This is a genomic window from Saccharopolyspora sp. NPDC050389, assembly GCF_040655595.1.
Taxonomy (GTDB): Bacteria; Actinomycetota; Actinomycetes; order Mycobacteriales; family Pseudonocardiaceae; genus Saccharopolyspora.
This window is the reverse complement of sequence record NZ_JBFAKG010000007.1, coordinates 34,448-90,091: the sequence shown is the minus strand read 5'-3', so window position 1 is coordinate 90,091 and position 55,644 is coordinate 34,448. Positions and strand designations below refer to the sequence as shown.

General features: G+C 71.1%; 56 protein-coding genes and 2 pseudogenes (1 of these 58 running past the window's edge). 27 read left to right on the top strand and 31 right to left on the bottom strand.

Features of this window, described 5'->3' with window-relative positions; all coding sequences use genetic code 11:
• Positions 1-424, top strand: the 3' portion of a protein-coding gene (locus AB0I53_RS06610) for a DUF3159 domain-containing protein (protein WP_358597504.1). 317 nt of this gene lie to the left of the window's left edge; 424 of the gene's 741 nt are visible here — the last part of the coding sequence; its start codon lies beyond the left edge, outside the window; it ends in the stop codon at positions 422-424.
• Between the two features lie 47 nt (positions 425-471).
• Here AB0I53_RS06610 and AB0I53_RS06605 read toward each other — a convergent pair whose 3' ends face one another.
• The gene (locus tag AB0I53_RS06605) at positions 472-1,143 is read right to left on the bottom strand and encodes a TrkA family potassium uptake protein (RefSeq protein WP_358597501.1); all 672 of its coding nucleotides are present in this window, start codon (positions 1,141-1,143) and stop codon (positions 472-474) included.
• Positions 1,143-1,808, bottom strand: coding sequence for a TrkA family potassium uptake protein (locus AB0I53_RS06600; protein WP_358597498.1), 666 nt, complete (start codon positions 1,806-1,808; stop codon positions 1,143-1,145). Before AB0I53_RS06600 ends, AB0I53_RS06605 begins: the two co-directional genes overlap by 1 nt.
• A 234-nt stretch (positions 1,809-2,042) precedes the next feature.
• On the opposite strand from AB0I53_RS06600, the gene AB0I53_RS06595 reads away from it, so the two are divergent.
• The 3 genes from AB0I53_RS06595 (at position 2,043) to AB0I53_RS06585 (ending at position 5,886) form a co-directional block, all read left to right on the top strand.
• Positions 2,043-4,070: an APC family permease gene (locus tag AB0I53_RS06595; protein ID WP_358597495.1), complete on the top strand. Its 2,028-nt coding sequence runs from the start codon at positions 2,043-2,045 to the stop codon at positions 4,068-4,070.
• Entirely contained in the window at positions 4,042-5,283 is a 1,242-nt protein-coding gene (locus tag AB0I53_RS06590; protein WP_358597492.1) for a TRAM domain-containing protein, read from the top strand. Before AB0I53_RS06595 ends, AB0I53_RS06590 begins: the two co-directional genes overlap by 29 nt.
• Before the next feature lie 156 nt (positions 5,284-5,439).
• Complete coding sequence (locus tag AB0I53_RS06585; RefSeq protein WP_358597798.1) at positions 5,440-5,886, top strand: hypothetical protein; 447 nt, start codon at positions 5,440-5,442, stop codon at positions 5,884-5,886.
• Here the strand turns inward: AB0I53_RS06585 and AB0I53_RS06580 are convergent.
• Positions 5,775-6,017: pseudogene (locus tag AB0I53_RS06580) on the bottom strand (MerR family DNA-binding transcriptional regulator); the annotation flags it as partial. The gene AB0I53_RS06585 and the pseudogene AB0I53_RS06580 sit on opposite strands and share 112 nt — an antisense overlap.
• 52 nt (positions 6,018-6,069) lie before the next feature.
• Between AB0I53_RS06580 and AB0I53_RS06575 the strand changes: the two are divergent.
• From AB0I53_RS06575 to dxs, 5 genes and pseudogenes are all read left to right on the top strand, one after another.
• Positions 6,070-6,207 (top strand): annotated as a pseudogene (locus AB0I53_RS06575) (dithiol-disulfide isomerase); the annotation flags it as partial.
• 95 nt (positions 6,208-6,302) lie between these two features.
• A complete protein-coding gene (locus tag AB0I53_RS06570; protein WP_358597489.1) occupies positions 6,303-6,689 on the top strand; it encodes a DsbA family protein in 387 nt (128 codons plus the stop codon).
• A 54-nt stretch (positions 6,690-6,743) separates the two neighbouring features.
• Positions 6,744-7,325, top strand: coding sequence for an NAD(P)H-dependent oxidoreductase (locus AB0I53_RS06565; protein WP_358597486.1), 582 nt, complete (start codon positions 6,744-6,746; stop codon positions 7,323-7,325).
• Positions 7,326-7,508: 183 nt separating this feature from the next.
• Positions 7,509-8,645 (top strand): hypothetical protein, encoded by a 1,137-nt coding sequence (locus AB0I53_RS06560; protein ID WP_358597483.1) that lies wholly within the window; start codon positions 7,509-7,511, stop codon positions 8,643-8,645.
• A gap of 362 nt (positions 8,646-9,007) precedes the next feature.
• Positions 9,008-10,942 (top strand): 1-deoxy-D-xylulose-5-phosphate synthase, encoded by a 1,935-nt coding sequence (gene dxs / locus AB0I53_RS06555; protein WP_358597480.1) that lies wholly within the window; start codon positions 9,008-9,010, stop codon positions 10,940-10,942.
• Positions 10,943-11,059: 117 nt separating this feature from the next.
• On the opposite strand, the gene AB0I53_RS06550 is transcribed toward dxs, so the two are convergent.
• A complete protein-coding gene (locus tag AB0I53_RS06550) occupies positions 11,060-12,793 on the bottom strand; it encodes a DUF4153 domain-containing protein (RefSeq protein ID WP_358597478.1) in 1,734 nt (577 codons plus the stop codon).
• Between the two features lie 199 nt (positions 12,794-12,992).
• Between AB0I53_RS06550 and AB0I53_RS06545 the strand changes: the two genes are divergently transcribed.
• From AB0I53_RS06545 to AB0I53_RS06535, 3 genes are all read left to right on the top strand, one after another.
• On the top strand, positions 12,993-13,679 hold the full coding sequence (locus AB0I53_RS06545) for a response regulator transcription factor (RefSeq protein ID WP_358597475.1): 687 nt from the start codon (positions 12,993-12,995) through the stop codon (positions 13,677-13,679).
• A gap of 4 nt (positions 13,680-13,683) precedes the next feature.
• On the top strand, positions 13,684-14,829 hold the full coding sequence (locus AB0I53_RS06540) for a HAMP domain-containing sensor histidine kinase (RefSeq protein WP_358597472.1): 1,146 nt from the start codon (positions 13,684-13,686) through the stop codon (positions 14,827-14,829).
• Between the two features lie 121 nt (positions 14,830-14,950).
• Positions 14,951-15,196: a hypothetical protein gene (locus tag AB0I53_RS06535; RefSeq protein WP_358597470.1), complete on the top strand. Its 246-nt coding sequence runs from the start codon at positions 14,951-14,953 to the stop codon at positions 15,194-15,196.
• Between the two features lie 114 nt (positions 15,197-15,310).
• Here the strand turns inward: AB0I53_RS06535 and AB0I53_RS06530 are convergent, their stop codons facing one another.
• Both AB0I53_RS06530 and AB0I53_RS06525 read right to left on the bottom strand, forming a co-directional pair.
• Entirely contained in the window at positions 15,311-17,407 is a 2,097-nt protein-coding gene (locus AB0I53_RS06530; protein WP_358597467.1) for a 3-hydroxyacyl-CoA dehydrogenase NAD-binding domain-containing protein, read from the bottom strand.
• A complete protein-coding gene (locus AB0I53_RS06525) occupies positions 17,404-18,645 on the bottom strand; it encodes a thiolase family protein (RefSeq protein ID WP_358597464.1) in 1,242 nt (413 codons plus the stop codon). Before AB0I53_RS06525 ends, AB0I53_RS06530 begins: the two co-directional genes overlap by 4 nt.
• A gap of 228 nt (positions 18,646-18,873) precedes the next feature.
• Here AB0I53_RS06525 and AB0I53_RS06520 point away from each other — a divergent pair, with 228 nt between their 5' ends.
• A complete protein-coding gene (locus tag AB0I53_RS06520) occupies positions 18,874-19,422 on the top strand; it encodes a TIGR03086 family metal-binding protein (RefSeq protein ID WP_358597461.1) in 549 nt (182 codons plus the stop codon).
• A gap of 48 nt (positions 19,423-19,470) precedes the next feature.
• On the opposite strand, the gene AB0I53_RS06515 is transcribed toward AB0I53_RS06520, so the two are convergent.
• The 3 genes from AB0I53_RS06515 to AB0I53_RS06505 form a co-directional block, all read right to left on the bottom strand.
• Positions 19,471-20,730, bottom strand: a complete 1,260-nt coding sequence (locus AB0I53_RS06515; RefSeq protein ID WP_358597778.1) for a ribonuclease D — start codon at positions 20,728-20,730, stop codon at positions 19,471-19,473.
• A gap of 90 nt (positions 20,731-20,820) precedes the next feature.
• Positions 20,821-21,537, bottom strand: a complete 717-nt coding sequence (locus tag AB0I53_RS06510) for a response regulator transcription factor (protein WP_010695004.1) — start codon at positions 21,535-21,537, stop codon at positions 20,821-20,823.
• 417 nt (positions 21,538-21,954) lie between these two features.
• Positions 21,955-22,530 (bottom strand): DUF3000 domain-containing protein, encoded by a 576-nt coding sequence (locus AB0I53_RS06505; RefSeq protein ID WP_358597457.1) that lies wholly within the window; start codon positions 22,528-22,530, stop codon positions 21,955-21,957.
• A gap of 212 nt (positions 22,531-22,742) precedes the next feature.
• Between AB0I53_RS06505 and hemE the strand changes: the two genes are divergently transcribed.
• Genes hemE through hemQ form a run of 3 tightly spaced genes read left to right on the top strand, consistent with a single transcriptional unit; the run spans position 22,743 to position 25,973 of the window.
• Positions 22,743-23,837: a uroporphyrinogen decarboxylase gene (hemE, locus tag AB0I53_RS06500; protein WP_358597454.1), complete on the top strand. Its 1,095-nt coding sequence runs from the start codon at positions 22,743-22,745 to the stop codon at positions 23,835-23,837.
• On the top strand, positions 23,837-25,273 hold the full coding sequence (gene hemG, locus AB0I53_RS06495) for a protoporphyrinogen oxidase (protein WP_358597451.1): 1,437 nt from the start codon (positions 23,837-23,839) through the stop codon (positions 25,271-25,273). The genes hemE and hemG overlap by 1 nt, the downstream gene beginning before the upstream one ends.
• Before the next feature lie 4 nt (positions 25,274-25,277).
• The gene (hemQ, locus tag AB0I53_RS06490) at positions 25,278-25,973 is read left to right on the top strand and encodes a hydrogen peroxide-dependent heme synthase (protein WP_358305878.1); all 696 of its coding nucleotides are present in this window, start codon (positions 25,278-25,280) and stop codon (positions 25,971-25,973) included.
• 66 nt (positions 25,974-26,039) lie between these two features.
• On the opposite strand, the gene msrB is transcribed toward hemQ, so the two are convergent.
• The 4 genes from msrB to AB0I53_RS06470 form a co-directional block, all read right to left on the bottom strand.
• Entirely contained in the window at positions 26,040-26,459 is a 420-nt protein-coding gene (gene msrB, locus AB0I53_RS06485) for a peptide-methionine (R)-S-oxide reductase MsrB (protein ID WP_358597448.1), read from the bottom strand.
• A gap of 45 nt (positions 26,460-26,504) precedes the next feature.
• Positions 26,505-27,584 (bottom strand): crosslink repair DNA glycosylase YcaQ family protein, encoded by a 1,080-nt coding sequence (locus tag AB0I53_RS06480; protein WP_358597445.1) that lies wholly within the window; start codon positions 27,582-27,584, stop codon positions 26,505-26,507.
• Positions 27,585-27,636: 52 nt separating this feature from the next.
• Entirely contained in the window at positions 27,637-27,936 is a 300-nt protein-coding gene (locus AB0I53_RS06475) for a hypothetical protein (protein WP_358597775.1), read from the bottom strand.
• Between the two features lie 190 nt (positions 27,937-28,126).
• Positions 28,127-28,270, bottom strand: a complete 144-nt coding sequence (locus AB0I53_RS06470; RefSeq protein ID WP_358597442.1) for a hypothetical protein — start codon at positions 28,268-28,270, stop codon at positions 28,127-28,129.
• 223 nt (positions 28,271-28,493) lie between these two features.
• Between AB0I53_RS06470 and AB0I53_RS06465 the strand changes: the two genes are divergently transcribed.
• Positions 28,494-29,261: a DUF4389 domain-containing protein gene (locus tag AB0I53_RS06465; protein ID WP_358597439.1), complete on the top strand. Its 768-nt coding sequence runs from the start codon at positions 28,494-28,496 to the stop codon at positions 29,259-29,261.
• A gap of 3 nt (positions 29,262-29,264) precedes the next feature.
• On the opposite strand, the gene AB0I53_RS06460 is transcribed toward AB0I53_RS06465, so the two are convergent.
• Entirely contained in the window at positions 29,265-29,807 is a 543-nt protein-coding gene (locus tag AB0I53_RS06460; protein ID WP_358597436.1) for an AAA family ATPase, read from the bottom strand.
• A 345-nt stretch (positions 29,808-30,152) separates the two neighbouring features.
• A complete protein-coding gene (locus AB0I53_RS06455) occupies positions 30,153-31,712 on the bottom strand; it encodes an alpha/beta hydrolase (RefSeq protein WP_358597433.1) in 1,560 nt (519 codons plus the stop codon).
• A 169-nt stretch (positions 31,713-31,881) separates the two neighbouring features.
• On the opposite strand from AB0I53_RS06455, the gene AB0I53_RS06450 reads away from it, so the two are divergent.
• Positions 31,882-32,838 carry a DMT family transporter gene (locus AB0I53_RS06450; protein WP_358597430.1) on the top strand — a complete coding sequence of 319 codons (957 nt, stop codon included), beginning with the start codon at positions 31,882-31,884 and terminating at the stop codon, positions 32,836-32,838.
• A 12-nt stretch (positions 32,839-32,850) separates the two neighbouring features.
• Here AB0I53_RS06450 and AB0I53_RS06445 read toward each other — a convergent pair whose 3' ends face one another.
• The 12 genes from AB0I53_RS06445 to AB0I53_RS06390 all read right to left on the bottom strand — a co-directional run bounded on the left by AB0I53_RS06445 (position 32,851) and on the right by AB0I53_RS06390 (position 39,738).
• Positions 32,851-33,750, bottom strand: a complete 900-nt coding sequence (locus AB0I53_RS06445; RefSeq protein ID WP_358597427.1) for a 2-dehydropantoate 2-reductase — start codon at positions 33,748-33,750, stop codon at positions 32,851-32,853.
• A gap of 11 nt (positions 33,751-33,761) precedes the next feature.
• The gene (locus tag AB0I53_RS06440) at positions 33,762-34,874 is read right to left on the bottom strand and encodes an ATP-dependent DNA ligase (protein WP_358597424.1); all 1,113 of its coding nucleotides are present in this window, start codon (positions 34,872-34,874) and stop codon (positions 33,762-33,764) included.
• An 18-nt stretch (positions 34,875-34,892) separates the two neighbouring features.
• Complete coding sequence (gene amaP / locus AB0I53_RS06435; RefSeq protein WP_358597421.1) at positions 34,893-35,498, bottom strand: alkaline shock response membrane anchor protein AmaP; 606 nt, start codon at positions 35,496-35,498, stop codon at positions 34,893-34,895.
• Complete coding sequence (locus AB0I53_RS06430) at positions 35,495-36,031, bottom strand: DUF6286 domain-containing protein (RefSeq protein WP_358597418.1); 537 nt, start codon at positions 36,029-36,031, stop codon at positions 35,495-35,497. Before AB0I53_RS06430 ends, amaP begins: the two co-directional genes overlap by 4 nt.
• A 3-nt stretch (positions 36,032-36,034) precedes the next feature.
• On the bottom strand, positions 36,035-36,421 hold the full coding sequence (locus tag AB0I53_RS06425; RefSeq protein WP_358597416.1) for an Asp23/Gls24 family envelope stress response protein: 387 nt from the start codon (positions 36,419-36,421) through the stop codon (positions 36,035-36,037).
• On the bottom strand, positions 36,418-36,597 hold the full coding sequence (locus tag AB0I53_RS06420; RefSeq protein WP_093264953.1) for a hypothetical protein: 180 nt from the start codon (positions 36,595-36,597) through the stop codon (positions 36,418-36,420). Before AB0I53_RS06420 ends, AB0I53_RS06425 begins: the two co-directional genes overlap by 4 nt.
• A 37-nt stretch (positions 36,598-36,634) precedes the next feature.
• A complete protein-coding gene (locus AB0I53_RS06415) occupies positions 36,635-36,889 on the bottom strand; it encodes a hypothetical protein (protein ID WP_358597413.1) in 255 nt (84 codons plus the stop codon).
• Positions 36,886-37,203: a hypothetical protein gene (locus tag AB0I53_RS06410; protein WP_358597410.1), complete on the bottom strand. Its 318-nt coding sequence runs from the start codon at positions 37,201-37,203 to the stop codon at positions 36,886-36,888. Before AB0I53_RS06410 ends, AB0I53_RS06415 begins: the two co-directional genes overlap by 4 nt.
• Before the next feature lie 25 nt (positions 37,204-37,228).
• Positions 37,229-37,744 carry an Asp23/Gls24 family envelope stress response protein gene (locus AB0I53_RS06405; RefSeq protein ID WP_358597408.1) on the bottom strand — a complete coding sequence of 172 codons (516 nt, stop codon included), beginning with the start codon at positions 37,742-37,744 and terminating at the stop codon, positions 37,229-37,231.
• Positions 37,745-37,872: 128 nt separating this feature from the next.
• Positions 37,873-38,439, bottom strand: coding sequence for a hypothetical protein (locus AB0I53_RS06400; RefSeq protein ID WP_358597405.1), 567 nt, complete (start codon positions 38,437-38,439; stop codon positions 37,873-37,875).
• Positions 38,432-38,989, bottom strand: a complete 558-nt coding sequence (locus AB0I53_RS06395; RefSeq protein ID WP_358597403.1) for a sigma-70 family RNA polymerase sigma factor — start codon at positions 38,987-38,989, stop codon at positions 38,432-38,434. Before AB0I53_RS06395 ends, AB0I53_RS06400 begins: the two co-directional genes overlap by 8 nt.
• Positions 38,986-39,738 carry a pyrimidine reductase family protein gene (locus tag AB0I53_RS06390; protein ID WP_358597400.1) on the bottom strand — a complete coding sequence of 251 codons (753 nt, stop codon included), beginning with the start codon at positions 39,736-39,738 and terminating at the stop codon, positions 38,986-38,988. Before AB0I53_RS06390 ends, AB0I53_RS06395 begins: the two co-directional genes overlap by 4 nt.
• Before the next feature lie 93 nt (positions 39,739-39,831).
• On the opposite strand from AB0I53_RS06390, the gene zapE reads away from it, so the two are divergent.
• Positions 39,832-40,857: a cell division protein ZapE gene (gene zapE, locus AB0I53_RS06385; RefSeq protein ID WP_358597397.1), complete on the top strand. Its 1,026-nt coding sequence runs from the start codon at positions 39,832-39,834 to the stop codon at positions 40,855-40,857.
• Positions 40,858-40,937: 80 nt separating this feature from the next.
• Here the strand turns inward: zapE and rocD are convergent, their stop codons facing one another.
• On the bottom strand, positions 40,938-42,170 hold the full coding sequence (rocD, locus tag AB0I53_RS06380) for an ornithine--oxo-acid transaminase (RefSeq protein WP_358597395.1): 1,233 nt from the start codon (positions 42,168-42,170) through the stop codon (positions 40,938-40,940).
• 179 nt (positions 42,171-42,349) lie between these two features.
• Between rocD and AB0I53_RS06375 the strand changes: the two genes are divergently transcribed.
• Entirely contained in the window at positions 42,350-43,405 is a 1,056-nt protein-coding gene (locus AB0I53_RS06375) for a lactonase family protein (protein WP_358597392.1), read from the top strand.
• A 12-nt stretch (positions 43,406-43,417) separates the two neighbouring features.
• Here the strand turns inward: AB0I53_RS06375 and AB0I53_RS06370 are convergent, their stop codons facing one another.
• Positions 43,418-45,070 carry a serine/threonine-protein kinase gene (locus tag AB0I53_RS06370; protein WP_358597390.1) on the bottom strand — a complete coding sequence of 551 codons (1,653 nt, stop codon included), beginning with the start codon at positions 45,068-45,070 and terminating at the stop codon, positions 43,418-43,420.
• A gap of 225 nt (positions 45,071-45,295) precedes the next feature.
• Here AB0I53_RS06370 and AB0I53_RS06365 point away from each other — a divergent pair, with 225 nt between their 5' ends.
• From AB0I53_RS06365 to AB0I53_RS06350, 4 genes are all read left to right on the top strand, one after another.
• Positions 45,296-46,819 (top strand): sugar ABC transporter ATP-binding protein, encoded by a 1,524-nt coding sequence (locus AB0I53_RS06365; RefSeq protein WP_358597387.1) that lies wholly within the window; start codon positions 45,296-45,298, stop codon positions 46,817-46,819.
• The gene (locus AB0I53_RS06360) at positions 46,812-47,822 is read left to right on the top strand and encodes an ABC transporter permease (RefSeq protein WP_358597384.1); all 1,011 of its coding nucleotides are present in this window, start codon (positions 46,812-46,814) and stop codon (positions 47,820-47,822) included. The genes AB0I53_RS06365 and AB0I53_RS06360 overlap by 8 nt, the downstream gene beginning before the upstream one ends.
• Positions 47,823-47,985: 163 nt before the next feature.
• Positions 47,986-48,990: a substrate-binding domain-containing protein gene (locus AB0I53_RS06355; RefSeq protein ID WP_358597381.1), complete on the top strand. Its 1,005-nt coding sequence runs from the start codon at positions 47,986-47,988 to the stop codon at positions 48,988-48,990.
• 122 nt (positions 48,991-49,112) lie between these two features.
• Positions 49,113-49,763, top strand: a complete 651-nt coding sequence (locus tag AB0I53_RS06350) for a trimeric intracellular cation channel family protein (RefSeq protein WP_358597378.1) — start codon at positions 49,113-49,115, stop codon at positions 49,761-49,763.
• Here the strand turns inward: AB0I53_RS06350 and AB0I53_RS06345 are convergent.
• On the bottom strand, positions 49,760-50,212 hold the full coding sequence (locus tag AB0I53_RS06345) for a peroxiredoxin (protein WP_358597375.1): 453 nt from the start codon (positions 50,210-50,212) through the stop codon (positions 49,760-49,762). The genes AB0I53_RS06350 and AB0I53_RS06345 overlap by 4 nt on opposite strands.
• A 112-nt stretch (positions 50,213-50,324) precedes the next feature.
• On the opposite strand from AB0I53_RS06345, the gene AB0I53_RS06340 reads away from it, so the two are divergent.
• On the top strand, positions 50,325-52,319 hold the full coding sequence (locus AB0I53_RS06340; protein WP_358597372.1) for a hypothetical protein: 1,995 nt from the start codon (positions 50,325-50,327) through the stop codon (positions 52,317-52,319).
• Between the two features lie 50 nt (positions 52,320-52,369).
• Here AB0I53_RS06340 and AB0I53_RS06335 read toward each other — a convergent pair whose 3' ends face one another.
• Positions 52,370-53,551 (bottom strand): low temperature requirement protein A, encoded by a 1,182-nt coding sequence (locus tag AB0I53_RS06335; protein ID WP_358597369.1) that lies wholly within the window; start codon positions 53,549-53,551, stop codon positions 52,370-52,372.
• A gap of 66 nt (positions 53,552-53,617) precedes the next feature.
• Here AB0I53_RS06335 and AB0I53_RS06330 point away from each other — a divergent pair, with 66 nt between their 5' ends.
• Positions 53,618-54,418, top strand: coding sequence for a DNA-formamidopyrimidine glycosylase family protein (locus tag AB0I53_RS06330; RefSeq protein ID WP_358597366.1), 801 nt, complete (start codon positions 53,618-53,620; stop codon positions 54,416-54,418).
• A gap of 280 nt (positions 54,419-54,698) precedes the next feature.
• A complete protein-coding gene (locus AB0I53_RS06325; RefSeq protein ID WP_358597363.1) occupies positions 54,699-55,562 on the top strand; it encodes a 3-hydroxybutyryl-CoA dehydrogenase in 864 nt (287 codons plus the stop codon).
• Positions 55,563-55,644: the final 82 nt, after the last annotated feature.

Genomic DNA, 55,644 nt, shown 5'->3' with positions numbered 1-55,644 from the left:
CTACCGCTCGGGCGACGCCAAGGGCTTCTTCCTGCTGGGCATCTGGACGAGCCTGATCTACGGCGGCGTGTTCCTGGTGTCGGTGCTGGCCCGCTGGCCGCTGGTGGGCGTGGCCTGGTCGGCCCTGAACGGGCTGGGCTTCTCCTGGCGCAAGCAGCGCCGGGCGCTGCGCGGCTACGACCTGGCGACGCTGGCCTGGACCGTGGTGTTCGCGGCGAAGTACGTGGTGCAGCAGTGGCTGTACGACTCCGACCAGACCGGCTGGCTGGCGTTCGCCCGGATCGCGATGGGCTACCCGCTGACCGGCCTGGCGCTGGTCGTCACGGTGTGGGCGATCCGCCGCGCGGCGAAGGTGGCCGAGCAGGAGAAGGCCGAAGCCGCGCCGGAGCCCGGAGCCGTCGACTCCAAGCCTTCCCTGGGCTGACCAGCCCGGTTCGATCCGCTCGGCGAGCTGCCGAGCCGGGAATTCCGTCAGTCGGTGGGCTGGCGGTCGTGGATGATGGCCCGGATCTGCTGCTCGACGTCCGCGGTGGCCACGAACAGCATTTCGTCGCCCGCCTCCAGCGGGTCGTCGGCCTGCGGCACGATGACCCGGCCGCCGCGCAGGATGGTGACCAGCGCCGCGTCGGCAGGCAGCTTCAGGTCGCGGACCCGGCGCCCCGCCAGCGGCGTGGAATCCGGCAGCGTCACCTCGACCAGGTTGGCCTGGCCCTGCCGCAGCGTCATCAGCCGCACCAGGTCACCGACGTTGACCGCTTCTTCCACCATCGCGGCCAGCATCCGCGGCGTGGACACCGCGACGTCGACGCCCCAGGCCTCGGTGAACAGCCACTCGTTGAGCGGGTCGTTGACGCGGGCCACCACGCGGCGCACCGCGAACTCGGTCTTCGACAGCAGCGACACCACCAGGTTGACCTTGTCGTCGCCGGTGGCCGCGATGACCACGTCGCAGGACTCCAGCCCGGCTTCCTCCAGCGACGCCAGCTCGCAGGCGTCGGCGAGCATCCACTCCGCGCCGCGGATGTTCTGCGGGTGGTAGTTCTGGATGCTCCGCTCGATCAGCAGGACCTCGTGGTCGCCTTCGAGCAGCTCCCGCGCGATGGACTGGCCGACCGCGCCGGCGCCCGCGATCGCGATGCGCATTACTCGCTCTCCTCGGGTGTGCGGCGGGCCGCCGCCGTGACGTCGGTGACGGTGCCCGACAGCGCCGCCACGTAGACGGTGTCGTCGGCCTGGATGACGGTCTTGGCGCCCGGCAGCACGCCGTTGCCGAACCGCATGATGAATGCGACCCGAGCGCCGGTGGTGGCCTCCAGCTCGGCGACCCGGCGGCCGACCCAGCCGTCGTTCAGCGGCAGCTGCAGGACCGCGACGGTGCCGGAGGGCTCGCGCCACGCGGTGGCGACGCCTTCGGGCAGCAGCATGCGCAGGAACCGGTCGGTCGTCCACGGCACGGTGGCCACGGTCGGGATGCCCAGCCGCTGGTAGACCTCGGCGCGCTTGGGGTCGTAGATCCGCGCCACGACGTGCTCGATGCCGAAGGTCTCGCGGGCCACCCTGGCCGAGACGATGTTGGAGTTGTCCCCGTTGGACACCGCGGCGAACGCGGCCGCCCGCTCGATCCCCGCTTCGACCAGGATGTCCCGGTCGAAGCCGTTGCCGGTGACCTGCTGGCCGCGGAAGTCCTTGCCCAGGCGGTGGAACGACTGGGGGTTCTTGTCGACCACGGCCACGGTGTGATCGAGCCGTTGCAGGGCCGTGGCCAGGGAGGCCCCGACCCGGCCGCAGCCCATGATCACCACGTGCACGACCTTGTCTCCTCGCTGCGGGGTGTGGGGTTCCGGCGACGACCTCGCGATCGTCTGCCGACCGTACCGGCACGGGCGCGGATCCGGATCGGCTCGCGCCCATCGCTTCCGGGCTGGTGCACCGTACCGGGTGAGCCGCCCCCGTGGGCAGGGCGGCGCGCAGGATGTGACCTGAGAGCAATTCCGACGGCCAGGGTCGCCAGTCGACCCGCCTTTGCGCTTACGCTCTGTGCCGTGTCCAAGCTCGCAACCGCGGCGAAACGGTTGATCGTCGGTCGGCCGTTCCGCAGCGATCGCCTCGCGCACACGCTGCTGCCCAAGCGCATCGCCCTGCCGATTTTCTCGTCCGACGCCATGTCCAGCGTCGCGTACGCGCCCGAAGAGATCCTGCTGGTGCTCTCGGCGGCAGGTGTGTCGGCGTTCGCGGTGAGCCCGTGGATCGGGATCGTCGTCGCGCTCGTGATGATCACGGTGGTCGCTTCCTACCGGCAGAACGTGCGCGCCTATCCCTCCGGTGGCGGCGACTACGAGGTCGCCACCGTCAACCACGGCCGCAGGTTCGGCCTGGTGGTGGCCAGCGCCCTGCTGGTCGACTACATCCTCACCGTCGCGGTGTCGATCTCCTCGGCTGCGGCGAACATCGGATCCGTCATCCCGTTCGTGGCCGAGCACAAGGTGCTGTTCGCCGTCGGGGCGATCGCGCTGCTGACCGCGATGAACCTGCGCGGCGTCCGGGAATCCGGTTCGCTGTTCGCCATTCCGGTCTACGCCTTCCTCATCGGCGTGCTCGGCATGATCGGCTGGGGGTTCTTCCAGACCTTCGTGCTCGGCCGCGAACTGCGCGCCGAGAGCGCCGGCTTCGGGATCGTGCCCGATGAGGCACAGATGGCCGGGGTCGCGTTCGTGTTCCTGGTGTTGCGTGCGTTCTCCTCCGGTAGCGCGGCGCTGACCGGTGTCGAGGCGATCAGCAACGGGGTGCCCGCCTTCCGCAAGCCGAAGTCCCGCAATGCGGCCACGACGCTGGCGATGATGGGCGGATTCGCCGTCGCGATGTTCCTGGGGCTGATCGTGCTGGCCCAGCTGACCGGCGCGGTGATCGCGGAGAACCCGGCGCACCAACTGATCGGCGCGCCGCCGGGCTACGAGCAGAAGACGCTGGTCGCCCAGCTCGCCGGCGCGGTTTTCACGGGCTTCCCGCTCGGAGTCTGGTACCTGGTGGCCTTCACCGGTCTGATCCTGGTGCTGGCCGCCAACACCGCGTTCAACGGTTTCCCGGTGCTGGGTTCGATCCTGGCGCAGGACCGGTTCCTGCCGCGGCAGCTGCACACCCGCGGCGACCGGCTGGCGTTCTCCAACGGCATCCTGTTCCTGGCCGCCGGGGCGATCATCCTGGTGTTCGCCTTCGAGGCCGAGGTGACCCGGCTGATCCAGCTGTACATCGTCGGCGTGTTCATGTCGTTCGTGCTCAGCCAGAGCGGCATGATCCGGCACTGGAACGTCTTGCTGCGCAAGGAAACCGACCCGCAGGCCCGGCGGCGGATGCGGCGCGCGCAGGCGATCAACTCCTTCGGCCTGTTCATGACGGCCAGCGTGCTGGTGATCGTGCTGATCACCAAGTTCACCCACGGCGCATGGATCGCGATCGCCGCGATGGCCGCGATCTACGTGCTGATGACCGCCATCCGCCGGCACTACGACCGGGTCGCCGAGGAGCTCAAGCAGCAGGAGGCGGACGCGGTGCTGCCGTCGCGCAACCACGCGCTGATCCTGGTCTCCAAGCTGCACCTGCCGACCATGCGCGCGATCGCCTACGCCCGCGCCACGCGGCCGGACGTGCTCGAGGGCGTCACCGTCAACGTGGACGACGAGGACACCCGCGAGCTGACGAAGCGGTGGGAGGCGGAGAATCTCCCGGTACCGTTGAAGGTGCTGGAGTCGCCGTACCGGGAGATCACCCGGCCGGTGCTCGAATACGTCAAGCGGATCCGGCGGGACAGCCCCCGCGACGTGGTCACCGTGTTCATCCCCGAATACGTCGTCGGCCACTGGTGGGAGCAGCTGCTGCACAACCAGAGCGCGCTGCGGCTGAAGAGCCGGCTGCTGTTCCAGCCGGGTGTGATGGTCACCAGCGTGCCGTGGCAGCTGGAGTCGTCCGCGCGGGTCCGCCAGAAGCAGCTCACCTCGATGCCGGGCGCGGCCCGGCGCGGGTTGGGTACGAACGGGAAGGTGAACAGTGACCGAAAGGCCGGACTGGACCGGTAGGCGGCTGGAGGTCGAGATCGGGCCGGTCGCGCACGGTGGCCATTGCGTCGCCCGGTACGAGGGCCGGGTGGTGTTCGTCCGCCACGCGCTGCCCGGCGAGGTCGTCGTCGCGGAGGTCACGGAGGACGCCGGTGGCGGCTTCTGCCGGGCGGACGCGGTCGAGGTGCTGACCGCGGCGCCGGGGCGGGTGAGCCCGCCGTGCCCGATGGCGGACATGGCGCTCGGCCGCGACCGGTGTGGCGGCTGCGACTGGCAGCACGCCTCCGGCGAGACGCAGCGGGAGCTGAAGGCCGCGGTGATCGCCGAGCAGCTGCAGCGGATCGCCGGGATCGACTGGCCGGTTCGGGTGCGGGAATTGCCCGGCGGGCTGCTGCGCTGGCGCAGCCGGGCGCGGCTGGCGGTGGACCGCAAGGGCCAGGCGGGATTCCGCGCGCACCGCAGCCACCGGGTGATCCCGGTGGAGGACTGCCCGATCACCGTCGAGGGCGCGGTGGAGGAGGTCACGAACCGCCGGTGGCGTCCGGGCGCGGAGCTGACGGTGGCCGCCGACTCCGCCGGCGGCGTGCACGTCACGGCCGTGGACCACAAGCCGCAGCGGCGGCACGGGCGTGCCGTCGCCCGGCAGGTGCAGGGCGACGGGGTGGCTCGTGAATCCGCGGCTGGGCGGCCGTTCGACGTTGCGGTGCAGGGCTTCTGGCAGGTGCACAAGGCCGCTCCGGACACCTTCACCGAGGTCGTCGGGCGGCTGGCTGCCGCGCCGGCGGGCGGCGTGGCGTGGGACCTCTACGGCGGGGTCGGCCTGTTCGCGGCCGTGCTCGCCGAGCAGGTCGGCCCGGCGGGTTCAGTGGTGCTGGTGGAGTCGTCGAAGCGTGCGGTGGAGGACGCGGTGGCGAACCTGCGGGACCTGCCGCAGGTGTCGTTCCGGGCGGGCACGGTGGAGGCGGTGGCGACCGACGAGGGCCTGCCGGCGCCGGACGTCGTGGTGCTGGACCCGCCGCGCAAGGGCGCCGGCCGGGAAGTGGTGGACTCGGTGACCGCACGCCGCCCGGCGCGGATCGTGCACGTCGCGTGCGATCCGGCGGCGCTGGCGCGAGACGTCGGCCTGTTCGCGGAGCGCGGCTACCGGATGACCGAGCTCGAGGCCTACGACGCCTTCCCGATGACGCACCACATCGAATGCATCGCACTGCTGGAGCCGGTCAGTTCGACCTGAGCCAGGCCGCCGGGATTCTTGGCTCCGGAACCATGCGGAGCCAAGAATCCCTTCGGCCAGGTCGCTCGTTCACGAGCGTGACGGGTTCTCTTCAGCCGCGGGCTCGGGGTGCGCGCGGCAGGCGATTTGACTTGAACCCTTGTTCAAGTTGTTGCCTTGCCGCATGGATCGGAAAAAGAGCTTTGCCCCGCTCCGCTGCTGCCGCCGTGGCTCTTCCGAAACGCGAACTTCTCTCTGATCACCGGGGTTGGTGCGCTGCTCGGCGCCATCCTCTTCACGGTGATGACCTTCCTGCCGATCTACCTGCAGGACGCGCAGGGGAACACCGCGAGCCAGGCCTCGATGCTGCTGCCCAACTCCCTGGCCTCCATGGTGGTCAACATGGCGGTCGGCCGCATCATCACCAAGACCGGTAGCTACAAGGTGTTCGTGATCGGCAACGCCGCCTCGTGCACCGTCGGGGTCTTCCTCCTCGGGCTGATGACGCCCGGCTCGGGCAGCAGGTTGAGGGCGTACCGGATGGCGGCGAGCGAGATACCTACGCGCTGCGAGACGCGGATGAATGCCACCCGGCGCAGGACGTCGCGGTTGTACCGCCGCTGATTGCCGCTCGTGCGGTGGCTGTCGATGAGCCCTTGGCGTTCGTAGAAGCGCAGTGCAGAAGCCGGAATGCCGCTGCGTTCGGACAGTTCCCCGACGGTCAGTTCGGGCGCGGAGGCTGGAAGTTGAGGCATGTGCACAACATTGGCTTGACTTGAACCAAGGTTTAAGTCGGAAGGTGTGCACATGGGATTGAACACACGGACGACTCGACGTGCCGAGTTCTTCTTCGACCTGGTCTGCGTCCACTCGTACCTCGGATTCACGCGCCTCCTCCGGGCCACCGAGCGCTATCGCGTCGCCGGTGGAGAAGTAGACATCGTCTTCCGCCCCGTCCAACTCGCCCCGGACGAGCCGGCGGCCAGCCCCTCTTCGAGGTCCACAAGCAGGGTTTCGGCGAGGAGCAGGCGCGGATCATCGTGGCGGACCGCACCTTCGGCGTGGCGGACGGATTGGCGGTGGATTTCGAGAGCGCCGTATTCACCAACACTTTCGGCGGGCATCCCCTGGTGGCTGCCGCCGACGCACTCGGGCTTGCCGAGCGCATGACCGAGCGGTTGTTCCGCGCCTACTACGCCGAGGGGTTGAACATCGGCGATCCCGACACGCTGCGCCGGCTCGCCGCGGACGTGGGAGTTCCGTCCAATGAGGACAACGCGGTGGAACTGCAGGCGGAACTCGACCGGTCCCGCCGGCTCGGGGTCACATCCGTCCCGCTGTTCGTCTTCGACGACGGAACCAGCCTGTCCGGAGCGCAGTCGGAAGCAATCTTTCTGCAGGTCCTCGAAAGTCCATCCGCTGCCTAACCCGACGTACGGCCCAGAATTGTGCAATTGTTATGCACACCAAGGAGTTGTGTGATGTCCGGTTCTCCTCTCCGCCTCGCCGTGATCGTCGGCAGCACCCGTGAAGGCCGGTTCGGCCCGACTGTTGGTACGTGGTTCGCCGGCCTGGCGGAAGAGCGTGACGACATGACCTTGGACGTGATCGATCTGGCCGATCACTCCCTGCCGTCGGCGCTGTCGGCCACTCCTTCGAATGAGGCGCTCGAGGTCTTGTCCGCGGTGACCCCGCGCCTGGACGACGCCGACGCTTTCGTCGTGGTGACGCCCGAGTACAACCACAGCTACCCGGCACCGCTCAAGACCCTGATCGACTGGCACTACGCGCAGTGGCGGGCGAAGCCGGTGGGTTTCGTGTCGTACGGCGGGCTGTCCGGCGGGCTGCGCGCGGTGGAGCACCTGCGCCCCGTCTTCGCCGAGCTGCACGCGGTGACCGTGCGCGAAGTGGTCAGTCTCCACCTCGCGTGGGAGCAGTTCGACGAGGATGGACGGATGAAGGGCGAGTCGGGCCCGGTGGCCGCGAAGGCGCTGCTCGATCAGCTGGCCTGGTGGGGGAACGCGCTGCGCGACGCGCGCGCCGAGAGCCCTTACGGCGGCTGACCTTCTCGTCGGGCTCTGGCCTGGGCTTTCGCTGAGCGTTTTCGGTGTGGATCTCTTCCCGATGCCCCGCCGCGTCGAGTGCACAGCCCTGCTGGAGGTCGGATAACGTGGGCTCCTGCTCGAACGTTGAGGGGTCGCGGTGTGGCTTGACGAGGTGGCCCGGCCGGGAACGGGATTCATGAGATGACGCAACGCGAACACGTGCCGGAGGTCCTCCCGGCCCCGCCCGCTTCCGGGACCGCGGTGCAGCCCGTCCCAGGTCCGGAGACGACCGCGCCGGACGCCGTGCCGGCGCGCCGGATGACCGCGTTTCTGTTGGCGGCACTGGGAATCGTGCTGATTCCCACCGGCTTGCTGTTGCTCGTACTGTCCACTGTGCCCGGTTACTTCAGCGGCTGGGCCGCGGGCTGGATCGTGGTCGCGGCGGCGGCGTGGCTGGCCGACTTCCGCACGCCGCGACGTTGGCCGGGCTGGGCGCTGCTCGCCGCCGTGCCGCAAGCGATCGTGAACGTCCTGTTCGCCGCGCCGATCGGCCTGATCTCGCTGGCCGCCGTGATCGCCTCGCCGGCCTTGGCGGTGTTGGCGCGCCGCCGATTCGCCAGGCTCGCGAAGGATCTCGCGGAGCTGGACGCCGAGATCCCGGTGCCGCTCGACGCGCTCGGCAGCGAGAGCCTGCTGATCGGCCGGGACCGGATCGTGCTCGCCCGGACCGGCAGCGCCGGACGGGTCCGGCACGCGCTGCCGCTGGCCGAACTGGCTTTCGCGCAGGCCGGCGAGATCAGCGGCGAAGGGGGCGGCTGGTGGCCGCTGCCCGGCGGCACCGGCATCCGCCTGCGCCGCGGCCCGGCGCTCCGCCTGGTCGCCGGGGCGCAGCAGTGGGTGGTGCACGTCGCAGATCCGCAGCTGGTCGCCGCGATCGTCCGGCGACGCGCCACCGCGGCGTGGCCGCTGCGCACCGGCCCGCAGGACCTCGCCGCCTGGCACCGGCTGCGCGGTTGGGCCGCCGCCCGCACCACGACGGTGCGACGCGGTAGCCAGGCGCAGGCGTACCCGGGATTCCGGCTCCTGCTCGGCGGCGCGCTGGCGGTGCTCGGTTCGATGCTGCTGACCACAGCGATCGGCCGGGACATCGGCGATCCGGCGCCGTGGATCATCGCGGTGATCGTGCTGGGCACGGGCGTGTTCCTGGCCGTCGACTGGCTCCGGGTGCGTCGCCGCCTCGATCAAGCCGAACTGCACCAACTGCCGCCCGGCAGCCCGCCCTGGGGCGACCTCCGCCTGGATCACGCTCCGCTGCCCGAGTGGCGCCCGTTCCTGTGACTGCGAGATCCGGACATCGGTGACGATCCCCACAGCGTTGGTCACCCGCCATCGCCGAAGGTCGTTGACCAGGGACGACAGCTGTTCGCGCGCGGCCGGTAGGGCGTCCGGAGTCGAGCCCTTCGGCCATCCGGGTTGATGGCCTCGGTCGCATCGGATGGTCCGCGGGGCCGCGGTTTGGCGGTATCCGCAGGTGGTGCTCCGGATAGCTGTGCGGTTCCGCGCGGTGCGGCGCACCACGCCGGGCCGCCGACAGCCCGCTCCGTAAACTGGGACGCGCTATGCATCGCGGCGGAGCCCGGCAGCCAGCCCGGCCCCGGCATGCGAATGAACCCGACCGGCACGACAAGTGAGGTGGAACGGTGACGCTGCTGGGGTCCGTGCGAAGTCCGGCCGACGTCAAGCGCCTGAATCACGCTGAGCTGGCGCAACTGGCTTCGGAGATCAGGCGCTTCCTGATCGATAAGGTGTCCCGCACCGGTGGGCACCTGGGGCCGAACCTGGGCGCGGTGGAGCTGACCCTGGCCGTCCACCGGGTCTTCGATTCGCCGCAGGACGCCATCGTGTTCGACACCGGGCACCAGGCGTACGTGCACAAGATCATCACGGGTCGGCAGGACGGATTCGACCAGCTGCGCAAGCGCGATGGCCTCTCCGGCTATCCGTCGCGCACCGAGAGCGCCCACGACCTGGTGGAGAACAGCCATGCCTCCACGGCGCTGTCCTACGCCGACGGCCTGGCCCGCGCCTTCCAGCTCGGCGGCAAGCCGCAGCACGCGGTAGCGGTCGTCGGCGACGGCGCGCTCACCGGCGGTATGTGCTGGGAGGCTTTGAACAACATCGCCGCCGACCAGGAGCGCCCGGTGGTGATCCTGGTCAACGACAACGGCCGGTCCTACTCGCCGACGATCGGCGGCCTCGCCGAGCACCTCGCCGCGCTGCGCCTGAACCCCAGCTACGAGAAGGCGCTGGAGAGCGGCCGCCGCACGCTGCGCAACCTCCCGGTCGTCGGGCGCTCGCTCTACACCGGCCTGCACGCGGCCAAGAGCGGCATCAAGGACGCGATCAGCCCGCAGGTGATGTTCTCCGACCTCGGCATCAAGTACCTGGGCCCGGTCGACGGCCACGACATGCGCGCGATGGAGCACGCGCTGCAGATGGCCAAGTCCTTCGGCGGCCCGGTGATCGTGCACGCGGTGACCCGCAAGGGCAACGGGTTCGCGCCGGCCGAGAACGACCAGGCCGAGCAGATGCACCAGGTCAAGGTGATCGACCCGGAGACCGGGCTGCCGACCAAGCCGGCCCCGAAGAGCTGGACGGACGTCTACGCCGAGGAACTGGTGCGCATCGGTGCCGAGCGCCCGGACGTGGTGGCCATCACCGCGGCGATGCTCGGCCCGACCGGGCTGAAGAAGTTCGGCGAGGCGTACCCGGATCGCTGCATCGACGTGGGCATCGCCGAGCAGCACGGCATGACCTCGGCGGCCGGCCTGGCGATGGGCGGCCTGCACCCGGTGTTCGCGGTGTACTCGACGTTCCTGAACCGGGCGTTCGACCAGCTGCTGATGGACGTGGCGCTGCACAAGCAGCCGGTCACGGTGACGCTGGACCGTTCCGGCGTGACCGGCGACGACGGCGCCAGCCACAACGGCATGTGGGACCTGTCGATCCTCGGCCTGATCCCGGGCATCCAGGTCGCCGCGCCGCGCGACGCGGTGACGCTGCGCGAGGAGCTGCGCGAGGCGGTCGCCGTCGACGACGGGCCGACCGTGGTGCGGTTCTCCAAGGGCTCGGTGATCGAGGAGGTCCCGGCCGTGGAGCGGGTCGGCGGCGTCGACGTGCTGCGCCGCTCGGCGGGTGCGGACGATGTGCTGTTGGTCGCGGTCGGCGCCTTCGGCAAGTTGGCGGTGGCCGCGGCGGAGCGGCTCGCCGCGCAGGGCATCGGCGTGACCGTGGTCGACCCGCGCTGGGTGGTGCCGGTGCCGGAGCAGGTCGTCGAGATGGCCGCGCAGCACCAACTGGTGGTCACGCTGGAGGACTGCGGGCGGCACGGCGGGTTCGGCTGGGCGCTGGCCGCGGCGTTGCGCGACGCGGAGCTGGACGTGCCGCTGCGCGACCTGGCGGTGCCGAACCGCTTCCTGACGCACTCCTCGCGCGAGGAGGTGCTGGCCGACCTCGGCCTCACCGAGCAGGACATCGCCCGCCGCATCACCGAGTGGGTCGCCAAGCGCGGCGACGGTCGGGTTCCGCTGCGGGTCGCGGCCGACCCGGACCGCCCGGAAGCGGCCAACGGCTGACCTTTCGGCGACCGGCACGCGCCGTCGGTCGTCCTTGTCGCAGATCAGCGGGTGTTGCCTCCGACGAGGCAACACCCGCTGATCACGTTGACGGGCCGGTCGGCCCCGAGCGACACGTCAGGGCTGACGCGCCAGGTGATCGGAGAGGTTCCAGGAGCGCCAGCCCTCGTCGAACAGGTCCTCGGTGATCTCCGCGATGATCGGCCCGCGGGCCTCCTCCGGCAGGCCCTGCAGCGCGGGAAGCGCATCCGCCGACAGCCTCTCCAGGTAGTCCTGGTCGAGCTTGCCGGTCGCCTCGAAGCGGGCGATGTTGCGCTCGGCGATGAACGCGTCGGGGTTGAGCGCCGCCAGCCCGAGCAGCGCCGCCATCGCCGTGCCGACCACCGCGGCGGGCAGCCACCCGGCCCGCAGCCGGACACCGGCGGCGATGACCAGCAGGTACACCACGCCCAGCCACAGTTCGCAGGACATCACCAGCAGGCGCATCACGGTGTAGCCGTAGGCGTCCTGGTAGGCCCACATGCGGATCAGCGCGGAGAACACGATGAGCAGCGTCAGCACCGCGAGCGCGCCGCCCAGTCCGCGCAGCAGGTGGCGGTCGAACTGGGTGCGCTTGGGCGCCCAGCGCGCCGCGGCACCGATGATCGGCAGGGTGAGGATCGTGACGAACGTCAGCTGCCAGAAACCGCTGCGGGCGTAGTCCGCGTAGGTCAGCTCCTCGGTGTGCTGAACGTGCTGCTCACCGCCGAACATCGGAGTGCTCTGCACCGCGATGAACGCCGCGAACAGCACTACCAGCACGCCGATCGGCAGCGCCCATTCGAGCCGCCGAAGCGTCTTGACCTCTCTGGTCGCCTCCGCCGGTTCCGGCGGGCGGAGCAGGGTGAAGGCGGCGCCCAGGGCGGCCATCCCGAACACGACCAGCACGAACGTCCAGCGGAAGAAGGACTCCCCATCGAGGCGCGGCAGCACGGCCGAGGCCAGCGCCGCGAAGTTCTCGTCGACGCTGGCGAACAGCGCGCCGAAGACCAGCAGCAGCACAACCGTGACCACCAGCGACGCCACGAGCCGCAGGCCGACCGGGCCGGGGCCGCGTTCGCGCAGGCCCCGCACCGTCCAGGGCAGGGCGCGCAGGGCCGCCACCGGGATCGCGATGGCGGCCAGTCCGAACGCCCGCACGCTCCGCCCGCCGGTCACCGCGAGCACTCCGGCGACCCCGGCGATCAGCACGCACCACGCGGTGAGCCAGTCCGCCGATCGGAAGGCGCACACCGACAGCAGCAGCAAGGCCACCGCCGCCCAGCAGATCTGTCCGATGTGGACTTTTCGCTCCGCCTTGCGGCCCACCAGGAACATCCCGGCGGCGGTGGTCAGGCCGAGCAGCGGCCAGCCGATCCCGGCACTGCCCAGCGGCACGAAGATCGCCGCGGCGGCGCCGCCGATCACCGCCGCGACCAACGCCACGGGAGCGCCCGAGACCCCAGGTCGCGGCCAGAAGGCGTCGAACAGCGGCGGTGGTGGGGCGTACAGCGGGTAGGGCGGTGGATAAGGAGTTCCCGCGGGTGTCGGCAACTGCGCCATCGGGGCCATCGGCACCGGAGCCCCCGGCACCGGCTGCATCGGCGGTAACGGCGCGCCCTGGGCCGCCTGGGGAGGGCCCGTCTCGGGGGCTTCCGATGCGGCGGCAGGTCGATCGGATTCGCCCGCCGGCTGCTCGTTCGAGTCGACTGCGGCGTCCTCACCTGGTGTGGCTTCCGCGGACGACCTGTCCGGGGTGTCGGGCTCCTCGGGCGTCACCTCCCGCCCTGCGGCGTCATCCGGTTCCGGCGCTTGGTTCGGTTTGCCGGGCATGATCCTCCAGCGGTGCGTCGATCGCTTTCCCATTGGACGCACGACGGCCGAATCGGTTCGCTGGATCTGCCGAATTTGCGAGGATTTTTCGCCCGGCCGGCCCGGCGGAACGGGTCCGCTCCCGGCTGCCTGGTCGGGGCCGGGCGCGCAGTCGTGCACGCCGCCCCGCCCCGCCGCCGCGTTGTGGCAGGGTGAACGGGTGCGAATCCTGGTCGTCGAGGATGAGAAGCCGCTGGCCGATGCGATAGCGCGCGGGCTGCGCCGGGAAGGCATGGCCGTGGATGTCGCCTACGACGGCGAAAGCGGCCAGGAGAAGGCGTCGATCACCCGCTACGACGTGCTGGTGCTCGACCGGGATCTGCCGGGCATGTCCGGCGACGAGCTGTGCCGCCGGCTGGTGTCCTCCGGCGAGCTGACCCGGGTGCTGATGCTCACCGCCAGCGGCACCGTCGCCGACCGCGTCGCCGGGTTGTCCCTGGGCGCCGACGACTACCTGGCCAAGCCGTTCGCGTTCGCGGAGCTGATCGCCCGGATCCGGGCGCTGGGGCGGCGGGCCACTCCGGTGCAACCGCCGCTGCTCACCGCGCTGGAGCTGGAGCTGGATTCCGCGCGGCGCACCGTGCACCGGCGAGACGGCGAGGTCGAGCTGACCCGCAAGGAGTTCGGCGTGCTGGAGGTGCTGTTGTCGGCCGGCGGCGCCGTGGTCAGCTCCGAAGAACTGCTGGAACGGGTGTGGGACGAGAACGCCGACCCGTTCACCACGACGGTGCGGGTCACGATGATGACGCTGCGCAAGAAGCTGGGGGAGCCGAGCATCATCGAAACCGTGGTCGGCTCCGGCTACCGGGTGCCGTCGGCGGGCCGCGCCGAGCACGCCCGGGACTGAGTCGATGCGTGCGGCCGCCCGATCGATCACCCGCCGCGGTCCGGGACTGCGAACGCGGCTGACGCTGCTGGCCACGGCCCTGGTCGCCGCGGTGAGCGGGCTGCTGCTGTGGCTGGGCTGGATGCTGGTCGGCAACGTCGTCGCCGCGGTGCCCCGGCTGCCCGCCGGAACGCTGGTCCGGGTGCACGGCGTGGACGTGCCCGCCGAGCTGCTGGGCGAGGCGCTGCGCGACTCCGCGCGGCAGCAGGTGCTGTTGATCGGCGGATTCGCCTTCGTAGCGGTGGTTCTGGCGGCCGCGCTGCTGGCGTGGACGGTGACCGGCCGGGTCCTGCGTCCGCTGCACGACGTGACGGCCGCGGCACACCGGTTGTCCGCGGAGTCGTTGGACGAGCGGATCGCGTTGAGCGGCCCGCGCGACGAAGTCGCCCAGCTGGCCGACACCTTCGACGCGATGCTCGACCGGTTGCAAGCGGCATTCGACTCGCAGCGCCGATTCGTGGCCAACGCGAGTCACGAGCTGCGCACGCCGTTGTCGGTGATCCGCACGGAGCTGGACGTCACGCTGTCCGACCCGGACGCCGACGAGGCGGAGCTGCGCCGGATGGCCGACGTGGTCCGCGAAGCGACGGACCGCGCGGAGCGGCTCGTGGAGGCCCTGTTGTTGTTGGCGCGCACCGAAGGCGTCGAGTTGGCGGTGCGGGAGCCGGTGGATCTCACGGAGCTCGTGGGCCGCGCGCTGCGGGCGGTCGAGCAGGAGGCGCGCGAGCGCGGACTGCGCATCAAGTGCTGCGAGGAACCGGCGTTCGCCGTCGGAGATCCGGCGTTGCTGGAGCGCGTCGCGGGGAACCTGCTGGAAAACGCGGTGCGGCACAACGTGGACGGCGGTTGGGTGGAGATCAGCACCGGCAGCGATCCACAGTGGACGACTCTGCGGGTCGCGTCGTCCGGCCCGCGGATTCCGCCGGATCAGGTGGAATCCCTCTTCGAACCGTTCCGCAGGGCAGGAGTACAGCGAACGGCCCGCAACGGCGCGGGCCTGGGCCTGTCGATCGTCCAGGCGGCCGCGAAGGCCCACCACGGCAGGGTCTGGGCGGAAGCGCTCCTAGGCGGCGGCCTGGCCGTCACCGTCCAACTCCCGGCCGCTCCGTAGCCCGAGGAACCACCGTACGGGCGATGTCGATGCCACGGGTGGCAACCGAAAACTCTGCTTGAGCCCCGTTCGACAACGACACCAACGGGACCGACAAGCCACGCTCCAGTAGGAGATTTCTGTGACAGGACCAGATTTGCCGCAGCCGGACGAGCTGTTCGACATCGATGTCTGGGAACACCGCTGGCCCAGCGGAACGGAGAAGGCGGAACTGATGTACGGAATTCTGATCTTCAGCGGACAGTTCGACGAACGTGACGTCGAGATCGCCCGCCGCGCCTACCCGGGGCGGCAGGTGGTTCTGAACAGCGGGGGAGGAATCGAAATCCACCCGGCGAGCGACATCCCGCCGGAGTCGCTCTGGTAGCCGCCCGTGAGTACTTTGTGCTGCTATAGCAGCACAAAGTACTCACGGGTCTGCGGCGGAACGCGAACGGGGCCGGGGCGAATCACCCCGGCCCCGCTCGTCGCGCATCGTCGATCAGGCAGGCACGGAGGCCACGCCCGGCGCGAGGAAGCGCTTGCCGTTGATCTTCTCCGAGATGCCCGCCCGGTCCAGGTACGGCGTGATGCCGCCCAGCCAGAACGGCCAGCCCGCGCCGAGGAGCATGCACAGGTCGATGTCCTGCGCCTCGACGACCACGCCCTCGTCGAGCATGATCCGGATCTCCTCGGCCAGCGCGTTCAGCGCCCGGTCGCGGACCTGCTCGGACGTCGACGGCTTGTCGCCCTGCTCCCACAGCGCCGCGACCTCGGGGTCCACGACCTGCTTGCCGGAGTCGGTGATCCACACCGCGGTCTTGCGCGCGTCGACGAACCGCTGCATGTTGTCGCTGAGCCCGAACCGGTCCGGGTAGGCCGCGTGCATCGTCTCGTTGACGTGCTGGGCGACCGCCGGGCCGACCAGCTGCAGCAGCACCATCGGGCTCATCGGCAGGCCGAGCGGCACCAGCGCGTTGTCGGCAACCTCGAACGGCGTGCCCTCGTCGATGGTCGCGATGACCTCGCCCATGAACCGGGTCAGCAGCCGGTTCACCACGAACGCCGGCGCGTCCTTGACCAGCACGCACGACTTCTTCAGCTGCTTGCCGACCTTGAACGCGGTCGCCAGCGCCGCGTCGTCGGTCTGCTCGCCGCGCACGACCTCCAGCAGCGGCAGCACCGCGACCGGGTTGAAGAAGTGGAAGCCGACGACCCGCTCCGGGTTCTTCAGCTTCGAACCCATCTCGGTGATCGACAGCGACGACGTGTTGGTGGCCAGGATCGCCTCGGGGGAGACGTGCTCCTCCAGCTCGGCGAACACCTGCTGCTTGACCGACATCTCCTCGAAGACGGCCTCGATGACGAAGTCGGCGTCGGCGAACGCCTTCTTGTCCAGCGAGCCGGTGACCAGCGCCTTGAGCCGGTTCACCGCGTCCGGCGACAGGCGGCCCTTGGCGGCGAGCTTGTCGATCTCGCCGTGGATGTAGCCCACGCCCCGGTCGATGCGCTCCTGGTCGACGTCGGTGATCACCACCGGCACCTCCAGGCGGCGCACGAACAGCAGCGCCAGCTGCCCGGCCATCAGCCCGGCGCCGACCACGCCGACCTTGGTGACGTTGCGCGCCAGCGACTTGTCGGGTGCCCCGGCGGGCCGCTTGGCGCGCTTCTGGGTCAGGTCGAAGGAGTAGAGACCCGAGCGCAGCTCGTCGGACATCAGCGCGTCGGTGAGCGCCTCGGTCTCGGCGGCGTAGCCCGCGTCGAGGTCGTTGCCGCGGGCCAGCTCGATCAGCTCGACGGCCTTGGTCACCGCGGGGGAGGCGCCGTGGGTGCGCGCCTCGACGATGTCCTTGGCGCGGGCGACGGCGTCGTCCCAGGCCTTGCCGCGGTCGATCTCCGGGCGGGTCACGGCCTGCTCGCCGTTGATCACCCGTACCGCCCAGCGCAGCGACTCCTCCAGGAAGTCCGGGCTGTCCAGCAGCTCGTCGAAGATGCCCAGCCGGCTGGCCTTCTTCGGGTTGAGCATCCGGTTCTGGCTGAGCGCGTTCTCGATGATCACCGTCACCGCGGCGTCCGGGCCGATCAGGTTCGGCAGCAGCTGGGTGCCGCCCCAACCCGGGAACAGGCCCAGGAAGCACTCCGGGAAGGCGATGGCGCCCGCGTTCGCCGACACCGTCCGGTAGTGGCAGGACAGCGCCAGCTCCAGGCCGCCGCCGAGCGTCGCTCCGTTGACGAAGGCGAAGGTCGGGATCTTCGACTCGGTGAGCCGCCGGAACACGTCGTGACCGATCTGGGCGATCTGGTGGGCGTGCTCCCGCTCGGTGATCCGCCCGATACCGGAGAGGTCCGCGCCCACGGCGAACACGAACGGCTTGCCGGTGACCGCGATGGCCGTGGGCTCGGCGGCGAACGCCTCGTCCAGCGCGGCGTTCAGGCTGGTCAGGCCGCCGGGGCCGAAGGTGGACGGCCGGGTGTGGTCGTGGCCGTTGTCGATGGTGATCAGCGCGAGCTTGCCGGCCAGGCCGGGCACGTCGACGAGCCGGGTGAACGCCTTGGTCACCACTTCGTCGGGGAACAGCGCCGCGAAGTCGTTGGTCACTGCCCGCCTCCAGCGTTGTAGTTCGGGTTCTCCCAGATGACCGTGCCACCCATGCCGAAGCCGATGCACATGGTCGTGATGCCGTAGCGCACGTCGGGGCGCTCGGCGAAGTGCCGGGACAGCTGCGTCATCAGCCGCACCCCGGAGGAAGCCAGCGGGTGCCCGCAGGCGATCGCGCCGCCCCACGGGTTGACCCGCGAGTCGTCGTCGGCGATGCCGAAGTGCTCCAGGAACGCCAGCACCTGAACCGCGAAGGCCTCGTTGATCTCGAACAGGCCGATGTCGTCGATGCTCAGCCCGGCGCGCTGCAGCGCCTTCTCGGTCGCGGGCACCGGCCCGACGCCCATCACCTCGGGCTCGACGCCGGCGAAGGAGTAGCCGACCAGCCGCATCCCGACCGGCAGGCCGAGCTCGGCCGCGGTGTCGGCGTCGGCCAGCAGGCAGCCCGTCGCGCCGTCGTTGAGGCCCGCGGCGTTGCCCGGGGTGACCCGGCCGTGCGGGCGGAACGGCGTCTTCAGGCCGCCCAGCGCCTCGACCGTCGTGCCCGGCCGCGGCGGCTCGTCGGTGGCGGCGAGGCCCCAGCCCTGCTCGGAGCGGGTGGACACCGGAACCAGGTCCGGGGTGATCTTCCCGGCTTGCAGCGCCTCGTCGTAGCGCTGCTGGCTCAGGGCGGCGTAGGCGTCGGTGCGCTGCTTGGTCAGCGTCGGGAACCGGTCGTGCAGGTTCTCCGCGGTCGAGCCCATGATCAGCGCCGACGGGTCGACGATCTTGTCGGAGACGAAGCGCGGGTTGGGGTCGACGCCCTCGCCCATGGGGTGGTTGCCCATGTGCTCGACGCCGCCGGCGATCGCCACGTCGTAGGCGCCGAAGGCGATGCCGCTGGACACGGTGGTCACGGCCGTCATGGCGCCGGCGCACATCCGGTCGATGGCGAAACCGGGGACCGACTTGGGCAGCCCGGCCAGCAGCGCCGCGCTGCGGCCGATGGTCAGGCCCTGGTCGCCGATCTGGGTGGTGGCGGCGATGGCGACCTCGTCGATGCGCTCCGCCGGGAGTTCTGGGTGCCGCCGCAGCAGCTCCCGGATGACCTTGACGACCATGTCGTCGGCGCGGGTCTGGGCGTACAGCCCCTTCGAGCCGGCCTTGCCGAACGGCGTGCGTACGCCGTCGACGAAGACCACGTCCCGAACCGCTGGGCGGCTGCGGCTGTCGGCGGGTGCCGACGCAGGTGCGGCCACGGCGTGCTCCTCACTGGCTTGGTGGATTGTGCTGGCCGGATCGACGATCACTTACCGGCCGGTAACCGCACTCTAGCGCTTATTACCCGTCGGTAACCACATGGGCGGACCGTGTCGGCTGTCTCACATTCTGATCAACACCACCGCCGGTGACCATTCCAGGCCGACCTCGCGCGCCGAGCCCGATCCGCTCGCGACAGGCGGCTCGTCGCGGCGCAGGCTGTGGGCATGAGCGAAACTTCCGAGCGCTACCGCGCGCTGGCCACCGAGTTCACCCGCCGCGTCGAGGCGGTGCCCGCCGACCGGTGGTCGGCGCAGTCCCCGTGCGAGGGCTGGACCGCGCTGGACGTCCTGCGCCACGTCGTCGACGTGCACCGTGACATCCCCGGCTGGGCCGGTCTGACGATCACCCTGGCGAAGGTCGTGGACGACGACCCGTTGGGAGCGTGGCTGGAGGCCCGCTATGCGCTCCAAGCGCTGCTCGACGATCCGCAACGGGCGGAGCGCGAGTACGAGGGGATGTTCGGGCGAACCACCGCCGAGGCGACGATCGACCGGTTCCTCTGCTTCGACCTGCTCGTGCACGGATGGGACATCGCCAAGGCCACCGGGCAGGACGAGGAGCTGCCCGCAGACGAGGTCACCAGGGTTTTCGCCGTTGCCCGCGCCCTCGGGGACGGCATCCGGCAGAAGGGCGTCTGCGGTCCTGAGGTGCACGTCGCCGAGAACGCACCCGAACAGGACCGCCTGCTCGCCTTCCTCGGCCGCAATCCGTGACCGACGAGCCCGTGTGGCGGTTCGGTGCGAACCGCCACACGGCGGGCCTCAGTCGGTTGCCGCGGGCGTCGCGTGAAGGGCCTTGCTCAGATCCTCGACGGTGAGCTCGATCTGCCACTCTCGGGCGCCCTTGTCGCGCAGCAGCTCGGTCACGCCGGTGACGCTGCGGTCCTCCGGCGGGATCCAGCAGGTCCGCCGGACCAGGTCGGGGAGCAGCAGGTTCTCCACCGGCAGGTTGTTGCGCTCGGCGATCTTCGACAGCGCCGAACGCGCCGCCGACAGCCGCGCCGCGGCGTCGGGATCCCGGTCGCTCCACCGGTTGGTCGGGGGCGGCCCCTCGTGCGGCGAGGCAGGCGCCGGCAGCTCGTCGTTCTCCAGTCGGCGCGCCGACCGCAGCGCCTGCAGCCACAGCGACGCTCGCCGCCGCTGCTGCCGCCCACCGAACACCGGCAGGGCGACCAGGTCGGCCTCGGTCTTCGGATTGGCCTGCGCGGCTTGCACGATCGAGGAGTCCGGCAGCACGCGGCCCGGCGCGAGATCGCGGTCTTGCGCGACGGTGTCCCGGGCTTCCCAAAGCGCTCGAACGGCGGCGAGCTGCCGGGGACTGCGCAGCCGGTGAATGCCGGACGTGCGGCGCCAAGGCTCGGCTCGCGGCGAGGCGGGTGCGGCGGTGCGAACCGCTTCGAACTCCTGGTGCGCCCAGTCCAGCTTCCCCTGCCGCTCCAGCTCGTCGCGCATCGCGTCGCGCAGGGCGATCAGCAGTTCCACGTCGAGTGCGGCGTAAACCAGCCAGTCCTGGGGGAGCGGTCGGCGGGACCAGTCCGCCGCGCTGTGACCCTTCTCCAGCCGGTAGCCGAGCATGCGTTCCACGAGCGTGCCCAGTGAGACGCGTTCGAACCCGGCGAGCCGGCCGGCCAGCTCGGTGTCGAACAACCGCGCCGGGCGCAAGTCGAGCTCGGCCAGGCACGGCAGGTCCTGGGACGCCGCGTGCAACACCCACTCGGTGTCGGCCAGCGCGGGCAGCAGCGGATCGAGCGCACCATCCAGCGCGATCGGGTCCACCAGCACGGTGCTGGCGCCCTCTCGGCGGAGTTGCACCAGGTACGCGCGTTGCGAGTAGCGATAACCCGAAGCGCGCTCGGTGTCCACGGCGACCGGTCCGGTCCCCGCGGCGAGTGCGGTCGCGGCGGCTTTCAACGCGGCCGGTGTGTCCACCACCGGCGGCACGCCGTCAGTGGGTTCGGTCAACAACACCGGCTCCGGGCGGTCGGACCCGACGGTCTCGGGGCTTGCAGCTTCCACGGCTATCAGACCTTACGTGCTTCGGCCCGCTCCGTGGGGCTACTCCACCCGAGCTCGTCGGGTCGACCGCACCGGTGCAGGTGCGTCAGCGTCCGATCACCTGATCACGCCGGCCCGCATGGCCAGCGCAACCATCTGTGCCCGGTCGCCGGTGCCCAGCTTGCGCCCGATCCGCGACAGGTGACTCTTCACCGTGAGCGCGGACAGGTTCAGCGCCTCGCCGATCTCCTTGTTGGAGCGGCCGTCGGCCACCAACTGGAGCACCTCGACTTCGCGCCCGGACAGCTCGCGAGGTGTGTTGTCCGTTCCCGGCACGCGGGTACCGGCGGCAAGCACCGGCGCCACGCTGGGATCGGCGTACACACCGCCGTCGAGCACGCGGCGCACACCGTCGGTGACCACCATCGGCGAGGCCGACTTCAGCAGGTACGCCTGCGCACCTGCCTGGAAGGCAGCCCGGACCGCATATGGGTCATCGGACGAAGCGAGCACCACGATCCGTGGCCAGCCCTGGCTCCGGAGTTCGGTTACCAGCTCGATACCGGTCCCGTCCGGGAGCCCGAGATCGAGAATTGCGAGGTCGCAAGGACCGGTCGCCAGGGCGCGAGCCCTGGCTTCGGCCATGGATGCGGCCTCGTGCACCGTGCCGGCGCCCATCTGCAGCAACCGGGCGGCGATTGCCTCCCGGAGCAGCGGATGGTCGTCCACCACGAGCACCGTGAACAGCTCTTCCCGCGGGTGCGGGACCATGTTGGCCGGCAAAGTGCCGGCGGGCGTGGTTCGAGCGGCCTGACCTAAGCCGACGGCAGCCACGTCACTACCTCCCTGGAGTCGGTCGTGCCCCCCCGACCGGCACCGGGACTCTCGACCAATCAGCCGCGCCACTGATCGACCGAAAGTGGTGTCGTCGGGGGCAGCGTAACCGCCCAAGCGGGTCAGCGGGACGATCAATCGGGTATCTATCCCGATCGAGTTGTTACCTGAACATGATCGCGTCGCTCTTTTGGGTGACTATGAGCTATCTCGGTAACGCCGGAGCGTGGCCAAGCGACGTAACATGAACGCGGATTGTGAATAATTTGCGCAATCAACGGTTTCGGCGGCTTCGCAGGGTCTTCGCGAAAGGAAATCGCGCCTCGGCGTGTCGGCCGCAGCGGAAACGGGATCGGTTGCGCCGAACCTTACGCGCTGGAGTCGGTCGACACAGCCGGTGATCGGGCGATGTACCGATCAGTCGCGGTGCGCCGCCCCGGGCCGCCCGCCGAGCATCGAGACGCCTTCCGGCGGCAGGCCCGCCGCGCTCGCCATCAACTCCTGGAACGCGGCCGCGTGCGGCGCCAGCTGCGCGTCCGTGGCCGTCCAGGAACCGCGCAGCTCCAGATCGTGACTGCGGGCCGGGCCCGCGATGTCGCCGAAGCGGGCCGACGAGGTCAGCGTGACCGTGCCGCCCAGGGCGGTCCAGGACGCGCCGGAGTCCTCTAGCGCATCGGTCAGCCACGACCAGCCGACCGCCGGCAGCAGCGGATCGGTGGCCAGTTCCGGATCGAGCTCGGCCCGCAGGTAGACGACGAGCCGCAGCTCGCCGTCCCACGCCTCCTGACCCTCCGGGTCGTAGAGCAGCACCAAACGAGCGGTGGCCAGCTCGCCTGCCGGTCCGTTCGCCTCCGCTGCGAGCGCGTGCGCCCAAGGAGCGAGCCGCTTGGGCGGTCCCACCTCGGTCAGCTCTATCTCCGCTCGCGGACGGGACGACGTCAACGCGGCAACAGCCTGCCGGAAAACTTCGGGCGCCGCCGACATCTCCGTCACGCCGCCGACTGTAGGCGGCCGAGCGCGGGCGGTGGCGGAGGCACGCCGAATGGGGGACGCGGACGCTCCACGACGGCCCTCGGAGTCGTTCCCGGCGGGCGCCGAGGCAGGGGAAGGGGACGCGCGGGTGCGTGCGAAGATTGCCGCGTAAGCCCGGTCGGCCCGCCGTGGCGCCGTCCCCGGGACACCTCGACCTACGGACAGCGACCTCGATGACGAACTCCGCGAACCCCGCGCCGGTCTCGGCCCGCCGGAACCTGGCCGACGCCCCCCTGCTGGTTGCCGCCCGCGGCGGCACTCCCCGGCACACCCCGGTCTGGTTCATGCGGCAGGCGGGTCGTTCGCTGCCCGAGTACCGCAGGCTCCGCGAGGGCGTGCCGATGCTGCAGGCGTGCCTGACGCCGGAGCTGGTCAGCGAGGTCACCCTGCAGCCGGTGCGCCGGCACGGGGTCGACGCCGCGATCCTGTTCAGCGACATCGTGCTGCCGCTGTACGCCGCGGGCGTCGGGCTGGACATCGTCGCGGGCACCGGACCCGTCGTGTCGAACCCGGTGCGCACCCCGGCCGACATCGCCGCGCTGCCGACGCTGGACCCGGAGCAGGTCGCGCCGGTCGCCGACGCGATCGGGCTGCTGGTGCGCGAGCTGGGGCAGACGCCGCTGATCGGGTTCGCCGGTGCGCCGTTCACACTCGCGTCTTACCTGGTGGAGGGCGGCCCGAGCCGCAACCACGAGCGCACCAAGGCGCTGATGCACTCCGACCCGCAGACCTGGCACGCCCTGCTGGACCGGCTGGCGGACACCACGTTGGAGTTCCTGAAGGTGCAGCTGGCGGCCGGCGTGGACGCGATCCAGCTCTTCGACTCCTGGGCCGGAGCCCTGTCGCTGCGCGACTACCGCGAGTTCGTGCTGCCGCACAGCCGGCGGATCTTCGCCGGTGTCGCCGAGATCGCGGACGTCCCGAAGATCCACTTCGGGGTGGGCACCGGCGAGCTGCTCGGCACGATGCGCTCCGCAGGGGCCGACGTCGTCGGCGTGGACTGGCGGGTGCCGCTGGACGAGGCCGCCGCACGGCTGCGCGCGGCGGACCAGGATGCGCCCGCACCGGTGGTGCAGGGCAACCTCGACCCGGCGGTGCTGTTCGCCGGGTGGGACGCGATCGAGCGCGAGGTGCGCCGGATCCTCGACGAGGGCAAGGCGGCAGGTGGGCACATCTTCAACCTCGGCCACGGCGTGCTGCCCACCACCGACCCAGAGGTGCTCACCCGCGTCGTCGAGTTGGTGCACACCGCGAGCAAGCAGCAGTGATGGCGCGCCGGGTCGCGGTCGTCGGCGGCGGCATCGCCGGTCTCGTCGCCGCCTACCGGCTCCGCCGCGAGCTGGGGCCGGATGCCGAGATCGTGCTCTTCGAGCAGGGCGAGCGGCTCGGCGGCAAGCTCCGCACCGTCGAGCTGGCCGGTTGCCGCTACGACGTCGGCGCGGAGGCGTTCCTCGACCGGCGCCCGGAAGTCCGGCAGCTGGCGGAGGAGCTCGGCGTGCCGGAAGAGGTCGTGCACCCGGGCGCGGTGTCCGCGACGGTGCGCGCCGGCGGCCGCACCTGCCGGTTACCCGGCGGAACCGTGATGGGCGTTCCGGCTTCGCCGGAGGCGGTGCAGGACGTGCTGTCCCCGGCGGGCGTGGCCGCGGTCCGGGCGGAGGCGGAACTGCCGCCGGTTCGGCTCGGCGGCGCCGACATCTCGGTTGGCGAGCTGCTGCGCGGGCGGATGGGTGACGAGGTCGTCGACCGCCTCGTCGAACCGCTGCTGGGCGGCGTCTACGCGGGCGATGCCGACCGGCTCGGCCTGCGGGCGACGATCCCGGCGCTGGCCGCGGCGCTCGACGCCGGAGCGGAGTCGGTCACTGCGGCCGTGGCCGCGGCGTTGCCTGCCCCGAAACCGGCGGATGCGCCGAAGCCGCCGGTGTTCGGCGCGTTCCGCTACGGCTACCGGGAGCCGGTCGACCGACTGCTGATCGCCGCGGACGCCCAGGTGCGGGTGGGACTCCCGGTGCGGCGGCTGACTCGGGCCGAGCCCGGCTGGCGCCTGGAGATCGGCGCTGCGCCCAGCCCCGAGTTCCTGGACGTCGACGCCGTGGTGCTCGCGGTGCCCGCTCCGGCCGCCCGGCGGCTTCTCGCCGATGTCGTTCCTGTGGCGGCCGCGAAGCTGGCCGAGGTGGAGCTGTCGTCTTCGATCGTGGTCGGGCTCGCCCTGCCACCCGACACGCGGCTGCCGGAGGCATCGGGCGTGCTGATCGCGCGCGGCGAGCAGCACGCGGACGGAACCCCGTTCACGGCCAAGGCATTCACCTTCTCCAGCAAGAAGTGGCCGCACCTGCGCGGCGCCGAGGGCGAGCTGCTGGTGCGCGGCTCGGTCGGGCGGTTCGGCGAGACCGCCGAGCTTCGGCTGGACGACGCCGAAGTGCTGCGCCGGGTCCGGGCCGACTTCGCGGAGCTGACCGGGATCTCCGCGGATCCGGTGGACTCCGTCGTGACGCGCTGGGGCGGCGGGCTGCCGCAGTACGGCGTGGGACACCTCGACCTGGTCGCCGACGTCGAGCGCGCCGTGGCCGAGGTGCCGGGGCTGGCGATCGCGGGCGCCGCGCTGCACGGGGTCGGCGTTCCGGCGTGCATCGCCACCGGGACCGCGGCAGCGACCGATATCACGCGGGACCTGCTGCAGGCCGGTCGCCGCGAGGTGGGAACATGAACGCATGGCGCGGCTGAACTACAACGAGCTGAACGACACCATCCGCTACACCATGTGGTCGGTCTTCCGGATCGAGCAGGGCACGCTGCCTGAAGACCGGGCCAAGGCCGCGCAGCAGACTCAGGAGTACCTGGACTCGCTGGCCGAGTCCGGCGTCGTGGTTCGCGGCGTCTACGACGTCTCCGGGCTGCGCGCCGACGCGGACTTCATGATCTGGTGGCACGCCGAGCGGATCGAGGAAGTGCAGGCGGCCTACACCGGGTTCCGCCGGGAGACCCCGCTGGGGCAGGCGTCCGAACCGGTGTGGAGCAACGTCGCGCTGCACCGCCCGGCGGAGTTCAACAAGAGCCACATCCCGGCCTTCCTGGCGGGCGAGGAGCCGCGCAAGTACATCTGCGTGTACCCGTTCGTGCGCTCCTACGAGTGGTACCTGCTGCCGGACGACGAGCGCCGCACGATGCTGGCCGACCACGGCAAGGAAGCTCGCGACTACCCGGACGTCCGGGCGAACACGGTGGCGTCCTTCGCGCTGGGCGACTACGAGTGGATCCTGGCCTTCGAGGCCGACGAGCTGCACCGGATCGTGGACCTGATGCGCCACCTGCGCGGCACCGAGGCCCGCCTGCACGTCCGCGAGGAGATCCCGTTCTACACCGGCCACCGCGTCGACGTCCCCGACCTGGTCACCCGCCTTCCCTGAGCGACTAAGGCGCGGTTGGGGCGTTTGCCTTCCCCGACCGCGCCTGCCTCGCTCGAACTGGTGATCTCAGTCCGCCGGGACGAGGCGGACGGCGATCGAGTTGATGCAGTAGCGCTGGTCGGTGGGAGTCGGGTAGCCCTCGCCCTCGAACACGTGGCCGAGGTGACCGTGGCAGGCGGCGCACAGGACCTCGACGCGCACCATGCCGAGCGATCGGTCTTCGCGGAGGATCACCGCGTCGCTGTCGGTCGGGTCGTAGAACGACGGCCAGCCGCAGTGCGATTCGAACTTGGTGTCGCTGCGGAACAATTCGGCCCCGCAGCCACGGCACTCGTAGACCCCGACCGCCTTGGTGTCGACGTACTCGCCCTGCCAGGCCGGCTCGGTGGCGGCTTGGCGCAGCACCGCGTACTCGTTCGGGCTGAGCTGTTCGCGCCACTCCTGCTCGGTTTTGGTGACCTTCGGGGTTCCTGCGACCGGATCCATGCCTCCACGCTAATCCGTGCGAAGATCAACTGCATCGGCGCGGTGTCAGATCGAGTCGAACGCCACCGCGGCCGACTTCGCCCCTCGGGTCACGGCCAACTGCCGGGCCTCGGCGCCCACCTCATCGCGGGTGGCGGCGATCAGGGCGCGGAAGCCCGTCACGTCCACCTGGAGCTTGCTGCCCGCCTTCCTGGCCCGCCAGGTGCCGATGATCTCGCCGTCGACGAGCAAGGCGCCGGGAGAGCCGGCCGCCCGCCAGAGGACCTTCCGATGTTCGGGATCGGGCAGCAGCTCCGCGCGATCCCGGGCTTGCAGGTACGGGTCGCCGGTCGGCAGCAGCCGAACGCCGCGTGGTGACGGCGGCGAGTCGAGCGCAGCGGCCGCATCCGGCACGAACCACGAGCGCTTCCCGGCGACCGAGACCTCGGCGAGGTCCGTCGGCCAGACCTGCCGCAGCACGGCGGCACTGGTGCCGAGGAACGCGGCGACGTCGGCGATCGATCCCGGGCCGAGCACTCGCAGGACGTCCTTGATCAGTGCGTCCGTCCGGCTGGGCTGCTGCGGGACGTGCCACTTCGGGGTCGCCGTGATCCGCAGCCGCCCGGATGCGCGGACCAGCTGGATGCCGGCCGCCAACCCGGATTGCAGGTACAGCGAGTAGAAGACGTGGGTCGATTCGCAGGCCCGGCACCACGCCGAGGCTTCCGGGACGTCGCGGGTGACCGCAGCGCTCAGCGTGCCTCGATCCGTCGGTTCGAGCGAGTGCTCGCGCATCGCCGCGACCGTCTTGCCGAACACCGCGAGCGGGGCGTCGACCGACTTCATGACTGGCATCCGGGCCACCACGTCCGCGTCCGACATCGGGTAGAGCCGGCCGGCCAGCTCCGCGAGGTCCGCGGCGCGGTGCAGGTGCGCGCTGCCGCGCACCGACCAGGCGAGGACCAGCGAGTCGGGGAGCTCTGCTCCGGGTACCCGCGTGCGCACCGACTGCAGCGCCGAGCCCGCCGGGCTGTCCGGCACGCCGAGCGGCAGCACGCCGAGGTTCTCGACGTCGCCGGCGGACCGGTCCAACTGCTGGACGGCGTGCCGGTAGGCCAGGACTCGTTCGCGGTCGGTCTCGATCATCGACACCCCGATTCGACGGCAGGCGTCGAGCATGCCCCAACGCCCCGACAGGTCAGCCGAGGAAGGTGCCGAACACGAACACGACGGCGTTCCAGACCGTGAACAGCACGCCGAGCAGGATCAGCAGGACCACCACGACGGCCACCAGCCTGCGATGGCCGTTCGCCCGGTTCACGCTCTGCGCGAAGTCGTCCACGCCGCGCAGCATGCCCTCCACGGTGGCCTCGGAATTCGGCCGCTGCATCCGGTCGCGATGCACGGCGAAGGCCTGCACCTCGGGATCCTCCGGGTCGAGCCCGTGCAGATCATCACCGAGGCGCTCGGTCTCCTCATCCCGGTCGCCGCGCTCCACAGCCCCACCGTAGCGCCTGCCGACGGCCGTGCCGGACGTCTGTCCGCGATCCGTGCCGCGCACGGACGGATCGATCACCGAGCCCGCTGCCCTTCGCCCACCCGCAGCGTCCACAGTGGCCGGTGCTCTCCATCTGCAGGGGCCCGCGCTCGTGGCGGATGGGCGCGTGGCAAGGCGGCTCCTCGCCCCATCAACCGCTCCAGGTCTCGCCGCCGAGCTTGTTCCGGCCCGTGATGCGTGCGTCGATGCTCTGGTCGGCCGAGCGCTCGCCGCCCTTCCCGATCGGGTCCTGGGCGCTCTGGCCGGGCCCCGTGACGAATCCGTCGATGGACACCGCGATCTGACGGGTAACCGATCTCGTACATGTGCAGGCTCCTCTCGGCTTGCAGAACCAATCGCTCGCCGGGAAAACGCCTCGGAGCGCCTGCACGTGAGACACCGTTCCCGCCGTTCACCGGATCGGATGATCGCGAGTGCGTGCCGCCAGCCGGATCCCGGCCCGGCCCGGACGCGGTGGTTACAGTCGCCGCGCTCCACACAGGACTCGGGAGGCGATGATGAGCGAGCAGCCTGCAGAGACCAACGGCCCGTTCCGGCCCGAGCTGGAGGTGGTGCCCCCGGAGCGGCAGCGGCGCTGGACCGTCCTATTGCGACTGCTGCTGTTGATCCCGCACTTCATCGTGCTCTGGCTGCTGTCCATCGCGGCCGCCGTCGTGGTGATCGTCGGCTGGTTCGCCGCGCTGTTCCTGGGGCGGCTGCCGGACTGGATCGCCGGATTCCTGATCCTGTTCGTCGGCTACCAGGCGCGGGTGGTGGCGTCGAACATGCTGCTCGTCGACAAGTACCCGCCGTTCGTGGTGTCCGAGCCGGACTACCCGGTGCAGGTCGATATCCGGCCCGGCGAACTCAACCGGTGGGCGGTGCTCTTCCGGATCATCCTGGTGATCCCGGCCGCGATCGTGAGCGCGGTCGTCACCCAGGGCTTCGGCGTGCTGGCGTTCTTCATCTGGCTGATCGTGCTGGTCCTGGGCCGCAACCCGCGGCCGGTCTTCGACGCCTCCGCGGCGGTGCTGCGCTACAGCTACCGCACGAACGCCTACTTCTACCTGCTGACCGGCGCCTACCCGAAGAAGCTGTTCGGCGACGCGCGCGCGGAGGAGAACCCGCCGCGGCAGTCGCCGGGCACCCGCCCGCTGGTGATGTCCCAGGGCGGGCGGATCCTGCTGGTCGTGTTCATCGTGCTCGGTGTGCTCGGCTCGGTCGGCAACGGCGTCGTGCAGTCGCAGTACCAGCCGCCGGAGCACCAGTACGACTACGGCCGCTGACGGTCAGATCGCGGCCTCGGTCCAGGCGCGGCCGAGGATCTCCGCGACGGTCTGCTCCGGGGTCTGCTCGGAGGTGTCCAGCCACAGGCCGATGCGCGGCGTCTGCTCGTGCAACACCGCGTTCAGCTCCGCGATCGCCCAGCTGTCGTACGCCGTCTTGCCGCGACCCGCCTCGCGTTTCGCGATCGCCTCGGGCGACGGCGCGAGGACGACCACGAGCAGCGGCCGGCTGCTGACGCTCTCGACCATTTCCGCCAGGTGCTCGCCAAGGATCACGTCCTGCGCGACGACGGTGAATCCCGCGGCGAAGTAACCGTCCGCGGCCTGCGCGGTCAACCGGTGGCGCAACCGCAACTGGCGCAGCGCTTCCTCGGATGGCGGCGCGGACATCTCCTCGCGGCCGCCGACCACCATCCGTCGAAACGCGTCGCCGCGCAGGTGCACCGAGCGCGGCAGCTGTTCGGCGACGCCCTGGGCGATGGTGGACTTCCCGGCCGCCTGGATGCCGGTGATCAGCAGAACGGCCTGGTCGCGCTCGTTGAGCATGCTTCCTCCCCGGGACGAGGAGTTGATCTTCTCACCCGGTCGGCGCAGCTGTCATGCGCATTTCGCAGCCGGTTACAGATCGCAATGCGTTCATGTGTCCTGTTCAGCGGGTTGGCTCAATGCGTTTCCCTCGCCCGGCGGTGTCTCGGTTGCTCCGTCGGCGAGCACCATCGCAACCGTTGGTATTCGCCACGACGCGGGAGGCCAAGATGGTCCGCACCGAAGCCGAACGTGCTCCGCAAGCCCAGGGTGGCTGCAGCTGTTGCGGCAGCTGCACCGGTCCTTCCTGTGGCTGCTGCTCCAGCTGCGGCTGAGCGGCAGGGGTCTGCCCGGGGTGTTGCGGGATCACCCCGGGCAGGCCATGCCTTCCGTCGGCACGGTGCCCTGCACCAGGAATCGGCTGACCGCCTCGGTGATGCACGGCGACTTGCCGATCGACCCGTGCCCGGCGCCCTGCCAGCGCAGCAGCACTCCGGTCGGCATCTGCTCGGCCATGTGATCGCTGCCCAGGCCCAACACCTGCGGATCGTTCGCGGTGCTGATCACCGGGATCGGTGGCAGGTCCGGGCGGCGCGGCGAGGGCAGCGGCTGCTGCGGGACCGGCCACGACCCGCACCACACCAGCCGCTGGGCGGCGGCACCGCCGAACAGCGGGAACCGGTTCACCCAGTCCAGCGCGAGCTCGCCGCTGCGTTGCGGCGGCACGCGCACCGTCGTGTCGTTGCAGCTGGTGATCAGGTCGCCGTCGAGCCACGGCGGGTTAACGCCCTGGTTGGCGACTAATGGCGCGCTGATCGCGGCGAGGCCGGCACCATCGCCGCGGTTGGCCGAGGCGAGCGCATCGGCCAGGGCGGGCCAGGCGGCCCGATCGGAAAGACCCTGCAGGATCGCCTGCACCACCCGGCCTGCGCCGACCGCGGTTCCCGGTGCCGGTAGCGGCGTGCCGCGGGTTCGCTCGACGAGATCGCCGACCACCTTGCGCGGCTCGGGGCCCAGCGGGCAACCGCGGCTGACGCAGTCCGCGGCGAACACGTCGAAGGTCTGCTCCGCGGCCTGCGCCTGCGATTCCGCCTGGCCGATGGCGTCGCGGGTCGGGTCCGGCGCACCGTCGAGCACCAGGCGGCCGACCGATCCGGGGAAGCGCTCGGCGAACGTCGTCAGCAGTCGTGCCGCTTCGCCGCGCCCGATCGCGTGCAGCCGCGGCACGCCCAGCTCCAGGCGGAGTTCTTCCAGGTCGGATGCGGTTCGCCAGGTGTCGTAGGCCTGCAGTCGCTCGTCGAGGTCGAGCAGGCATTCCTGGCTCGCCGCCAGCACCGATTCGAGCAGCCGGTCCAGCGCGGAGCGGTCGGTGGCGCGCGGGTCGAAGCCGACGATCGCATCGCGCTGTGCGGGCGGCACGCAGTCCGCCGGATCGGATTCGCCGGTGCCGCGCCGGTCCATCCCGACGATGTCGAAGGTGTTGCGCAGCTCCGCCGGCAGCTGCGTGGCCAGCCGGGCGGCGTAGGTCGTGCCCGGCTCGCCGCCGACGTCGCCCAGCACCACCAGCGGGACGTGGCCGGAACCGGCGCGGATCAGCGAGATTCGGGCGCTGCCGCGTTCCGGGGCTTCCGGGGAGTCGAGCGTGCTGATCAGCCGCGAGCAGGAGAACGTCATGCCCGGTGGCAGGCCGCCGAGCTCGGTGCGCGTCTGCTCGGTGCAGTCCTCCCAGCTCTGCGCGTCGTCGCCGGGGGAGCCCAGCGGCGGGACGGGAGCCGGTTTCGGCGGCTGCGGCGCGGGGACGACCTGCTGTTCGCCGTCGTGGTAGGCGACCGCGGGCCGGTCCGACGGTCCGGCCGAGCAGGCGGCGACCACCAGCAGCAACAACGGCAGTAGTGCGGCCCCGACCCGGTGAGTGGTGCGCGGCACGGGTACTCCTAGTCGGGCGCGGTGGTCGCTGGACCGGGTCAGCATCGCATGATCCGGGTGAGACCCCGGTGAGGGCCCTGACAATCAGGTGACGACCGCGGCGGGGCGCGGGATAACGTGCGGCGGGAGGCCGGCCGCGGACTGCGGTCGGCGGAGGCAGAGGAGCATCGTGCACGTCGCGCAGGTCGGCCCGGGGGCATCGTCGAGCAGGCGGTCGCTGTTCAACGTGGAGAACATCTCCACGCGCGCACTCGGGGCGATCCCGCCGCCGATGCTCGTGCTCGTGGGCGTGGTCAGCCTGCAGGTCGGTGCCGCGTTCGCCAAGCAGCTATTCACCATGGCCGGGGCGTCCGGGGTGGTGGCGCTGCGGTTGACGTTCGCCGCGGTGATCCTGCTGGCGGTGTGGCGGCCGTCGCTGCGCATGGATCGCAAGACGCTGGCGGTGGTCGCCGGGTACGGTGCGGTGCTCGCCGGCATGAACGTCTGCATCTACCAGGCGTTCGAGCGGATTCCGCTCGGTGCGGCCGTCACCATCGAGTTCCTCGGCCCGCTGGCCGTGGCGGTGATCGGCTCCCGCCGCAAGCTGGACATCGTCTGGGCGGTGCTGGCCGGTACCGGCGTGGTGCTGCTGGCCCGCGTGGAAGGCGGGCTGGACTGGGTCGGGGTCGCGTTCGCGCTGATGGCCGGCGCTCTGTGGGCGGGCTACATCCTGGTCGGCGCGAAGCTCGGCAGCCGGACCAGCGGCGGATCCGGGCTGGCCCTGGGCATGGCGTTCGGCGCGCTGGTGGCGGCGCCGTTCGGCATCGCCGAGGCGGGGACGGCGCTGCTGCACCCGGCAGTGCTCATCGCCGGGCTGGTGGTGGCGCTGATGTCCTCGGTGGTGCCGTACTCGCTGGAGCTGGAGGCGTTGCGGCGGATGCCGCCGAGGGTGTTCGGCGTGCTGATGAGCCTGGAGCCCGCGGTGGCGGCGCTGGCCGGGCTGCTGGTGCTGGGCGAGATGCTGGGCGGCTGGCAGTGGGTCGCCATCGGTTGCGTCGTCATCGCCTCGGTCGGCTCGGTCGGCTCGACGAAGGACCGCGACGCGAAGTCGGGCGAAGCGGGTCCCAAGGACACCGGCGCCAACTGATCCCGGTGAGGGTCAGATGGACGGCAGCCGCATGGGGTGCAGGGCGCGCATCAGGGTCAGGAGGGTCCTGTTGAGCGGGACGGGGATGTTGTGCTCGTCCGCGGCGCGCACCAGCGCGCCGGTGATGTGCTCGTGCTCGGTGGGCAGGCCCGCCAACCGGTCGTAGAGCATCGACGTGCCGTTGGTCGGCGGGAACTTCTCGATGTAGTCCGCGAGCACCTTTTCGGCGTCGGCATGGGTCAGCCGGGCGCCTTCGGCGCGGGCGACGTCGACGGCCTCGGCGAGCAGGTCCTTGCTCAGGTCCAGGATGCCGGGCTCGTGCAGCACGTCCAGGCGGCGCAGGGTCAGCGCGGTGATCGGGTTCGGCGCCAGGTTCGTCAGCATCTTCCGCCACGCCGCGGTGCGGAAGTCCGACGTGGTCCGGGCGCTCAGGTCGTCGGTGGAGACCAGCTCGACGAAGCGCGCACCGATCTCGCCGGCCTCGACCTGCATGGTGGCGGGGCCGCGGCGCACCACGTGGCCCGGCCGCACCCGCTCGGCCGCCACGTAGATCAACGCGGGCAGCACCTGGGCCTGCAGGCCCATCCCGGCGATCGATTCGCGGTGCTCGACGCCGTTCTGCACCACCACGACCGGGGCGCGCCCGGCGTCCAGCTTCCGCAGCCAGCCGGCCGCGCTCGCCGCGTCCTGGACCTTCGTCGTCAGCAGGACCCAGTCGAACTCGCCGAGCGCGCCGGGTTCGGTCACCACCGAAACCGGGATCTCCCCGGTGCGGCCCGGGGTTTCCAGCGTCAGCCGGTCGAACGGGGTCCGGACGCACATCGTCACCTGGTGTCCACGGGCATGCGCCGCTTCCGCCAGAACTCCGCCGATACCGCCCGAGCCGATCACCGCGATGCGTTGTGCTGCCACGGGCCCTGACATTACCCGTCGACGCGGGCGCTCCGGTCGACGTCGCCGTACAGAACTGCTTCGAGGTCGTACCGGGTCGGCTCGTCGAGCTGGTCGTAGCGGCAGGATTCCGGGTCGCGGTCGGGGCGCCACCGCACGAACTGAGTGGTGTGCCGGAACCGGCCAGGATGGACGCCTTCGGTGTGGTCGTAGGAAACCTCGACGACGCGTTCCGGGCGCAGCGGCACCCACGGCTGCTCGGTGCTGCTCCAGCGGTTCACCGACCCAGGCAGCCGCCGCCCGTCCGCGGCGTCGGGCCCCATCCACGGGTGCTCGCCGTCGGTGATCAGCTCGGCGAGCTCGGTGGCCAGCGCGCGTCGCTGCGCGGCCGGGAAGGCGCCGACGACGCCGACGTGGTGCAGCACGCCCCGGTCGTCGTACAGCCCGAGCTGCAGCGAACCCACCGCGGTGCCGGGTTCGGTCTTGGCGTGCCAGCGCAGCCCGGCGACCACGCAGTCCGCGGTGCGCGAGTGCTTGATCTTGAACATGGTCCGCTTGCCCGGCAGGTACTGGCCGCCGGTGGGCTTGGCGATCACGCCGTCGAGCCCCGCACCTTCGAACACCCGGAACCACTCCGCAGCGGTGTCCGGATCATCGGTGACCGGCGTGGTGCGCAACCCGCCGTGGTCCAGGCCGAGGCCGGCGAGCAGCTCGCGGCGTTCGGTCTGCGACGCGGCCGTGAGGTCCCGGTCGTCCAGCGCCAGCAGGTCGAAGGCGATGAAGGTGGCCGGCGTCTTCTCGGCGAGCGTCTTGACCCGGCTGGCGGCCGGGTGGATGCGTTCGCCCAGCGCGTCCCAGTCCAGCCGGTCGCCGACGTCGTCGCGCCGGATCACCACGAGCTCGCCGTCCAGCACCGCCGGCCGGTCGAGGTGTTCGGCGACGGTCCGCAGGACCTCGGGGAAGTACCGGTTCAGCGGGCGGCCGGTGCGGGATTGCAGCACTACCGGCTGCTCGGCCTGCGGATCGGCGAACACCAGGCACCGGAAGCCGTCCCACTTCGGTTCGAACAGCAGGCCGCCCTGCCGGGAGATGCCGTCGACCGGGCTGGCCAGCATCGGCTTCACCGGCGGTTGCAGTGGAAGCACCGGGTCCTCCTTGGTCGGTCAGTGGACTCGTTGGCGAGGCGCGCGGTCCAGCTGCAGTCGGATCGCCGTCGGCAACGTATCCAGTCCCAGCGATTCGCGGGCGCGGGAGAGCACCTTCTCGTCGAGTTCTTCCCAAACGTGGCGCACGTTGGTGCCTTCCTGCAACGACAGCGTCAGCCGCAGCGCCGGGCGCTGCACGCTGCCCGCCATCCGGACCCGCGCCCGCTTGACCCCGGTGACCCGCTCGGCGTCGGCGCGCACGGCCTCGGTCAGCGCCGCGCTCGTCACCGTCAGGTCGCCGTTGCCGCGCTCCAGCAGCAGGTCCGGCCGCGGCTCCGGCCGCAGGGCCCGCACCACCCACCACAGGCCGAGCACGAACAGCACGATGCCGAGCACGATCGCAATCGCGATCGCCGCCTGGGAGTTGTCCCGCAGCCACTGCACCAGGATCGGGTCGGCCAGCGGCCGCTGCGCCCGGAAGGTGCCCAGCCAGCCGGTGCCGACCAGGATCGCGACGAGGCCGCCGACCAGCGCGAGCAGCCCGAGCGCGATGACCACGCCGCGTTCGAAGGACATCCCGCGCGCGACCGGTGTCGTGCTCGGTTTGATCTCCTGCCCGGTCATCGCGGCTCCTTCGGCACGGCCACCGACACCAGCACCTTCGGCGTGGTGCGCAGCGGCAGGTCCTGCACGGCGTGTTCGGCCGTTTCGGTCAGCCGGGCGCGCAGGTCACCCGGTTCCCGGAACTGCGCGGTCGCCTTCACCTGGACCCGCTTCGCGCCGGCGGTGACCGAAGCGCCCGCGACACCGTCCTGGTCGCGCACCTGGTGCCCGACCAGCCGGGCCAGCGAGCGCCGGTCGGTGGTCACGGTGACCTCCGGCGCCGGGTCGTGCAGCCGGATGTCCTTGGTCCCGGCGTTGATCGCGATGAGCACCAGGAGCACGCCCACCACCGCGACCACCGCCGCGGTCGCGATGACCTGCGGGTCGTGCCAGGACGACGCGCTCAGTCCGAAGTGGACTTGCTGCCAGGGCACGATGAGGCCGCCGGTGCCGGGCCGCGCCAGGACCCACACCGCCTCGATCGTCAGGAGCGCGCCGGCCGCCGCGACGGCCAGGCCCAGCAGCGTGGTGATCAGGCGTACCAACAGGCGCATGGCTCACTCCACCCGTGGCGGTACGTCGGCGGGGACGAGGGCGGACACGGTCACGTCCACGGTGCGAACGCGGAACTCGGTGAGCCGCTGCAGCTCCGTGCCGACCCGTTCCCGCATCGACGCCACGGTTTCGCGCACCGGCGCCGGGTAGCGCAGCGCGACGTCGAGCCGGATCCGCAGCGCGTCGTCCGGGCCGAACACCTGCGCCGTGGCGCCGTGCTGGCCGCCGCCGAGCCGGTGGCGGCGCCGGGCGCTGCCGGGATCCTGGTCGGCGGTGTGCTCGGCGATCTTGCGCAGCACGGTGCGGCTGATATGCAACCGGCCCCGCTCGGCCGGATCGTCGCCGCGGTCGGGTTCCTCGGCCGTGACCGGCCCGGTGGTGGCCGTCATCGGTCTCGGCCCCGGCCCAGGATGTCGCCGATCTCCAGCTCCCCGTCTAGGACCCGGCCGATCACCAGGCCGACGGCGCCGACCGCCAGCGCGATCAGGAACCCGGTGAAGCCGGCGACCGCCGCGGCGGTACCGAGGATGAGGCCGGCGAGCAAGCCGGTCTGCGTCGCGTTCATGGGTGCAACCCTCCTGCTGAGGAACTGACTTGGATGATCACCGGACTCGTGGTGGCCGGTTGCGGCGCGCCCGGCGGGCGCGGATCCGGTGCAGCAGCCCGCGAATCCCGCGCGGCCGGCGCACCACGACGATCGGTGCGTCGTAGCGGTCGCGCGGCCGGTGGCACCGGAGCTCGGCGAGGCCGGCGGCGAAGACTTCCGGGTCGCCGCCGACGTCCGGGTGGTTGGCCCGGACGAAAGCGCGGATCGCTGCCCGCGTGGTGGCCGGATGGCGCTGCACAGGCCCCATCATGCGCTTCTCCGCGGCTCGTCGGTGATCACGTCGGCCACGGTGATGTCCACCGGGGCCGCGCCGAGCACCTCGGCCAGCGCGCCGCGGATCTCGCCGAGGATCTCCGGCAGCGGCCGGTCCAGGCGCAGCACCACGCCGATCTCCGCGGCGCCCGAATCGGGCAACCGCACCCCGACGATCTTGCTGCCGGGCTGGTACGACGCGATCTCGCCGAACTGCCCGCCGTGCAGCCGGACGACCGAGGGATGGGCGAGCACCCGATCGGCCAGCTCGCCGGCGGAAACCTGTTCCGGCATGTCGAACTCGTCCTCCACGAAAACGATCGGTTTTGCTGTCGGGCTACTCGACGCGGGACGTGGCCTGCTGGCCGGTCTCCTCGCCGTCCTCTTCGGGCAGATGGATGTCGTTGACCGCGATGTTGACCTCGATGACCTCCAGCCCGGTCATCCGCTCCACCGCGGTGATCACGTTGCGCCGCACCGCCCGCGCGAGGTCCACGATGGACGCGCCGTACTCCACGACGATGTCCAGGTCGACCGCGGCCTGCTTCTCGCCGACCTCCACCTGAACTCCCGAGGTGGAGGAAGTTCCGCTACCGCCCGGGATCCGGTCCCGGATGGCGCCGAAGGCCCGGGACACCCCGCCGCCCATCGCGTACACGCCGGAGATCTCGCGGGCCGCGATGCCGGCGATCTTCTGCACCACGGACGCGGCGATGGTGGTCTTGCCCTGGGAGGTTTCGTCGGCCAGGCGGGCGGGCGCGGTGCCGGTCCGGGTCTCCGGGATGCGCCGGCTCTCGGTGCTCCGCTCGGTCGTGGCCTGCGCGTTCTGCGGGTTCCCGCTGTTCTGGGCCATGAAGATCCAGCTCCTTCCCGGTTTCGCCGATGCCGCGGCGGCTCGGCTTTGCTCGTACGTGCTCTGATGCATCTGTTCGACGTGATCTTCTGTGGATGTGAGCCACACCACCCATTGTGACGCTGCCGTCACCCGGCTTCCGGCGGCTGGACGTCGACCACCCGCACCCACACGGCCGGCGCGCCCGCGCCGAGGGCCTCGCTCAGCGCGGCGGTCAGCTCGTGGTGGATCGCGTCGGCCAGCTCCGGAGCGGGCAGCGGGTAGCGGACCGCCAGATCCACCCGCACCTCGTCGACGTCGCCGACGCAGCCGCGCAGGTGCACCCCCGGCCGCTCGGCGATGAGCCCCAGGCACAGCCTCCGCGTCAGCAGCACCACCGCCTGCGGTGAGACACGCAGCTTGCCCCCCTCCTGGGCGAGCTCCACCGGAGCCGCGCCGCGGCCGCCCCGCACCCCGCGCACCGCCATCAGGGCGCGCTCCACCAGCCCGTGCGGCGGCTCGATCGGCAGGCGCGCGGTTCGCCGCACCGGCGCCCAGTCGGAGTCCAGCTCGGCGAGCCGGGCCTGGCAGTGCCGGCAGGTCGGGATGTGCTCGGCGAGCTCCGTTGGGGCGCTGTCGGCGAGGAAGTCCAGCAGCATGCCGTCGGTGCGGCCGCATGGCAGCACGCGGTCCGGGTCGAAGGAGCGGTCATCCATCGCGCATCTCCTTCAGCCTGGCGAGCAGCGTTGCCCGCGCCCGGTGCAGGCGGGACCGCAGCGCGGCCACCGGCACGTCGAGCATCTCGGCGATCTCCTCGTAGCTCAGCCCCTCCAGCTCGCGGAGCACCAGCGGGATGCGCTGGGAGGGTTCGAGCGTCGCGATCGCGCGGTGCACGCGGGCCACGTCCTCGGTGCGGACGACGTGGCCCTCAGGATCGACCGCGATGCGGTCGGAGATCAAATCGGCGGTCGGTTCCAGCGGGACGGTCGGCTTGCGGCGGCGCAGGTTGGCCAGGGCCGCGTTGGTGACCACCCGGTACAGCCAGGTGGTCGGCGCCGATTCACCGCGGAACCGGTCCAGCGACCGCCAGGCGGACACCCACGCCTCCTGGACGGCGTCCTCGGCCTCGGCGGAATCCCCGAGGATCCGGTACGCCACCCGGTACATCTTGGCGGTGTGGCGGCGGACCAACGCGTCGAACGCCGTCGCGTCGCCGCGCTGAGCGGCAGCCACCAGGGCTTCGTCCGCACCGGCCCCAACTGTCACGCACGCATTCTCGCGTAACGAAGCAGGAGCAGCGATTCCGCGTGCAGGGCGGACCGCAGGTGCATCCGCCGAGGCGCCTCGACACCGGCGCCCGCCGCGATCCGGCCCGCGTCGCCGCTGGCCAGCAGCGGGGACAGGGTGAGGCACAGCTCGTCGACGAGGTCCTCGTCGACGAGGTTGCCGAACAGCGTCGGGCCGCCTTCGCAACCGATGCGGCGCAGGCCCCGCGCGTCCAGCGCGTCCAGCACCGCGCGCAGATCCACCCGTTCGTCGCCGGCGACGACGACGTCGGCGCCCGCGTCGGCGAGCGCGGTGCGCCGCGACAGCGGAGCGGCGTCGCAGGTGAGCACGATCGGCGGCACCAGGGTGTCGGTGAGCAGCGGCGAGTTGGGCGGCAGCGACGCGCGCGCGGTGACCAGCGCGATCGGCGGCACCTCGGACAGGCCAAGCCGCTGCCGGCGCTCGGCGCGGACCTCGTTGCGCTTCACGCCGCGGTAGCCCTCGACCATCGCCGTGCCGACGCCGACCAGCACGACGTCGGAGAGGTCGCGGATCAGCCCGAGGACCCGCTGGTCGATCGGCGCGGACAGCCCGCGCGAGCTGCCCCGGACGGTCACCGCGCCGTCGAGGCTGGAGACGAAGTTCACCCGCACCCAGGGCCGTTCCAGCTGCTCCGGGTACGCGTAGAACTCCTCCAGTTGGTCGTCCACCTGCTGCGCGCCGTCGACCGGCCAGAGCTTTTCCACCACGGCTCAATCCCACCACGCGCGCCGGGTCGGCGGGTGAGCAGGAGCACGCGACCGCACGGCCGGGAAACCCGTCTTCGGTTATAAGGTCGGCGCATGAGTTCTCCCCGTCTGGTCGACCGCCGTCCCGAGATGACCCCGGACGAGCTGGTCCAGGCGATGACGCCGCCGCCCATGTTCGACGCGGTGCGCTTCGACACCTACATCCCGAACCCGGACGAGCCGAGCCAGGAGCAAGCGGTCCGGGACTGCTCAGCCTTCGCCGACCGGATCAACGCCACCGCCGGCGGCGGGTCGTGGCTGCGCGGGGTGTTCGGCCGGAAGAAGAACGACGACGTCAAGCGGGGGCTCTACCTGGACGGCGGGTTCGGCGTCGGCAAGACGCACCTGCTCGCGTCGCTGTGGCACGCCGTCGAGGGGCAGAAGTCCTACGGCACGTTCGTCGAGGTCACCAGCCTGGTGGGGGTGCTCGGCTTCGCCGAGACCGTCGAGCGGCTCTCGAAGCACCGGCTGCTGGCCATCGACGAGTTCGAGCTGGACGACCCGGGTGACACGATGCTGGTCACCCAGCTGATCGCGAAGCTCACCGACGCGGGCGTGCACGTCGCCGCGACCTCCAACACGCTGCCCGACAAGCTGGGCGAGGGCCGGTTCGCTGCGGCGGACTTCCTGCGCGAGATCCACGCGATGTCCGCGCGGTTCGGCGTGGTGCGGGTCGACGGCCCGGACTACCGGCACCGCGGGCTGCCGGACGCGCCGCCGCCGATGAGCGACGACGAGCTGACGCGGCTCGCGGAGGCCACCGACGGCTCGACGCTGGACGACTTCGACGGGCTCTGCGACTTCCTGGCCGGGCTGCACGCCTCGAAGTACGGCCGCCTGGTCGACGGGATCACCGCGGTGCACCTCAGCGGCGTGCACGCGGCGCCGGACCAGGACGTCGCGTTGCGGCTGGTCGCACTCGCGGACCGGCTCTACGACCGGGCGATCCCGGTGCGGGTCTCGGGAGAACCGCTGTCGGCGCTGTTCACCGACGAGATGCTGCAGGGCGGCTACCGGAAGAAGTACCTCCGCGCGATCAGCCGCCTCACCGCGCTCTCCCGGGATCTCGCCAAGTCCTGACCCGAAACCAGTGAACGGACCGTTCCGCCTAACGCGGCGAACGGTCCGTTCACTCTTTCTTCGGGCGTCTTGCTCGCGGGTCAGGTGGTGAGGACCGCTTCGATCGCGTCGAGGCCGGTGTCGAGCTCGGCCTTGGTGATCACCAGCGGCGGGGCGATTCGCAGCGTCGTGTCCTGCGTTTCCTTGCACAGCACGCCGCGCTCGGCTAGCGCCTCGCTGGCCTGGCGGCCCGTCGGCCCGCCTGCGGCGAGCTCCACTCCGGCCCACAGGCCGCGGCCTCGCACCTCGACCGCTCCGCGGCCGACGAACTCGCCGAGCCGCGCGTGCAGGTGCGCTCCCAGTTCGCGCGAGCGCTCCTGGAACTCGCCGGTGCGCAGCAGGCGCACCACGGCTCGGCCGACCGCGCAGGCCAGCGGGTTGCCGCCGAAGGTGGAGCCGTGCTGGCCGGGCTGCAGGACGCCGATGACGTCGTCGCGGCCGACCACCGCCGACACCGGCAGGATGCCGCCGCCGAGCGCCTTGCCGAGGGTGTAGAGGTCGGCGCGGATGCCGTCGTGCTCGCTGGCCAGCAGCTCGCCGGTGCGGGCGAGTCCGGATTGGATCTCGTCGGCGATCAGTAGCACGTCGTGGTCGTCGCAGAGCCTGCGCAGCCGGGGCAGGTAGTCGGCCGGTGGCACGATCACGCCCGCCTCGCCCTGGATGGGCTCGACCAGGATGGCCGCGGTGCGTTCGGTGATCGCGGCCTCGACAGCGGCGGCGTCGCCGTATTCGGTGACGATGAATCCCGGCGTGTACGGGCCGAATTCGTCGTGCGCGACCGGGTCGGTGGAGAACGACACGATGGTGGTCGTGCGGCCGTGGAAGTTGGATCCGGCCACGATGATCTCGGCCCGGTTCTCCGGCACGCCCTTGACCCGGTACGCCCACTTCCGGGCGATCTTGATGGCGGACTCGACGGCCTCCGCGCCGGAGTTCATCGGCAGCACCCGGTCGGTGCCGGTGAGTTCGGCGAGCTCGCGGCAGAACGGGCCGAGCTGGTCGTGGTGGAACGCGCGGCTGGTGAGGGTGACGCGGCCGAGCTGCTCGGTGGCGGCGGCGATCAGGTCCGGGTGGCGGTGCCCGAAGTTCAACGCCGAGTACCCGGCCAGGAAGTCCAGGTACTGCCGTCCGTCCACATCGGTCATCCAGGCGCCGGACGCCTCGGCGACCACGACCGGCAGCGGGTGGTAGTTGTGCGCGCTGTACTGATCGTCGAGCGCCCGGTACCGGGCGGCTTGCGACGAGGCTTCGAGGTGCGACGGAACGACAGTCATGGCCATAAGGTTATGTCGACGATGGCGCAGATTTCATCCGCAAGGCGTTGCTTTCAATGGCGATCTGTTGCGTGATAATCAAGAATTCCGGAGGTTCGTTGTCTCGACGGGGGAGCGGGGCGGGCTCTTGACATCATGGACGCGGTGAGGTTTCCGCGGACTGGGAAGGCGAGGCGCTGATGCCGGACAACGGGGAGTACCGGGTCTACCTGGGGGCGTACACCGGATCGGAATCGGCGGCCGACGGGATCCGGCTGGCGATCGCCGATGCCGGCGGGGTGCTGCGGTGCACCGAGAGCGTGGCCGAGGCATTCGATCCGTCCTTCCTCGCGATGGCACCCGATGGGGCGACGCTGTTCGCGGTCAGCGAGCTGCGGGAAGGCCGGGTCATCGCCTTCGCGGTGCGCGCCGACGGCACGCTCGACGAGATCAACTCCCAGCCGACGCTGGGCGCCGCGCCCTGCCACCTGAGCGTGCACCCGTCCGGCAAGTACCTGCTGACCGCCAACTACGAGTCCGGGAACCTCGTGGTGCATCCGATCGCCGAGGGCGGCGTGCTGCGCGAGCCGTGCCACGTGGTGCAGCACAGCGGCAGCGGGCCGAACCCGCAACGCCAGGAGGGCCCGCACGCGCATCAGGTGCTGCCCGATCCGGCCGGCCGCCACGTGCTCGCCGTGGACCTGGGCACCGACTCGGTCTACGTCTACGGCTTCGACGTGGACAGCGGTCACCTGGTGCTCAAGCACGAGGTCCCGTTGCGGGCCGGTGCCGGGCCGCGGCACCTGGCGTTCCACCCGGATGGGGAACGCGCCTACGTGCTCAACGAGCTGGCGTCCTCGATCACCGAGTTCGGCTACGACCCCGGGACCGGGGTGCTGGAGCCGGGGCGGACGCTGTCGATGCTGCCGCCGGGCTACGGGCAGCCGAACCTGGCCGCCGAGGTCGTGGTGACGCCGGACGGCCGGTTCGTGCTCGGATCGAACCGGGGCCACGACAGCATCGCCGTGTTCCGCGCGGACTCCAGCGACGGCGAGTTCCGGCTGGTCGACATCCGCGCGGCGGGCGTGGCCGAGCCCCGCCACATCGCGCTGTCGCCGGACGGCCGGGTGCTGTTCGTCGCGGGCCAGCGCAGCAACGACGTGCAGGCGTTCGGCATCGCGGACAACGGCGACCTGACGCCGCTGAGCGAGCCGGTGCCGACCCCGACCCCGGTATGCGTCCTCCCGGCGGGCTGAAAGCGGCCCGGGTTACGGGATGTGGGTGCTGTAGCGGCCGAAGGCGTACTGGTTCAGCGCCGTTCGGGCCCGGCGGGCCTCCTGGCGGCGGGTCAGCCAGCCGCCCGTGGCTCCGATCGGGAAGACCCGGGCGCCGCCTCGGTAGGCGGGGGTGCGGTGCCACCACTTCGAGGCCGGCTTCGAACCGTTGGCCAGCCACACCACCAGCGCCGCCCGCTTGCCGTTGTCGACCACGTCGACCCGGTTCACCTGGCTCCACGGGATCTCCCGGGTCAGGCCCAGCCGGGTGATCAGCAGCCCGTCGCTGTTGATCTTCAGGTGCAGACTCGGCAGCAGCACCCGCCCGATCGACCAGAGCATGCTGATGGTCAGCAGCAGCATGCCCAGCCGGAAGATCGCGACATGTTCGGCCGAAAGGCTGCCGTAGGTGTCGAACACCCGGCTGGCGCCGAAGAGGATCAACCCGCAGACCAGCGCCGACATCGAGGCGCGGAACCGGCCGCCGGTGGCGAACACCGGGCCGGGATTGTCCTTGCGCACCCGCGCCAACGGGCGCTGGTCCTGCGCGGTCTGCCTCGGGCGCGCCGGGACGATCTTGTCCCGCATGTTTCCGGGAGCCACCGGCGCGGGAGCCGCCGCTGCGGGAACCACCGGAGCGGGAACCACCGGAGCGGGCGGAACCGGCGCGGGGGGCGCCGCGCTCTGCGTCTGCGTGTAGGCGCGCGTTCCGGGCTTGGGCGTCGCCGGAACCTGCTGCGGCGGGGGAGTGTCGGGCAGCGGCGCGTTCGCCGTCTGCTGCAACTGGGTGGCGTGCTGGGCGATCACGTCGCTGATCGCGGGCGGCAGCCAGGCATTGCCCTGCGGGCTGGACTCACCGATCCCGTCCAGCAGGTCGCCGGGCGTTGGCCTGTCGGCCGGTTCTTTCGCCAGGCAGGCCGCCAGCAGCGGCCGCAGCCCGTCGGACACCTGGGACAGGTCGGCCTCGGCGTGCACCACCCGGTACAGCAGGGCTGCCGTGCTCTCCTCACCGAACGGGCCGGTGCCGGTCGCGGCGAAGACGAGCACCGCGCCGAGCGAGAACACGTCGCTGGGCGGGCCGACTTCGGTGCCGAGGGTCTGCTCCGGGGAGAAGAAGCCGGGCGTGCCCAGGAACATGCCGGTCGCGGTCAGGGCGTTGCCGGCCATCGCCCGCGAGATGCCGAAGTCGATCACCCTCGGCCCGTCCGGGCCGAGCAGCACGTTGGCCGGCTTCAGGTCGCGGTGCACCAGGTGCGCGCGGTGGATCGCGCCGAGCGCCTCGGCCAGTCCGGCGGCCAGGCTGCGCACCGTGGCTTCCGGCAGCGGGCCGTGATCCACCACGGCCTGGTGCAGCGTCGGCCCGGGCACGTACTCGGTGGCCAGCCACGGCTGCTCGGCGGTCGGGTCGGCGTTGACGACCGCGGCGGTCCAGAAGCCGCCTACCGAGCGCGCGGCGTGCACCTCGCGGCGGAACCGCTCGCGGAACTCCGGGTCTTCGGCGAGGTCGGCCCGGACGACCTTGACGGCCACCACGCGGCCGCCGCGGGAGCGGCCGAGGTAGACGCCGCCCATGGCGCCGCGGCCCAGCCGGGCGAGCAGCCGGTAGTCGCCGACCCGCGTCGGGTCGCTGGCCAGCAACGGCTGCACGGGACCTCAGCCTCCTGCCTCGAAGATCGTGGATTCGTCCCCCATGAGCTTACGGATCCGCGACCTCGGCGTGCGCCGGTGCACCGGACCCGTCCCGGCGGCGGTGCGCTGGTAATCGAATACTTGGCTTCGTTCCAACCTTTTCTCCGAGTGTTCGTTGTGGGTATGATCCGGCGCACTGCGAGCCCGAGGGAACGATCATGCGGATCCGAGCGGAGGCGCTTCGTGACGTCCACCGAGCAGGAACGACCCGCCGTCGCGCTGCACGGCGTCGGCAAGCGGTTTCCCGGGGTGGTCGCGGTCTCCGACGTCACGCTCGCCATCCCGCCCGGCGAGGTGCACGTGTTCGCCGGGGAGAACGGGGCGGGCAAGTCGACGCTGATGAAGCTGATCGCGCAGGTCGAACAGCCCAGCAGCGGGCGCATCGAACTGGACGGCGTCGCGGTCGCCTACCAGGGGCCCGGCGCGGCCCGGCGGCTCGGCGTCTCCATGGTTCACCAGGAGTTCGCGCTGGCGCCGGACCTGTCGGTGGCCGAGAACCTGTTCATCGGCCACGAACCCGGCCGCGGCGGGTGGATCTCGCGGGCCGAGGAACGCCGCGCCGCGCGGGAACTGCTCGGCCACGTCGGCCTGGACATCGATCCTGGGCGGCGGGTGGCGCTGCTGTCCACTGCGGAGCAGCAGCGCGTCGAGCTGGCGAAAGCCCTTGCGGTGCAGGCGAAAGTGCTCATCCTGGACGAGCCCACGGCCAGCCTCACCGAGCGGGAGACCGAAGAGCTGTTCGGCATCGTCCGGGAGCTGACCGCCAAGGGCATCGCGGTGCTCTACATCTCGCACCGGCTGGACGAGATCTTCGAGATCGGCGACCGGGTGACCGTGATGCGCGACGGCGCGGTCGTCGCCACCCGGCCGGTGACCGAACTGGACGAGGCCCAGCTGGTGCAGCTCATGGTCGGCCGCGACGTGGAGAACCTGTACCCGCGCAACCACAACGCGCCCGGCGAGGTGCGGTTGAGGGTCGACGGGCTCACCCGCGACGACGTCGTCCGCGACGTCTCCTTCGAGGTCCGGGCCGGCGAGATCGTCGGGCTGGCCGGGCTCGTCGGGGCCGGGCGCACCGAGCTGGCGCGCGCGGTGTTCGGCGCGGAGCTGCCGGACGCGGGCACGGTCACCCTGGACGGCAAGCGGTTGCGCATCCGCGGCCCGTCCGACGCGATCGCCGCCGGCATCGGATACCTCACCGAGAGCCGGAAAGCCGATGGTCTTGCCCTCCAACTGGGGGTGGACAAGAACATCACGATGGCGAAGCTGCCGATGCGCGCCGGGCTGATCGACCTCGCCGCCGAGCGGCGGGTCGCCGAACGGGAGCGCGACGGCTTGCGCATCCGGGTGCCGTGGGTGGGCCGCCCGGTGCGGCTGCTCTCCGGCGGCAACCAGCAGAAGGTGGTCCTGGCGCGGTGGCTGGAGACCGGCGCGGAGGTGCTGTTCTTCGACGAACCCGGCCGCGGCATGGACGTCGGGGCCAAGTCGGAGATGTTCCAGCAGATGGATTCCCTTGCCGCGCGCGGGAAAGCGGTGGTGTTCATCTCCAGCTACCTGCCGGAGCTGCTGAACATGTGCGATCGGATCCTGGTCATGCGCGGCGGACGGATCACCGGGGAGGTCCGCCGCGCGGAGTTCTCCGAGGAACGCGTCGTCGCGCTGGCGACCGGAGCCCGCAACCTCGAAAACGGGGGCAACCATGACTGAGCAGACCAAGTCACCGTCCACTGGGGACCGCGGCCTGCTGGGCGTGCTGGGAGACCGGCTCTCCGGCGCGGTCTCGCAGGTCGCCGCGGCAGGCGCGCTGATCGTCGTGTTCATCGTGCTGTCGATCGTCGCGCCGTCCTTCCTCACCGCGGACAACCTGTTCAACCTGGGCTCGCAGACCTCGGTGAACGCGGTGATGGCGGTCGGCGTGACGCTGGTGATCATCACCGGCGGCATCGACCTGTCGGTGGGTTCGGTGGCGGCGCTGTCCGGGGTGCTCGGGGTGGTGCTGATGGCCGACTACGGCTTCAACCCGCTGGTGGGCATCGTCGGCGGCATCCTGGTCGGCGCGGTGGCCGGGCTGGTGAACGGGCTGCTGGTGTCGGTGGTCGGGTTGCCGCCGTTCATCGCCACCCTCGGCATGCTCAGCGTCGCCCGCGGCCTGGTGCTGATCGCCACCGGCGCGGTCGCGGTGTTCGGCGCGCCGGAGTCGTTCCGGCTGCTCGGGCAGGGCGTCATCGGCGCGATCCCGATCCCGGTGCTGCTCATCGCGCTCGTCGCCGTGGCCGGGCACGTGGTGCTCACCCGCACCCGCCTCGGCCGCTACTCGTACGTGATGGGCTCCAACATGGAGGCCGCGCGGCTGTCCGGCGTGCCGGTGCGGCGCTACACCACCGCCGTCTACGTGCTCTCCGGCGCGCTGGCCGGGCTCGGCGGCATGATCGCGGCGTCCCGGATCTACTCGGGCCAGCCGAACTTCGGCGAGGGCCTGGAACTCGACGTGATCGCCGCGGTCGTCATCGGCGGGGCGAGCCTGTTCGGCGGTCGCGGCACCGTGTGGGGCTCGCTGATCGGGGCGTTTCTGGTCGCCGTCATCCGGAACGGGGCGGTCCAGCTCAACATCAGCACCTTCTACCAGAACGTGCTGATCGGCGTGATCATCTGGCTGGCGGTCTGGTGGGACCGGTACCAACGACGCAAGCTCGGCGGTGACGCCGGATGACGAATTCGTTCTGCGTAGCGGTGCGGGTAGGGCCGTCTTCGCCAGGAAGCGCCTGAGAACCCGCGGCGGTGCAGGTTGTGGGGGTGGGCTGAGCGGCTTCGTCGCTTCAAGGCAAGACCCGAACACCAACTCAGTAGGCCGCGATGAGCAAGGGAGCTCGGCGATGAAGAAGGTACTGACCGCGACGTGCGTGTTGCTCTCGGTTGCTGCTGCCGGGTGCAGCGTCGGGGTGCGCGAGCAGACCGGCGGCGGTGGCCAGCAGGGCGGGCCGATCAAGCTGGCCGTGGTGCCGAAGGCGATCGGGTTCGACTTCTGGGAGAAGGTGCGGGTCGGCGCCGAATGCGCCGGGTCCAAGCACCCGGACGTGACGATCCACTGGGACGGCGTGCACGCCGAGAGCGACGTCAGCGGTCAGCAGAGCCTGCTGCAGGACCTGCTTTCGCAGGGCGACGTCAAGGGCCTGGTGTACGCGGCGACGGACGCCAAGGCGCTGGCCGACATCACCAAGTCCGCGCAGGGCCAGGGCACCACGGTGGTCAACATGGACTCCGGCACCACGCCGCAGCCGCCGGACGTGCCGGTGTTCGCGACGAACAACGTCGCCGCCGCGGAGCAGGCCACCGACGCGCTCGCCGAGCAGCTCGGCGGCCAGGGCAAGGTGGCGTTCATCGAGTTCCAGCCCGGCACGAGCACCAACGAGACGCGCGCCGAGGGCTTCAAGAAGGGCCTGGCCAAGCACCCCGGGTTGCAGCTGGTCGCGCAGCAGTCCAGCGACAGCGACTACAACCGGGCGCTGCAGGTCACCCAGGACATCCTCACCGCGAACCCGGACCTCAACGCCATCTACGCGGCCAACGAGCCCAGCGTGCTCGGCGCGGCCGAGGCGGTGCGGCAGGCGGGGAAGGCCGGCCAGGTGAAGGTCATCGGCTGGGACACCTCGGAGGGCGAGATCCAGGGCCTGCGGGACGGCGTGATCACGGGCCTGATCGCGCAGAACCCGTTCAAGATGGGCTACGCGTCGGTCAACGCGGCGATCGGCAAAATCCGCGGCTCGGCGGACCCGCTGCCGAACCCGGACACCGGAGCGGTGCTGATCACCAAGCAGAACGTCGACGGCCCCGACGTCCAGAAGCTCTTGAATCCCACCTGCGAAAACCCGCCCGCCTGAGCGATTTCCCATCACCCGATCGGTTAAGGATGGGGGCGTGTTAGACCGCCTGAGCGGGTCGAACGCGCCTTTCACCTGCGGCCGGGTCGGGGAGTCGCGGCGGTGGCGGTGAGAATGTCGCGGTGGTTACCGCGATCGTGAATCCGCTGGTGCAGGAGATCCTCGACCTGGTCGGGATCTTCGCCTTCGCGCTCTCCGGCGCGCTGCTCGCCGTGCGGAAGCGCTTCGATGCCGTCGGCATCGTGGTGCTGGCCGAGGTGACCGCGCTGGGCGGCGGGCTGTTCCGGGACCTGGTGATCGGCGCGGTGCCGCCGGTGGCGTTCACCAACGTCGCCTACTTCACCACTCCGCTGGTCGCCGCGGTCGTGGTGTTCTTCTGGCATCCGAGGCTGGCCCGGATCCGGCGGTTCGTGATGTTCTTCGACGCGGTCGGCCTCGGCGTGTTCTGCGTGGCGGGCAGCATCAAGGCGCTGAACTACGGCATGCATCCGCTGGCGGCGATCGCGCTCGGCGCGGCGACGGCGATCGGCGGCGGCGTGGCCCGGGACGTGCTCGCCGGCGAGATCCCGGCGCTGCTGCACCCGAAGAGCGAGATCTACGCGGTGCCCGCCCTGCTCGGCAGCGCGCTGGTGTCGATCCTGGCCGTGGCGAACGCGGTGACGCCGGTCACCAGCTCGCTCGCGGCGCTGCTCGCGATCGTCGTCCGGCTGCTCGCCCTGCGCTACGGCTGGCGGGCGCCGCTGGCCCGGGGAACCGGGGCCGACAAAAGCTAGGAGTCCCGCCGGAGCACTTCCAGCGCGGTGTCGGCGTGCGCGGCCATCCGGAACTCGTTGCGGATCACCGCGAGCACCCGCCGCTGCTCGTCGATGACGAACGTGTGCCGCTTCACCGGGATCGGGCCGAACCGCCGCTTCACACCGAACTGGCGGGCCACCGTGCCGTCGAAGTCGGACAGCAGCGGGAAGCCGAAGCCGTGCGCGTCGGCGAACTTCTGCTGCTTCGCGACCGGATCCGTGCTGATCCCGACCGGCTGGGCGCCGAGCTCGGCGAACTCCGTTGCCAGATCGCGGAAGTGGCAGGTCTCCGCGGTGCAGCCGGTGGTCATCGCCGCGGGGTAGAAGAACAGCACCACGGGGCCGTCGGCCACCAGGTCGGACAGCTTGCGCTCGGTGCCGCGCTGGTCGGTCAGCGCGAAGTCCGCCACCACGTCGCCTTCTCGCATACTGCCTCCTCGAAGGACTCGGGACACAAAGGGTATGCGCACCGCCGCATACCTGGACGGCCAGCCCGGATTCGCCACCGGCTGTCGGGAGTCGCCCCTACTGTTGCCGATCATGAACTTGAAAGGCAAGAAGGTCGTTCTGGCGGAACCGGAAGGTCCCGTCGCCCGGGAGGAGCTGGCGCAGCGGCTGGCGGAGCTCGGGGCTCAGGTGGTAGCCGCGGGATCTGAACGGCCGGACGTGGTGCTGGCCGGGGAAGTCGTGTTCTCCGTGCGATTACCGGATCTGGAGGAGCAGAAGCTCGGCGTGCCGATTCTGCCGGAGGCCGAGCTGTACGAGGTGCTGCTCCGCGCCGAGCAGGCCGGGGATTCCGGCGCGGCCTTCGTGGATCACGACGCGCTGGCGGCGGCCGACCCGGCGGAAGTGCTCGGCCTGCTGCAGGAAGCGGACTGGGCGGCGTTCGCGCCGGAGCGGGATCTGCCGCCGTTGCGCGAAAAACTGGTTGCGCTCGAACGCGAGCACGGCGTCACGCAGGCGCACCGGCTGGCGACCGAGCGGCTGGTGGCGCGGGGTGCGCGGCTGCGTCATCCGCACGCCCATCCCGCCTACGAGGCCGGCGGCTCGTTCATCGACTTCGAGCTCAGCCCATGCGGTCGTCACCTGGCCACCGGGCGGTGGGACATGATGGATGCCGAGGCCGGTGTCCTGCAGATTTGGGAGTTGAGCACCGGGCGCGCCGTCAATGAGATCGTGATCGACGGCGGTGTCGGGTGGTCGGGCGACCGGGACACGGTGCAGTGGTCGGCCGACGGCACCCGCCTCGCCGTCGGGTTCTGCACCAACCAGGTCGGGGTCTGGGACCCGTTCGGCCAGAGCCGCAATCCCTTCGGCTGCGCGGATGTGACGGACGGGAACGACTCTTCCGCGACCTTCGCGCTGGCCCCCGACGGGCGGCGCGCGTACATCAGCATGCGCACGGGGCACGAGGTGATGGGCTGCCTCGCGGCGCTGGACCAGGGCGAAGTCGTCTACGCCCACCAGTTCCAGCACGTCGAAGGGACGCAACCCGAACTGCTGCCCGAGCCGATCCCGGAGGAGATCAAGCAGCTGCGCGGACCGTCGCAGATCGGCCGCGACGGAGAACCCGACCGATACGAGTGGTTCTTCGACCGGGTGCGGTGGTCGCGCGACGGCACGAGGCTGCTGGGGGACAGCGGCCCGGCGGTCTGCGCCGTGGACCTGCCGGGCGGGCGGATGCGCTGGTTCGCGCGCATCGGCGACACCCACTGGAACGGCTTGAGCATGCCGGTCGCCTGGAGCCCGGATGACCGGTTGGTCGCCGCCGTCGCGAGGGGCGAATCCCGAGGCGAGCCCGGCACGTTGACCGTCCTCGACGCCCGCACCGGCGATCAGATCGGCGAATCCGTTGAGCAGGCTCCGGGCATGCTGCACTGGGGCATGCGCGGTGACGCCGCGCGGCTGGCGATCGTGCTGCCGGACGGCGGCGGTGTCGACGTCCACGACGAGGACGGCCGCCGCTGCCACCTCGACATCGACGTGACCGAGCAGATCGGCATGCACGAAAACGGCATGGAGCGGCCCTGGGCGTGGGACCCGGCGGGGGACCACGGCGCGTGCCTGACTGCGGACGGGCAGATCGACGTGTGGTCGCTGGGCGACGAGCCGGCGCACTTGCGGTCGATCGACGCGCCGGAGGAGACGACAGCGGTGCTGTGGGGCGCCGACGGTGTGCTGGCCGTGATCGGGGAGAACACGCTGCGCTTCGTGCGCGCCTTCACGGGCGAGGTCCTCGGCGACTTCCAGTTGGGCCAGGAATCCGGCGAAGAGCGCGAGGCCGAGGAGGGCGATTTCCTGGGCGACATGTTCCAGGAGGATTCGTTCCCGCTGGACGAGTCGACCTGGTGCACCATCGCCAAACCGGCCGTGGGCCCGGCGGCGTCCCTGGTGATCGCGCCGCAGGACCGGGATGCCGATCTCGATGCGGTGCTGGCCTGGACCGTGGACCGGCGCTTCGCCTGGCCCGTGCGGTGGGGCGTCCTGGACATCGTCGAGGACTTCGATGCCGCGGAGGCCGCGCTGCAAGGATGACTCTTCCGCCGTGCCCGTACGCTGGCCGCACGGGGCACGGCGGCGTCCGGTCAGCGCGCCGAAATTCGGCGCTGCTGCAGGAAAAGCCCGACGACGAGCACCAGTGCCATCAGGATTCCCATCGTCAGCACGGAACCCGAGATGGTGAGCCGGTCCGCCAGCAGTGCCACCGCCACGAGCAGCGCGCAGCCCACCGCCGTCAGCACCAGGACCGGCGGGCCCGCGTCGGCCATCTGGGAGTGCAGGGCGGCCGTCGTCACCAGGTAGACGATCAGCGGGATCGCGACGGTCAGCGCCGCGGCGACGGTGCTCACGTGCGCCTCGTGGGCGTTGGCGTCGATGGCCACCTCCAGCCCGGCGCCGACCGCGGCGATCGCGGCGAACACCAGGTAGTGGCCGTAACCCCAGGCCAGCGGGGCGCGCTTCGAGTCGCGCAGCTGCTCGACCGCGGAATGCTTGAAGTAGATCCACCACATCGCGAAGATCATCAGCAGTCCACCGAAGCCGATCTCCAGCAGCTCCGCCGACCAGCCGCCGTCGGCGACGTCCTCCTGGATCGCGGCGGTCACGGCGAGCACCACCTCGCCGAGCACGATGATCGTGAACAGCCCGTAGCGCTCCGCGATGTGGTGCGGGTGCCAGGCGGTCTGCCGGCGTTTCTCGGCGAACGCCGGAACCGCGAGTTCGGCCAGCACCAGCGCCGCGAATCCGGCCTCCGCCCACGGGTGCGGCAGCGCCAGGCGCAGGATCCAGCCGATCTGCACCACCGTCACGCCGCCCGCGTAGCGCAGCGCGGCGGCGCGTCCCTCGGGATGTTGCCGGGCCGCGCGCAGCCACTGGGCGACCATCGCCACGCGCATCACCACGTAGCCGATGGTGACGATGGTGAAGTCGTAGTCGTGGAACGCCGCGGGCACCCCGGCGGCGAGCACCAGCACCCCGGCCATCTGCAGCAGCGTCAGCGCGCGGTAGGCCACGTCGTCGGTGTCGTAGGCGGAGGCGAACCAGGTGAAGTTCATCCACGCCCACCAGATCGCGAAGAACACCATGAGGTAGCCGATGCCGTACTCGGCGAAGTGCCCCTCAGCGAGCCCGTGGTGCAGCTGCACGGCGGCCTGGCCGACGGCGGCGACGAAGCACAGGTCGAACAGCAGCTCCAAGGGCGTGGCCACGCGGTGTTGTTCCGCCGGGTCGCGCGCGACCATCGGGCGCCGGAGGGGTGGGATGTTCATGGCCGGGATTCTCTCGAAGCCGAACCCGACCCGCTAAGACGGCGCGCCCGCGGGTAGCCGGAGGACATGCCCGAACTGCCCGATGTTGAAGGATTCCGCCGGGTCGCGGAGCAGGCGGACCACCGCCAGGTGCGTGACGTGCGGGTGCACGACGCGCAGGTGTTGCGAGGTGTCGGCACCGACGAGTTCCGGCTCGCGTTGCGGCGCAGGTACTTCGCCGAGCCGCGACGGCACGGCAAGTGGCTGCTGATCGCGACGGCCGCCGCCCCGAACGCCTCGGCGGCCCCGCCGACGGTGCTCGTGCACTTCGGCATGACCGGGAATCTCCAGTGGTGCGCCCACGACGACGAACTGCACCCGCACGACCGGGTCGTCTTCGACTTCGCCGCCGGCGAACTCCGCTACCGGGACATGCGGAAGCTGACCGGCATCCACCTCGCGCGAGAACAGGCCGAAGTGGACGATCTGCTGGCCGAGCTCGGCCCGGACGCGCAGCGGATCGACGCCGCCGAGTTCGGCTCGCGCCTCACCCGCACCCGGCGCCGCCTCAAGCCCGCGCTGATGGATCAGTCGGTGCTCGCCGGGCTCGGCAACATCTGCGCCGACGAGATCCTCTGGCGGGCCCGGATCAGCCCGAACCGCTCCACGGCGGAGCTGAGCGATGACGATCTCGACCGGCTGCACCGCGAGATGCGCGAGATGTTGCGGGTGGCCGTTCGCGCCGGCCGGGTTCCGGACGGGGCATCGTGGCTGACCGGGCACCGCGACGAGCCGGACCGGCGGTGTCCGCGGTGCTCGTCGGCCTTGCGGCGCTTGCGGATCGGCGGCCGCAGCACCCTCTTCTGCCCGGTGTGCCAGCCGGAGTGACCGACGAGCACCCATGCCCGGAGTGCATGCATTCATGCGCAGATCGTGTTGTAACATGAAAGAACTTCAGGGGGTCAGGGTCGGTCCGGGGGGTCCGACCGCGCGGAGCCGGGCCCGGGGGATGTGGTCCGGCTCCGTCCGGCCCCATCCATCCCGCACTGCGGTGTGATCGACGTGTCCTAGCGCACTGTTCACCGGTCGGTAATCGCTGTTTTTGGCATGATCTGGCCGACGAAGGCCCTGCAGCGGCAGCGCAGCCGGAAGCGGAAGGATCGGTGTGGTGACGAAGATCGAACGCCTGGGAGTCGTCGGTGGCGGGCAGATGGGTGGCGGCATCGCCGAGGTCGGCGCCCGCGCCGGCATCGACGTGATCGTGTGCGAGGTCAACGCCGACGTCGCCCGCGCCGGCCGCGCCCGGCTGTGGAAGTCGCTCAACCGCGGGGTGGAGAAGGGCAAGCTCACCGAGGCCGAACGCGACGAGGCGCAGGCCCGGCTGCACTTCACCACCACGGTCACCGACCTCGACGACCGGGACATGGTCATCGAGGCGATCGCCGAGGACGAGGGGCTGAAGCTCAAGCTGTTCGCCGAGCTGGACAAGGTGGTGGCCGACCCGGAGGCGATCCTGGCGTCGAACACCTCGTCCATCCCGATCGCCAAGCTCGCCGCCGCCACCGAGCGCCCGGAGCGCGTCATCGGCGTGCACTTCTTCAACCCGGTGCCGGTGCTCAACCTCGTCGAGCTGGTGCCGTCGCTGCTGACCGCCGAGGAGACGGTGGCGCGGGCCGCGGCGTTCGCCGGCGAGCAGCTGGGCAAGGAAACCATCCGGGCCAAGGACCGGTCCGGGTTCATCGTCAACGCGCTGCTGGTGCCGTACCTGCTGTCGGCGATCCGGATGCTGGAGGGCGGCTTCGCCACCGCCGAGGACATCGACAAGGGCATGGTGCTGGGCTGCGCCCACCCGATGGGCCCGCTGCGCCTGTCCGACCTGGTCGGCCTGGACACCTTGAAGGCCATCGCGGACTCGCTGTACGCGGAGTACGCGGAGCCCACCTACGCGGCCCCGCCGCTGCTGCAGCGGATGCTCGACGCGGGCCTCAAGGGCAAGAAGACCGGCAAGGGCTTCTACACCTACGACAACTGACCGGTCGCGTGGTCGTGAGTGCGAAAACCGGCTCTTACCGGCAATGGCAGGGCCGAACAGCTGAGCGTCGATCCCGGCGTGA

Excerpts from the sequence above, each read along its gene's own strand:
- AB0I53_RS06605 (WP_358597501.1), bottom strand. The coding sequence starts at position 1,143 with ATGCGCATCGCGATCGCGGGCGCCGGCGCGGTCGGCCAGTCCATCGCG.
- AB0I53_RS06565 (WP_358597486.1), top strand. The coding sequence starts at position 6,744 with ATGTCCGGTTCTCCTCTCCGCCTCGCCGTGATCGTCGGCAGCACCCGT.
- AB0I53_RS06560 (WP_358597483.1), top strand. The coding sequence starts at position 7,509 with ATGACGCAACGCGAACACGTGCCGGAGGTCCTCCCGGCCCCGCCCGCT.
- AB0I53_RS06550 (WP_358597478.1), bottom strand. The coding sequence starts at position 12,793 with ATGCCCGGCAAACCGAACCAAGCGCCGGAACCGGATGACGCCGCAGGG.
- AB0I53_RS06540 (WP_358597472.1), top strand. The coding sequence starts at position 13,684 with ATGCGTGCGGCCGCCCGATCGATCACCCGCCGCGGTCCGGGACTGCGA.
- AB0I53_RS06520 (WP_358597461.1), top strand. The coding sequence starts at position 18,874 with ATGAGCGAAACTTCCGAGCGCTACCGCGCGCTGGCCACCGAGTTCACC.
- hemE (WP_358597454.1), top strand. The coding sequence starts at position 22,743 with ATGACGAACTCCGCGAACCCCGCGCCGGTCTCGGCCCGCCGGAACCTG.
- hemG (WP_358597451.1), top strand. The coding sequence starts at position 23,837 with ATGGCGCGCCGGGTCGCGGTCGTCGGCGGCGGCATCGCCGGTCTCGTC.
- hemQ (WP_358305878.1), top strand. The coding sequence starts at position 25,278 with ATGGCGCGGCTGAACTACAACGAGCTGAACGACACCATCCGCTACACC.
- msrB (WP_358597448.1), bottom strand. The coding sequence starts at position 26,459 with ATGGATCCGGTCGCAGGAACCCCGAAGGTCACCAAAACCGAGCAGGAG.
- AB0I53_RS06480 (WP_358597445.1), bottom strand. The coding sequence starts at position 27,584 with ATGATCGAGACCGACCGCGAACGAGTCCTGGCCTACCGGCACGCCGTC.
- AB0I53_RS06465 (WP_358597439.1), top strand. The coding sequence starts at position 28,494 with ATGAGCGAGCAGCCTGCAGAGACCAACGGCCCGTTCCGGCCCGAGCTG.
- AB0I53_RS06460 (WP_358597436.1), bottom strand. The coding sequence starts at position 29,807 with ATGCTCAACGAGCGCGACCAGGCCGTTCTGCTGATCACCGGCATCCAG.
- amaP (WP_358597421.1), bottom strand. The coding sequence starts at position 35,498 with ATGACCGGGCAGGAGATCAAACCGAGCACGACACCGGTCGCGCGCGGG.
- AB0I53_RS06430 (WP_358597418.1), bottom strand. The coding sequence starts at position 36,031 with ATGCGCCTGTTGGTACGCCTGATCACCACGCTGCTGGGCCTGGCCGTC.
- AB0I53_RS06425 (WP_358597416.1), bottom strand. The coding sequence starts at position 36,421 with ATGACGGCCACCACCGGGCCGGTCACGGCCGAGGAACCCGACCGCGGC.
- AB0I53_RS06420 (WP_093264953.1), bottom strand. The coding sequence starts at position 36,597 with ATGAACGCGACGCAGACCGGCTTGCTCGCCGGCCTCATCCTCGGTACC.
- AB0I53_RS06415 (WP_358597413.1), bottom strand. The coding sequence starts at position 36,889 with ATGATGGGGCCTGTGCAGCGCCATCCGGCCACCACGCGGGCAGCGATC.
- AB0I53_RS06405 (WP_358597408.1), bottom strand. The coding sequence starts at position 37,744 with ATGGCCCAGAACAGCGGGAACCCGCAGAACGCGCAGGCCACGACCGAG.
- AB0I53_RS06400 (WP_358597405.1), bottom strand. The coding sequence starts at position 38,439 with ATGGATGACCGCTCCTTCGACCCGGACCGCGTGCTGCCATGCGGCCGC.
- zapE (WP_358597397.1), top strand. The coding sequence starts at position 39,832 with ATGAGTTCTCCCCGTCTGGTCGACCGCCGTCCCGAGATGACCCCGGAC.
- rocD (WP_358597395.1), bottom strand. The coding sequence starts at position 42,170 with ATGACTGTCGTTCCGTCGCACCTCGAAGCCTCGTCGCAAGCCGCCCGG.
- AB0I53_RS06375 (WP_358597392.1), top strand. The coding sequence starts at position 42,350 with ATGCCGGACAACGGGGAGTACCGGGTCTACCTGGGGGCGTACACCGGA.
- AB0I53_RS06360 (WP_358597384.1), top strand. The coding sequence starts at position 46,812 with ATGACTGAGCAGACCAAGTCACCGTCCACTGGGGACCGCGGCCTGCTG.
- AB0I53_RS06355 (WP_358597381.1), top strand. The coding sequence starts at position 47,986 with ATGAAGAAGGTACTGACCGCGACGTGCGTGTTGCTCTCGGTTGCTGCT.
- AB0I53_RS06345 (WP_358597375.1), bottom strand. The coding sequence starts at position 50,212 with ATGCGAGAAGGCGACGTGGTGGCGGACTTCGCGCTGACCGACCAGCGC.
- AB0I53_RS06340 (WP_358597372.1), top strand. The coding sequence starts at position 50,325 with ATGAACTTGAAAGGCAAGAAGGTCGTTCTGGCGGAACCGGAAGGTCCC.
- AB0I53_RS06335 (WP_358597369.1), bottom strand. The coding sequence starts at position 53,551 with ATGAACATCCCACCCCTCCGGCGCCCGATGGTCGCGCGCGACCCGGCG.
- AB0I53_RS06330 (WP_358597366.1), top strand. The coding sequence starts at position 53,618 with ATGCCCGAACTGCCCGATGTTGAAGGATTCCGCCGGGTCGCGGAGCAG.